Source organism: Dyella marensis (assembly GCF_900112865.1).
In the GTDB taxonomy this organism is placed as follows: domain Bacteria; phylum Pseudomonadota; class Gammaproteobacteria; order Xanthomonadales; family Rhodanobacteraceae; genus Dyella_D; species Dyella_D marensis_A.
The window spans coordinates 166,117-223,787 of sequence record NZ_FONH01000005.1 but is presented as its reverse complement, the minus strand read 5'-3'; the positions used below and the strand labels follow the sequence as shown (position 1 = coordinate 223,787).

Sequence of the window (57,671 nt, the reverse complement as noted above, 5' to 3'; positions counted from 1 at the left end):
GCCGGCCGCGCCGCGTCCCGCGACATTCCGGCCGCCGCCCGGACGAAACGGGTTCCGGCCCGCCAACGAAAAAGCCCGCCTTCCGGCGGGCTTTTTCGTTCCGGGCGGCGAAGCCTCAGAGACCGAACTATCAAAGAATGTAGACGAACATGAACAGGCCGAGCCACACCACGTCGACGAAGTGCCAGTACCAGGCCACCGCTTCGAAGCCGAAGTGATGGTCCTTGCTGAAATGGCCCTTGGCGCAGCGGAAGAAGATGATCGCCAGCATGATCGTGCCCAGGGTCACGTGCATGCCGTGGAAGCCGGTGAGCATGAAGAAGGTCGAACCGTAGACGCCGCTCTGCAGGGTCAGGTTGAGCTCCTTGTACGCCTCCATGTACTCGTGCGCCTGGAAGTACAGGAAGGTCGCGCCCAGCAGCACGGTCAGCCCCAGGAACACCAGCAGCTTGCCGCGATGGCCGGCCTTCAGCGCATGGTGGGCGATGGTGACAGTGACGCTGGAGGTGAGCAGGATCAGCGTGTTCAGCAGCGGCAGGCCCCAGGCCGCCACGGTCTGGAACTCGCCGCCGATGCGGGCCGGACCGCCGCCGCCGTTGGCGCCCCACGCAGCCGCGTAGTCGCTCCACAGGAACTGGTGGGTCAGCACGCCATGGCCTTCGCCGCCCAGCCACGGCACCGAGTACATGCGGGCGTAGAACAGCGCGCCGAAGAAGGCGCCGAAGAACATCACTTCGGAGAAGATGAACCACATCATGCCCATGCGGAACGAGGTGTCCACCTGGGCGTTGTAGCTGCCGGCCAGCGATTCGCGGATCACCGAGCGGAACCAGCCGAAGAACATGGCCAGGATGCCGACGAAGCCGATCGTCAGCAGCGTCTTGCCGAAGCCGGCCTCGCCGGGCTGCGCGTTCAGCCAGTGCGCGGCACCGAGCACGGTGACGAACATGACCACCGCGGCCACGATCGGCCACGAGCTCTTGGACGGTACGAAATAAGCGCCTTGCTGCTGACCCATGGTGAGATTCCCGTGGATTTCCTCGTTACTTCCACCCGCCGGACTGCGCGGGAAATTCGAACCGCGATACCGCCTGTCAGGTCCTGAGCATCTGCAGGATCGAGAGCAGGAAGATCGCTACCGCGATCACGGCGACCACCAGGGCGGTGCGCCTGGCGCCTTTGCGGCGCGCTTCCTGTTCCTTGTCCATCGTCTGCCGGATCATCGAATGCGGTGGCGGCCGCTCCCGCCGCGGACGGCGGGAGCGGCCGTGCTGCTGTCAGTCTTCAACGTGCCCGTGGGCCAGTTCGTCCTCGTGGATCACCGGCGGCAGCTCGAAGGTGTGGTACGGCGCCGGCGACGGCACGGTCCACTCCAGGCCCTTCGCGCCTTCCCACACGCGGTCGGCGGCCTTCTTCTTCGAGAACCACACGGCATGCACCAGCACGCCCAGGAAGATCAGCTGCGAGGCGCCGAACAGGAAACCGCCGATCGAGCTGATCATGTTGAAGTTGGCGAAGGCGACGTTGTAGTCCGGGATACGGCGCGGCATGCCGGCCAGGCCCAGGAAGTGCTGCGGGAAGAACAGCACGTTCACCCAGATCACGCTGTTCCAGAAGTGCACCTTGCCCCAGAACTCGCTGTACATGTGGCCGGTCCACTTCGGCAGCCAGTAGTAGGTGGCCGCGATGATCGCGAAGATCGCACCGGTCACCAGCACGTAGTGGAAGTGCGCCACCACGAAGTACGAGTCGTGGTACTGGAAGTCGGCCGGCACCAGCGCCAGCATCAGGCCGGAGAAGCCGCCGATGGTGAACAGGATCACGAAGGCCACGGCGAACAGCATCGGCGTCTCGAAGGTCATCGAGCCGCCCCACATGGTGCTGACCCAGTTGAACACCTTCACGCCGGTCGGCACCGCGATCAGCATGGTCGCGTACATGAAGAAGATCTCGGCGCCCAGCGGCAGGCCCACCGCGAACATGTGGTGCGCCCACACGATGAACGACAGGAAGGCGATCGAGGCGATCGCGAACACCATCGCCTTGTAGCCGAAGATCGGCTTGCGGGCGAAGGTCGGGATCACTTCCGAGATGATCCCGAACGCCGGCAGGATCATGATGTACACCTCGGGGTGCCCGAAGAACCAGAAGATGTGCTGGAACAGCACCGGGTCGCCGCCGCCGGCGGCGTTGAAGAAGCTGGTGCCGAAGTACTTGTCGGTGAGCAGCATGGTCACCGCGCCGGCCAGCACCGGCATCACCGCGATCAGCAGGAAGGCGGTGATCAGCCAGCTCCACACGAACACCGGCATCTTCAGCAGGTCCATGCCGGGCGCGCGCATGTTGAGGATGGTGGCGATGATGTTGATCGCGCCCATGATCGAGCTGATGCCCATCAGGTGCACCGCGAACACCAGCGGCGCCACCGAATCGCCCTGCAGCGACAGCGGCGGATACATGGTCCAGCCGCCGGCCGGGCCGCCGCCCGGCATGAACAGGGTGGACAGCAGCAGGGTGAAGGCGAACGGCAGGATCCAGAACGACAGGTTGTTCATGCGCGGCAACGCCATGTCCGGCGCACCGATCATCAGCGGGATCATCCAGTTGCCCAGGCCCACGAAGGCCGGCATGACCGCGCCGAAGATCATGACCAGCGCATGCATCGTGGTCATTTCATTGAAGAAGTACGGCTGCACCAGCTGCAGGCCGGGCTTGAACAGCTCGGCGCGGATCACCATCGCGAAGCTGCCGCCGATGAAGAACATCAGCAGCGAGAACACGAGGTACAGCGTGCCGATGTCCTTGTGGTTGGTGGACATGCACCAGCGCACGAAGAAATTCTTCGGCGCGCCGTGATGATCGTCGTGGTGATCGTGGGTGGCTGCGTGGGCCATGGCCTTGCACCTCTACCTAAACAGAATGCTGTGGGACGGCGTGTGGCCGAAGGATCAACCCTGGTGGCTGGTCGCCGGAGCGGCGGCCTGCGCGGTCTTCGGCGCGGCGCTGCTGGAAGCGGGAGCCGGAGCGGCGGGCTGCTGCTGGGCCGGCGGCTGCGGCTGCGCGGCCTGCTGCTTCTGCGCCAGCCACTGCTCGAACTCGGCCTTCGGCACCGCCTTCACCACGATCGGCATGAAGCCGTGGTCCTGGCCGCACAGCTCGGCGCACTGGCCGCGGTACACGCCCGGTTCCTTGATATTGGTCCAGGCCGCGTTGACGATGCCCGGGATGGCGTCCATCTTCCAGCCCAGCGCCGGCACCCACCAGGAGTGGATGACGTCGCCGGCGGTGATCACGAAGCGGATCTTGGTGCCGACCGGGACGACCAGCGGCTCGTCCACATTGATCAGATAGGTGTTGTAGCCGTCGACCTTGACCGCGTTCGGGTCCAGGCCGGACTTCAGCTGGCGGGTCTCGTCGCTTTCCTTGTCCAGCTTGGACATGAAGCCGACCTTGTCGAGCGCCTTGCCCTGGTATTCGACGTAGTCGTAGCGCCACTTCCACTGGAAGCCGGTGACCTTCACGGTCATCTGCGAATTGGTGGTGTCGGCAAAGCTCTTCAGGCCGCCGGTGGCCAGGTAGGCCAGCACGATCAGGATGATCACCGGGATGGTGGTCCACACCACTTCGAGAGTGGTGTTGTGCGACCACTTCTCGGCCACCGCGCCGCGCGATTTGCGGAAGCGGAACATCGCCACGAACATCGCGCCGAACACCACGATGCCGATGACGATGCAGACACCCAGGGCGACGTTATTGAGGAAGTACGGCTCGGACGACCATTCGGTCACGCCGCGGGTCATGTTCAGCTGACCGGGTTCCGGGTTGGCCCACGCCGCGCCGGCAAACAACGCGCAGATCGTCGCCACCCATGCCTTGATCCTGATGCCGCCAGATGTCATGTCTTGCACCCTTGTTGAACCTACCTGCGCGGCTGGGGATGAAGGTCCGCCAGCAGCACCATGAGTTTCCTCGACAGCTCGATGCGTTCCTCGTCGGCGAGGAATGCCCCGATCTCCAGCTCGCGCCCGTGCGACGTCAGCAGCAGACGATGGCGTCCCTCGCCCTCCCCCAGCCGCACGCGCACCCAGTAGGACTGGAAGCGCGCACTGCGCCGGCCCGGCAGGGATTGCACCTCCAGCGACGTGGCGTCGAGGGTGATGCGCTCGCTGCGGTCGCCGGCCCGCCAGGCTACGCCCAGGGCGAGAGCCACCGCGGAGGATTCGACCAGCGCGAACAGCGGAGCGAATACATTGCCCTGCCACGCGCCGAGTCCGGCCGTCGTCAGCGCCAAAGCCGCCAGTACCACAATCCATCGACGCAGGTCGCGCCGGCTGAGGGCGCGATTGGGCTTGAGCCAAATCGTCGCGCACGGCAGGCCGGCGGCGGCTGGTCGAAGCACGATCATGGAATAACCGGCGTGCCTGGAACCCGCGAATCATAGGCCGCGGCGTCCGCACGGGCAAGAATGACGCAGGGGCTTGACGCGGCGCCCGCAGTGCGGTGCGAAGAAATGAAAGCCCCTCTCCCCCCGGGAGAGGGGTTGGGGTGAGGGTACGGGCGGAGCGCAAGAGTGATGTGCATCGCTCCGGCCGCACCCTCATCCGGCTGCCGCCACCTTCTCCCGAGGGGAGAAGGACTCGCCGTGGAGGACTGAGGGAGGCATACGGATGCGTCCGTTCTGCCACAACACGTACAATTGCGGAATTCCCTGCGCTTCCCCGGCCCATCGACATCCCGTGACCCAGCCCATCCTCAGCCCCGAACTTCCGACCGGCGCGGAGCCGGCCCGCGCGCGCATCACCGCCGCCTGGCTGCGCGACGAGACCGAAGCGGTCAACGACCTGCTGGTCCAGGCCAGCCTGCCGCCCGTCGAACGCGAAAAGGTGATCGACCTCGCCGCCGACCTGGTCACCCGCGTGCGTGCACGCGCCAAGGACCAGAGCGCGGTCGAATCCTTCATGCGCCAGTACGACCTCTCCAGCGAGGAAGGCGTGCTGCTGATGTGCGTGGCCGAGGCCCTGCTGCGCATCCCCGACAAGGCCACCGCCGACAAGCTGATCCGCGACAAGCTCGGCGACGCCAACTGGAAGAAGCACCTGGGCCAGAGCGAGTCGCTGTTCGTCAACGCCTCCACCTGGGGCCTGATGCTCACCGGCAAGCTGGTCAACCTGGCCGGGGACATCCGCCACGACTTCACCGGCGCCCTGCGCCGCCTGGTCGGCCGCGCCGGCGAGCCGGCGATCCGCCTGGCGGTGCGCCAGGCCATGCGCATCATGGGCCACCAGTTCGTGATGGGCCGCACCATCGGCGAGGCGCTGGACCGCTGCGCGCAGAAGGAATACGCGGTCTACCGCTATTCCTACGACATGCTCGGCGAATCGGCGCTCACCAGCGAGACCGCCGAGCGCTATCAGCAGGACTACCGCAACGCCATCGCCGCCATCGGCGCGCGCGGTCCCTTTGCCAACCACACCGACGCGCCGTCGATCTCGGTCAAGCTCTCGGCCCTGCATCCGCGCTACGAAGTGGCCAAGCGCGAGCTGGCCCGCCGCGACCTCACCGCCAAGCTGCTGGAACTCTCGCAGCTGGCGATGAAGCACGGCATCGCGCTGTCGGTGGATGCCGAGGAAGCCGACCGCCTGGAGCTGTCGCTGGATATCCTGGGCGACGTCTTCGCGCATCCCTCGCTGGCCGGCTGGAACGGCCTGGGCATCGTGGTGCAGGCCTACTCCAAGCGCACCCCGTTCGTGATCGACTGGCTGATCGAGACCGCCCGCGGCTCCGGCCGCCGCTGGTACGTGCGCCTGGTCAAGGGCGCCTACTGGGACGCCGAGGTCAAGCGCGCGCAGGAGAACGGCCTGCCCGGCTATCCCGTGTATACGCGCAAGCCCAATACCGACGTCTCCTACCTGGCCTGCGCGCGCAAGCTGTTCGATGCGGGCATCGAGCTGATCTATCCGCAGTTCGCCACGCACAACGCGCACACCATCGCCGCCGTGCATCACCTGGCCAAGGGTCGCCCGTACGAATACCAGCGCCTGCACGGCATGGGCACGGATCTCTACGCCGAGGTGATCGGCGCGCAGAACCTTAATGTGCCCTGCCGCGTATACGCGCCGGTCGGCACCCACGAGGACCTGCTGCCGTACCTGGTGCGCCGCCTGCTGGAAAACGGCGCCAACACCAGCTTCGTCAACCGCGTGGTGGACGAGAGCCTGCCGGTGCGCGAGCTGGTCGCCGATCCGTGCGAAACGGTGCGTTCCTTTGCGTCTATCCCTCATCCGCGCATTCCATTGCCGGTGAATCTCTACGGTGAACTTCGGAAGAACTCCATGGGCGTCAACTTCTCCAACGACAACGAACTGAAGGCCCTCGCCGAGACCGTCAACGCGAAGTCCGGCCCCTGGACCGCCACCCCGCTTGTGCCCGGCGCCACTAGCGCCGGCGCCACCGTGCAGGTGACCAATCCGGCCGACCGCCGCCAGGTGGTGGGCAGCTATGTCAGCGCCGACAGCGCCACGGTGGAGAAGGCCCTGGCCAATGCCGTCGCCGCGCAGCACGGCTGGGACCGGCTGCCGGCCGCCAGCCGCGCCGCCATCCTGGAGCATGCCGCCGAGCAGCTCGAAGCGCGCCGCGGCGAGTTCATCGCCCTGTGCGTGCGCGAGGCCGGCAAGGGCCTGCCCGACGCCATCGCCGAGATCCGCGAGGCGGCCGACTTCCTGCGCTACTACGCCACCATGGCGCGCCGCTACTTCGGCCAGCCGGAACAGCTGCCCGGCCCGACCGGCGAGAGCAACCAGCTGTTCCTGAACGGCCGCGGCGTGTTCGTCTGCATCAGCCCGTGGAACTTCCCGCTGGCGATCTTCCTGGGCCAGGTCGCCGCCGCGCTGGCCGCCGGCAACAGCGTGATCGCCAAGCCGGCCGAGCAGACCAGCCTGATCGGCCACGCCGCCGTGCAGCTGCTGCACGAAGCCGGCGTGCCGGCCGACGTGCTGCAGTACCTGCCGGGCGACGGCGCCACCGTCGGCGCTGCGCTCACCCGCGATCCGCGCGTGGCCGGCGTGGCCTTCACCGGCTCCACCGAGACCGCCTGGGCGATCAACCGCGCGCTGGCCGCGCGCAACGCGCCGATCGCCGCGCTGATCGCCGAGACCGGCGGCCAGAACGCGATGATCGCCGACTCCTCGGCCCTGCCCGAGCAGATCGTCAAGGACGCCGTCTCCTCCGCCTTCCAGTCCGCCGGCCAGCGCTGCTCCGCCGCGCGCGTGCTGTACGTGCAGGAAGACATCGCCGACAAGGTCTGCGCGATGCTGGCCGGCGCCATGGCCGAGCTGAAGGTGGGCGACCCCGCGCAGCTTTCCACCGACGTGGGTCCGGTGATCGACGAGGACGCGAGGAAGATCCTCGTCGACCACGCCGCGCGCATGGACCAGGAAGCGAAGAAGATCGGCGAAGTCGCGCTCGACCCCGCCACCACCGGCAACGGCACCTTCTTCGCCCCGCGCGCCTACGAGATCCCCGGCCTGGCCACGCTGACCCGCGAGATCTTCGGCCCCGTGCTGCATGTGATCCGCTGGAAGGGCAGCGAGCTGGACAAGGTGGTCGACGAGATCAACGCCACCGGCTACGGCCTCACCCTAGGCATCCACAGCCGCATCGACGACACCGTCGAGTTCATCCAGAGCCGCGCCCGCGTCGGCAACTGCTACGTCAACCGCAACCAGATCGGCGCGGTGGTCGGCGTGCAGCCGTTCGGCGGCGAGGGCCTGTCGGGCACCGGCCCGAAGGCGGGAGGCCCGCATTACCTGTTCCGCTTTGCCGGCGAGCGCACGCTCACCATCAACACCACCGCTGCGGGCGGCAATGCGTCGCTGCTGACCATCGGCGAATAAAAAAAAGCCCCTTTCCCCCGGGAGAGGGGCTGGGGTGAGGGTTCGGGCGGAGCGCAAGATTGATATTCACCGCTCCGCCCGAACCCTCATCCGGCTGCCGCCACCTTCTCCCGGAGGGAGAAGGGCTCCACTTTGAAACGATGAGGTGATCCCCTCTCCCTCCGGGAGAGGGGTTGGGGTGAGGGTACGGGCGGAGCGTAAGGGCGATGTGCGCCGCTCAACCCGCCACTCACCCAGCTGCCAGACAGATCGGACAAGTCGGTTTGTGCATCGCGCAAGCAGACACCCGGCGCGCGTGCTATAGAAACGCCTTTCGCGCCGGCCTCGCCGGCACTGCGTGGGGAGTTCGAGGCACGATGGCACGTCCCGCCACCCAGGCCGGCCTGGCGCCGTCCGCGGCTCATCCGCTGCTGGCGGACGATCCGCGCTACACCGCCGCCGAGTTCCCGCCCAACAAGCTGCTCTACCTGGCGCAGATGGCCGACGCGCTCGGCATCGACAGCCGCGCCTGGTTCGCCGGCCTGGCGCTCAGCCGCGCCCAGATCGCCGACCCCGCGCTGCGCGTGTCCTACCGCCAGGCCAGCCTGTTCGCGCGGCGCGCGCTGCAGGCGCTGGACGTGCCCGACGCCGGCCTGCGCATCGGCCGCGAAGGCACCATCGGCGGCTTCGGCCTGCTGGGCCTGGCCATGATGACCTCGCGCACGCTGGGCGACGCCATGCTCGCCGGCATCGCGCATCACAAGATCTGCGGCTGCCTGCTGGAACTCAACTTCGAGCAGCTGAGCGAGCGCGAAGTGGCGCTGGTGGCGTGGCCGCGCTTCGGCGACACCGAGCTGCTGCCGTTCTTCTGCGAGGAGCTGTTCGCCAGCTGCCTGATGATTGCGCGCGAGCTGGTCGGCCCGGAGCTGCGACCGGCACGCGTGGAGTTCGGTTATCCGCGTCCGGCGTATGCGCGCGCCTATGAAGAGTTGTTCGAATGCGAGGTGCGCTTCGGCACGCCGCAATGCCGTTTGCTGATCGGCACGCAATGGTTGGCGCGCCCGCTGCCCGGCCACAACCCACTCACCGCCAGGCAGGCGCTGGCGCTGTGCGCGCAGCAGATGACCCCCGACGGCGGCGAGCCGCACCAGGAAATCGTCGCCGCGGTGGAACGCCTGCTGCGCAGCCGCCTGCGCCAGCAGCCGCGGCTGCTCGACGTGGCGCGCACGCTCAACCTCAGCGAACGCTCGCTGCGCCGCAAGCTGGCCGAGAGCGGCCGCATCTTCCGCGAGATCCACGACCGCGTACGCGCCGAACGCGCGCTGGAACTGCTGCGCGCCGGCCAGCTGAGCGTGGCCGAGATCGGTTCCGAGATCGGCTTCAGCGACCCGCGCGAATTCCGCCGCGCGTTCAAGCGCTGGACCGGCATGCCGCCGCAGCACGCGCGCTACGCCGGCGACTGATTCCGCGCATCCTCCGCGGGGGGCAAGCCGGACAATCGCGGGGGGCAATCCAGCCGACCTGGGCGATTTTCACGCACTCTTGCTTGTGGTGCGCAAAGGCAAGGCGTCTGCTCCGACGACCGGGCTCAGGGGAGCATGAGCCCGTCCGGTGAACCACCGGCTTTAAGGCAATCGTGACCCTGAGCATCCCGTGCCGATTGGATTCGGAGGAGCCATCATGTCCCTGCGCCGCACATCCCTGGCTGCCCTGCTGGGCGGCTTCCTGCTTTGCAACGCCGCGCCCGTCCTGCATGCGGAGGAAGGCGACTACACGCCGTTGCAGGTCTTGCTCAACTTGATCAGCCCGCCACGCGCCGATCATCCGGTGACGCCCGACCAGCGACTCGGGCCGTATCCGCTGCTGAGCAATCCCGCCGGTTTCGCCGACGGCTTCAAGCCCGGCGCCTACGATCAATGGCAGACCATCCAGCTGGCGCCGGAAACCGGTGCGATCTGCGGCAACGGTTCGCCGTACAAGTTCTTCCTGCTGCGCAGCGCGCAGACCACCAATACGGTGATCTACATGGAAGGCGGCGGCGCGTGCTGGGATTACGGCAGTTGCACCGGCCAGAGCGGGATTCGCGGCGCGCGCAACCCCAATGGCATTCCCGACAATTACATGACCATCAGCAATCCGGGCGCGCTGCTGGTCAGTCCGTTCGTGGGGCGGCTCAACCTGCTGGACCTGGTGAATCTGCTCAATGGCGAGAAGCCGCAATTGCAGCCGTTGAAGACGCAGCAGTGGAATATCGTCTATGTGCCGTATTGCACCGGCGATATCTATTCGGGCGATCGCGTTGCGGTCTATCCCGATCCCAGCGGGCAGCACGAGCCCTTGGTCTGGCATCACAACGGATTGCGCAACGAGCGCGCGGTGTTGGCGTGGCTGAAGGACCATCTGCCACGTCCGGGCCAGATGTTGTCGACCGGATGCAGTGCCGGCGGCACCGGCAGCCTCACCAACTACGCCGCACGACGCAAGGACATGGGCTCGCCGCGTTCGTTCCTGCTCGACGACTCCGGACCGATTTTCTCCGCGCCGGCCGGCGGCAGTCCGGCAAACTATCCGTCCGAGCCGCTGTTCGCGCAGATCCGCCAGGCCTGGGGCCTGGACGACGCGAATGGCCCGTTGAGCACGCTGCAGCATTATCTGCCCGGCTTCGACCGCAGCGATATGGGCAGCATCTATCCCGCGCTGTCCGCTGAGTTCCCGGCGGACCGCCTGGGCCATACCCATTTCTGGCAGGACCTCAATTACTCCAGCTATTCGTATGAGCGTTTTTATCCGGAGATTGCCCATGCGCCGGATGAAGCCACCAAGGAGCGGCTGATCCACCAGCTGTGGGCGATCGATACCAACCGTCTGCGGCAGACCACCGATGGATTGAATAATTTCGGCGGTTATTTCCCGCAGTACCGTGCGCTCAACGAGAGCCATTGCACCACCATCGTGGATCTGCGCAACGGCGATATCCAGGCGCAGCATCTGGAACTGATCGATTTCATCGACAATGTGCTCGACGGACAGGGGCCGGTGCTGCATGCCTCGGAGGCCAGCGATGCGGCGGATCGTGCGAAGCCGGTGGATGCGTTGTATGTGCTGGTCAATCAGTTGCTGAGTAACGGTTTGTGAGTGGGCAATGAAGTGGCTCGTCGCCATTGCGGTTGCGTGCGGCCTCGGCCTGGGCGGGCTTTGGCTTGCCCGGTCGCGACCGCATGCAGCAGCGCCCGTTGTCGCCGCGTCTACGCCGAAGGCTCCGCGCGCTGCGGCGTCTGTCGATACCGCAGCGATTCGCGACTATCGCGAACGCGAGCGCTTCGGCCAGGACGTGGAGGATTTCTTCGTACGCGCGCCGAGGCTGGATCCGGCCACGCGCCAACGGCAGGCCGATGCGTTGCGCGAGGAACTGCGGCGACGCGAAGCCGATCGTTCGATCAGTGCGGGCGAGTCGATGAATCTGCAGATCGCGCTGGTGCGTGCCACGGTGGATGATCCGCAGGCGCAGGCCAGTGCGCTCGCCGCGCTGGCCGAGCACTTCCGCACTGACGCCGAGCAGGCGAACCAGGCTTGGCAACAACACCTCGCCACTGATCCGCAATTCCAGCGCTACAAGCAGGACGAGCGGCGCATCGTCGAAACGGTGATGGCGATGCCGGTCATTCCTGGTGGCGTGAGTCGCGATGCGTATCTGCGTGAGCAGTTGCAGCACGCGCGTGAAATGGCGTATCGGCAATAAGCATCGCCAAGAGCGCGAGAACCTCACCCACTCGTCATCCCGGCGCAGGCCGGGATCCAGTAACGACACCGCTCGATTTTCGCGAAAACCTACATGAGATCTGCCGCGAAAATCCGACGCCTTCGCTACTGGATCCCGGCCTACGCCGGGATGACGACTAATTTCGTCGAAGTACTACAGACAACCGAAGGTTGCCTTTGCTAGCGTGGCTTTCGTTGCCCGCGAACTGTTTCGAATGCGCGTCGCGGACAACCATGGCAGCAATGCCGTGAGAAGCGCGGGCCAAGGGTGGTGAGACACCCCTGACCCGCTGACCATCACCAACTAAGCAGGAGTTGATCATGGCTAGGCCAGATCATACGTCACCCGTCCGCTCGCCGATCTCCTCGGCGACACACCCACCGACCATCCGGGCTGTCCGACGACACCGCGGACACGGTTGAAGAACCGCAGGCTAAGAGTTTTCGCAAACAGTTTTCCGAGCCGTCCTACCCGGCGCGTAAGGCTGCGCCATAGCGAAACCTCCTAGCCCCGCACCCCACTTCCTCAATCAAGCCGCCCGGCGCTCAGCCTTCGAGCCGCCGGTGAACCCTCGAGTCCGTGTGATCGCGGCATGCCGTGCTGTCTGCGGCATGCCGTTTACGGAGCGAGTCCGCGGCGCTTAGCAAGGAATTGCTCATGAACAACGTTTTCGGCGAACCCTGGATCATCCGCCACACCAGTTATTTCTCCGATCCCAAAGCGGAGCCCGATGAACTGCTGAACGATGCCACCGAGTGGCTGCAGTACGCCTATAACGCCATCAAGCTGCTGGCGGAATTGGTGCACGAACGCGGCAGTGTCGATGCACATCGACTTCCAATCATGCTCGACGGCATCGCCGCCTTCATCGAGATGGGGACCCGCTGTGCCACGCAGGCGCATCTCCGCCTGCAGTGGCAACAACAACCGGCGTAGGTTGGGGTAAGCCGCAGGCGCACCCCAACGTTGCAGTGCACATCGACATGCCGACGTTGGGGTTCGCTTCGCTCACCCCAACCTACGAGCAACGGGCTGCGAGCGACGTAGGTTGGGGTGAGCCATAGGCGAACCCCAACAGGCCCCGCAGGTGATCGCGACGTTGGGGTTCGCTGTGCTCACCCCAACCTACGGGCTTCGCCGCGATGGGACGCGATGACGTTCGACGCCCCACCTTGGCCGCTTTGCCCCCCACCCCCCGGCCGTTTCCCCCTCCCCCCGCCGCAAGCCTTGCGCAACAGTACCCCGTCGATTCGGTTTTCCTGGGGAGGCTCACCGGACATGCGCAAGTTGCTACTCACGGTCGCGCTCGGCGCGGCCCTGGCCGCGTGCGGCGGCCACGATCAATCCACCGCTCAGGGCGAGGGCGGCGATGCTTTCCAGGCCAAGCTGCAGCAGCAATTGCTGGATGCCAAGCCGGGCAGCGTGATCGAGATTCCTGCCGGGCATTACCACCTCAACCGCGGCCTCAGCCTGCGCACGGACGGGGTGACGATCCGCGGCGCGGGTAAGGACAAGACGGTGTTGTCGTTCAAGGGCCAGGTGGTTGGTCCGGAGGGGCTGCTGGTGAATGCCAGCGACTTCACCATCGAGAACCTCTCCCTGGAGGACACCAAGGGCGATGCGCTGAAGATCAACCAGGGCAGGAACATCACCATCCGCGGCGTGCGGGTGGCCTGGACCGACGGCCCGAAGACCACCAACGGCGCCTACGGCCTGTACCCGGTGAAGACCGAGAACGTGCTGATCGAGGATTCCTCGGTGACCGGCGCGTCCGATGCCGGCATCTATGTGGGCCAGTCGAAGAACATCGTGGTGCGGCGCAACCGCGCCGAGCAGAACGTGGCAGGCATCGAGATCGAGAATTCGATCGACGCCGATGTCTACGAGAACGTCGCCACCGGCAATACCGGCGGCATCCTGGTCTTCAACATGCCCAACCTGTCGCAGGCCGGCAAGGCCTCGCGCGTGTTCAAGAACCAGGTCAATGCCAACAACCTGGACAACTTCGCCGCCAAGGGCGCGGCGGTGGCCAGCGTGCCGGCGGGGTCGGGCGTGGTGGTCAACTCCAACGACAAGGTGGAGATCTTCGATAACGACATCGGCGGGCACCGCACGGCGAACGTGATCATCTCCAGCTACTTCTCCACCAACTACTACAACACCAAGGGCGTGGCGGCCGATTACAACCCGTACCCGAAGGGCATCTTCGTCTACGGCAACCGCTTCAAGGAAGGCGGCGAATCGCCGGACGGCATGAAGCTGAAGATGCTGAAGACCGCCGTATACGGCATGAGCGGCCGCTTCCCGGACGTGCTGTGGGACGGCTATGCCGACACCGCGCATGGCCCGCTGGCGGCCGAAGACCGCATCTGCATCGACGGCGCCAACGGCGTGCTCAATGCCGACGGCCCGAACGACTACAAGAACCCCAGCACCGACACCAAGCCCTACCAGTGCACGCTGCCGAAGCTGCCGCCGGTCGTGCTCGACGCAGCGAAATCCTGAGGCGGTGGCGATGCGGAAGCGGTTGTTCCAGGGCGCGTTCGCGCTGCTCGTCGCCATGTCACTCGCCGGTTGCCAGCAAGGCATGGCGCCGGTGGCCTATCACGCCGACGGCCGGCCGCCGAAGCTGAGCGACTGGCACGTGGTGGAAGCACGCGGCGGCAAGCTGCTGCTCAACCAGGGCGTGGTGCCGTACGACCTCAACACGCCGCTGTTCACCGACTACGCGCACAAGCTGCGCACGATCTGGATGCCGAAGGGCGCGGCGGCGAAGTACGACGCCACCGACACTTTCGACTTCCCCGTAGGCACGGTGATCAGCAAGACCTTCTACTACCCGAAGACGCCGGACGGGAAAACGAGCGACGTCGCCCGCACCTACGACAGCTCGCACGACTTCGCTGGCGAAGGCCTGGATCTGGCCAAGGTGCACCTGGTCGAGACGCGCATCCTGGTGCACCGCCCGGACGGCTGGGCCGCGATGCCCTACGTATGGAACGACACGCAGACCGAAGCCGAGCTCGCCCGCACCGGCGCGGTGCTGCCGCTCACCCTGGTGGCCGATGACAAGTCGCGCGAGGACTTCAACTACGTCGTCCCCGACGAAAGCCAATGCTCCAGCTGCCACGCGCAGGATTGGGTATCGCGCAAGATCCACCCGATCGGCCCGAAAGCGCGCCACCTCAACCGTGACTATCACTACGCGGATGGCGAACAGAACCAGCTCGAGCACTTGACCAAGGCCGGCTACCTCACCGGCGCACCCGCCACCGCACAAGCGCCGCGCAACGCCAACTGGATGGACGAACACGCCGCGCTCGATGCCCGCGCACGCGCCTATCTCGACATCAACTGCGGGCATTGCCACAACGCCAAGGGCGCCGCCAACACCACCGGCTTGACGCTGGAAGCGAGCGCGCCGGAAGACCGCCACCTCGGCATCTGCAAACCGCCCGTCGCCGCGGGGCGCGGCACCGGCGACCACCTGTTCGACATCGTGCCCGGCCAGCCGGACGACTCGATCATCGCCTACCGCATGGCCTCGGCCGACCCGGGCGAGATGATGCCGGAGCTCGGCCGCAGCACCGTCCACCGCGAAGGCGTGGCGCTGATCAAGGCCTGGATCGCGGCGCAGCAAGGGGGCTGCGTCACCGTGCGCTGAACTCACACAAGAACCAAGCACGGCGACCGCGTGGGGACGCGGCGCCGTCCACGAGGGGAGAACCGCCGATGAGTATCCGTCCACGTCCGCTGTCCGCCGCATTGCGCCAGCTGCTGGGAGGCACCGCGCTGCTGCTGTGCGCGCAGACCGTGCAGGCCGATGACCAGAACGCCGCGCCTGCACCGCAGGACCAGGCCGATCCGAACCAGGCCAAGCTGCTGGGCAACATCACGGTGACGGCGCAGAGCCGCAACCAGGAAATGCAGTCGGTGCCGATTCCGCTGCAGATCATCACCGCCAAGCAGGTCGATACGCTGGCGGCGACCGACCTCAGCAAGATGGACATGTTCGTGCCGGGCCTGGTGGTCAGCGCCGACCAGCCGACGCAGCCGCGCTACCAGTTGCGCGGCATCGCCACCAGCGACTTCGGCATCGGCACCGAGCCGGCAGTGGGCGTGTACATCAATGGCGTATATGCCGCGCGTTCCGGCGGTGCCCTGCTCGCCTTCAACGACCTGGCGCGGGTGGAAGTGCTGAAGGGCCCGCAGGGCACGCTGTTCGGCCGCAACGCGGCGGCCGGCGCGATCTCGATCGTCACCAACGAGCCGACCGACCGCTTCGAAGGCAAGGCGCGTCTGCGCATCGGCAACTACGGCAAGGTCTACGGCGATGCGCTGCTGAACCTGCCGCTCAACCAGGACATGGCGCTGCGCGTGAGTGCTTACGACAACCAGAGCGACGGCTGGGTCAAGGACGCAGCCAGCGGCAAGCGCTACGGCGAGGACAACGACTGGGGCACGCGCGCGGTGTTCCGCTGGAACATCACCCAGGACACGCGCATGTTGCTGTCCTGGGATCACGAGAAGCTCAACCAGCCGCCGCATCCGGCGTTCGGCCTGGTGCCGCTGTCGAATGACACCAACCAGCGCCCGCCCTTCCCGCCCGACCCCACCACGTACCTCAATCCGCTGCATGCGCCGCTGTACAACGACGCCGTGGGCGGGCGCGAATCGCGCACCTTCGACGGCGTAACGCTGAGCTTCGACCACTCCTTCGCCTGGGGCAGCCTGGTCTCCACCACCGCGTGGCGCGGCTTCGACACCTTCAACCGCGGCGACTACGACGGCACCAACCACATCGTCAGCTATCTCGATACCACCAATATCGAGCACAACAACAGCTGGTACCAGGAGTTCAAGCTGTCCGGCACCACCGGCATCGCCGACTGGGTCGGCGGCGTGAGCTACTACCAGGAGCAGGCGCGGCAGACCAGCCAGACCAATATTTTTACCGACAGCCTGGATACGCTGGCCAGCAACATCATGGGCGTGGGCACGCCGCTCACCGACATCAGCAACGCACTGGCGAGCTTCGGCCTGCCATACACGCTGCTGGGCGATCCCTGGCACGAGGCGATCAGCAACGTCGGCAAGTTCAAGGCCTATGCGGCTTTCGGCGACGTGATCTGGCACGTCAACGACCGCTTCAACATCACCACCGGCATCCGCTACACGCGCGATAGCAAGAGCTTCTCCTGGTACAACATGCCGCGCAGCGCGCCGCAGTTCGACGGCACCGTGCAGGCGCTGGACCAGGCCGGCGTGCTGGCCATGCTGCCGCCGGAGGCGCAGATGGCGCTGGCCGCGTTCGGCAACAACGTGATCTTCACCGATGCGGTGGGCGTGCCGGTGCGCTTCCACAACACCTGGAACAATGTCAGCCCGCGCCTGGTGCTGGACTACAAGTTCACCCCGGACGTGATGGGCTACGCCTCGGTCACCAAGGGCTACAAGGCCGGCGGCTACAACAGCGTGCAGGTCGGCTCGCGCTTCGCGCCGGAGAAGGTGATCAACTACGAGGCAGGCGTGAAGACCACTTTTCCCGAGCACAACCTGCTGCTCAACGGCTCGGTCTATTACTACCGCTACGACAACAAGCAGTCGCTGAGCCTGGACCCGAACAGTGCCGGCTCCGGCGTGCCGCGGTATCTGGTCAACAGCACCGACCAGGAAGCCAAGGGCCTGGAGCTGGAAGCGCTGTGGCAACCGGTGCGCGACCTGCGCCTGAACTTCACCGGCGCCTATATCGATGCCACCTACCGCAAGGCGGTGGCCGATTCCGGCGCGGTGCTGACCGGGCAGCCCACCGGTGAGCCGCGCTTCTCCTACACGGCGGGGTTGGCGTACACGTGGCGCAATGTCGCCAGCGGCCAGCTGGAGTTCAATCTGAATTACGCTTACCGCGGCAAGAGCCGCTGCAATGACGATTCGCGCCTGCAGGGCGAATGCGTGATCAGCCCTAACTTCAAGGTGGGCGAAGCCCAGCACCGCACCGATGCACGCCTGGATTGGCATGCGCCGGGCGACCGCTGGGGTGTCGCCCTGTACGCCAGCAATCTGTTCAACGATCGCTACGTCACCGGCGTGGACAACATCACCGCCACGGTGTTCGGCACGCCCTACGCCAACATCACGCCGCCGCGCATGTGGGGCGTGGAATTCCGCGCCAAGTTCTAGCCACGATGACTACCGAACCGCTCGATCTGCAGCTTCAACTCCGGCGCATGCGCGAGGCGCATGCGCGCGAGCCCATGCCGGCATGGCCGGAACGCGCCAGGCGGCTGCGCGCGCTCAACGACCTGATCGGCGAGCATCGCGGCGAGATCGCCGACGCGATTCACCAGGACTTCGGCGGCCGGCCGGCGCAGGAAACCGATCTGCTGGAAGTGTTTCCCAGCCTGTCGGCGATCCGCCATGCGCTCGCCCACGGCCGGCGCTGGATGAAGCCCCGGCGCAGCTGGCCGGGGCTGCTGTTCATGCCGGCACGCAACGAGATCCGCCCGCAGCCGCTGGGTGTGGTGGGCATCATCGTGCCGTGGAACTACCCGCTGTTTCTCGCCGCCGGGCCGATGGTGGATGCGCTGGCGGCGGGCAACCGGGTGATGGTGAAGATGAGCGAATACACGCCGCAGTTCTCGGCGTTGTTCGCGCAGTTGGCCGCGCGTTACTTCAAGCCCGAGGAAGTGTGCGTGGTGACCGGCGATGCGGATGTCGCACAGGCGTTCTCGGCGCTGCCGTTCGACCACTTGCTGTTCACCGGCTCCACGGCGGTGGGTCGCCACGTGATGCGCGCGGCCTCCGCCAACCTCACGCCGGTGACTTTGGAGCTGGGCGGCAAGTCGCCGGCCATCGTCGGCCCCGGCGCGCGCTTCGCCAACGCGGTGGAGCGCATCCTGGTGGGCAAGCTGTTCAATGCGGGGCAGACCTGCATCGCGCCGGACTATGTGCTGCTGCCGCGCGCACAGGTGGACGAGTTCGTTGCCGCCGCACGCGACGTGGCCGCGCGGCTGTATCCGCAGCCGGTGCGCAACGAGCAGTACGCCAGCATCATTTCGGAACGCCAGTACCAGCGCCTGGCCGCACTGCGCGACGATGCGGCGCGCGACGGCGCCAAGCTGACGCTGCTGGGCGATGAAACCGACGACATCCAGCGGCGACGCATGACACCGGCGCTGCTCACCGGCGTCAGCGAAAGCATGGCGGTGATGCAGGAAGAAATCTTCGGCCCGCTGCTGCCGCTGGTGCCCTACGACGACATCGAGCAGGCGATCGCCTATGTCGCCGCGCATCCGCATCCGTTGGCGCTGTATCTGTTCGAGGAAGATGGTGCGTTGGTTGACCGCGTCCTCGCGCGCACTACGGCTGGCGGCGTCACCATCAACGACACGCTGTACCACATCGCACAGCACGACCTGCCGTTCGGCGGCGTGGGTCCATCCGGCAGCGGCGGTTACCACGGCGAGGCGGGGTTCCGCACGTTCTCGCATCTGAAGTCGGTGTTCCGGCAGGCGCGGGTCAATGGTGCGGGCTTGCTCAATCCGCCGTATGGCCAGCGGTTCAAGCAAATGCTGGCCATCATGCTCAAGCGCGGCTGAAAAGCGCAGACGCTGATACTGGCGTAGGTTGGGGTGAGTCGCAGGCGACTGCGAAGGCAGGATGCCGTAGCGAACATCCGCGTAGCGGATGGCCCGAAGGGCTGGCTGCTGATGCAGCCAGTAACCCCAACAATGCGACAAGCTCCCACGTTTGTTGGGGTTCGCCCGCGGCTCACCCCAACCTACGCCGTACTCTTCCGCATAAAAAAAACCTCCCCGCTCGCGCGGGGAGGTTTTTTACTTTCCGTACTTACGACGCTTAGAACTTGTACTGCGCCGACAGGCTCAGCAGGTTGCCGTAGTCGTCGGAGCTGCCCGTCAGCACGTCGTTGGTCGAGCTGATCGCGCCATTCATATGCGCTTCGTTGACGAAGATATGCGTGTAGCCGGCGTTGATCTCGAAGTGCTCGCTGGCCTTGTAGCCCACGCCGAACGAGAGGAACTTGCGGGTCGAATCCGGCACGCGCGGGCTGCGGGTGGCGGCGTAGGTCGGGGTGGTGTCCACCGAGACGCCGGCGCGCAGGGTCAGCTTGTCGTTGACGTAGTAGTCGCCGCCGACGGCTGCGTACCAGGTGTTGCGCCAGCTGTAGTTTTCCACGCTCGGCGGCTGCGCCGGGTTGCCGTAGTTGACGCGCAGCTGCTTGAACACGTCCCACTTGGTCCAGGCCAGGTCGAAGCCGATGCCGAACTTCTCGTCCTGGTGCCACACGCTGGCGGTGGCGGTGGCCGGGGTGGTGAAGTCCGCCGTGCCCGTGGTGTGGGTGAACGGCACGCCGCCGGCGCCGGCCAGCAGCGCAGCCACGGTCGGGTTGGCCAGCAGGGCCTGCACATTGGTCGGGACGGTGAAGTTGCCCGTGCCTTCCAGCTTGTGGTCGATCTTGGCGCGGTAGTTGAAGGCGATGCGGTCGTTCGGGGTCAGCTTCCAGTAGCCGCCCAGCTGCCAGCCGTAGCCCCAGTCGTCACCCTTGATGCGGGCCAGGCCGTCGCTGCCCGGGGGCACCACCAGGCCGACCTGCTGGCCCAGCGCCTGCGCCTGGGCGGGAGTGATCTTGCCGGCCGCGGCAGCCTGCTGCACCAGGCCCAGGCCCACACTGTTGAAGTTGATCGCGGAGGTCAGCTCGGCGCTGGTCCTCTGCGCGATGGCGCTGACGCCCAGGGTGAAGGTATCGGTCACGTCGAACGAGGCCGACAGCGTGCCGTCCAGCGACTCGAACTTGGACTTGATGCCGTTGTAGCGGCCGACCCAGTTGCGGTCGTACTCGGTCAGGAAGCCGAACGGCACCGAGAAGCCGGCGCCGATATGCACGCGGTCGCTGACCTGGGTGGCGAAGAACAGCGCCGGGACCGGCATGGTGGTGCCGGCGTCGCCGCCGCTGCCGCCGCTGATCGGGCGGCCCAGCGCGTCATGGGCGCTGCCGCTGAACTTGGTGCCGAAGTTGATGGCGGTGACATCGGCCTGGAAGTAGGTGCCCTTCAGGTCGGTCATCGCGGCGGGATTGTTGACCACCACCGAGACGTCGCCGCCGGCGGTCGCCGAACCGGCGTAGGCGCGGCCCATGGACTTGGCGCTGTTTTCCTTGAGCTGGAAGGCGCTGGCTTCGGCGCGCTGCGGCGCGACCAGGGCGCCGGCCACGGCGAGGCTCAGGGCGGCGAAGGCGAGCGGGCGGGCCGCACGCTTGAAGAAGAGAGAATTCGGCATCGGAAGCTCCTGCTTATCGTTAGTCCGGATCGGGGCACACAGTAAGGGGCTGACCGGTAAGAAAATTCATACGCGCGTTTGACATCCCCGGGCGGCACTGTGCCGTCTTAACGAAAGCCTTGCAAGTGCGGTCGCAGCAATGGACCGATCAGGTATCGATCACGGCTGTTCGGGCATGTATTGCGGGAGATCGTCACCGTCCGCGTTGACCATCGCGGCCAAGGCGCGGACCATGGCGGATGGTCAATTCGCCGCGCGCGCGGCCGATGCGCCGCCGCTTCCGCCCGCTTATCAGGTCCTGCCCATGCACTGTTTCGTCTACGCCAGCCTGCGCAAGGCCGATACCTATGTCTGGCTTACCCGCCAAGGCGATTTCAGCGTGTTGCCCGAGTCGCTGGCGCTGATGCTCGGCGACCTGCGCTTCGTGCTCGAGGTGGAGCTGGACGCGCAGCGCAAGCTGCCCAAGGAGGACGTCGCCGCCGTGCTCGCCAATCTGCAGGCACAGGGCTGGCATCTGCAGCTGCCGCCGGCGCATGCGCTGGCGGTGCCGCAACCGGTATTGAAGGAGTCGCCGGGTGGGCTGGACGAATAAGCATGCGGCGTAAGCGTTAACGCCTGATTACCTTCTCTCATTCAGACGATTCCTATACTCCGCGCCCATGTCCTATTCCAAAACGCGCCGCCCGCCGCCTTTCCTGCAGGGTCTGCTCTGGTTCGTGCCCGGCCTGCTCGCCGTGGCCGTCGCGGCCCTGAGCGCCAGCCCGCTCTCGCTGATCCCGCTGCTGCTGGCCAACGCGCTGACCATGGCGGCGGTGTGCCATGCGATCGGTTTCGATCCGGAGCCGCAATTCCTGCGCACGGTGCTGCGCCGCGGCGCGGCGCACCTGGTGATGTTCACCGGCTATGTGGTGCTGGTGTTCCTGCTGGTCGCGTGGCCGATGCTGAAGCTCAACCAGGCGCACAGCCTGGGCGCGACGCTGCTGCTGGCGGGCGCGCTGGTCGTCGCGCTGGCGGCGTTGTGGCGGATGTGGCCCGCGTTCGGCCTGGTCTATGTCTGGGACGACGCGTATCCACCGCAGAGCGACGGCTCGTGGATCTTCACCGCCACCGCGCGCAGCATCGCCTTCGGCCGGCACCTGTCGCGCGAGGAGCGCTTCTTCACCCATTACCTGCCCGCCGCGATCGCACTGCTGGCGCTGGCCTTCGCGGCGATCGCGCTGGCCGGCCTGTACGGGGTGCTGCCGCCGGAGCTGCGCATCGCCGCGCTGGCGCTCTACGGGGTGGTGCTGTTGCCGCTGGGCTGCCTGGTGATCGCCAACCGCACCCTGCGCGCGCTGTTGTGCGAAGGCCGCCGCCCGGCGCGCCCGTCCGCGCCTGCCCGCGCCGAAGCCACTCCCGCGCCGCCGCCGAAGCCCGCGCCGGTGCTCAACGAACAGGAACGCACCGCCGGCACGCCCGAACAGGCGCAGGCGTTGCTGGCCGCCACCCGCGACGGCGACATCGAACGCGCGCTCGCGCTGATCGAGGCCGGCGCCGACCCGAACACCGCGCCGCCGTCCGGCGACCGCGACCAGCGCCCGGTGCTGATGCTCGCCGCGCTGCTGCCCGATACCCGCCTGCTGCGCGCGCTGATCGCCAAGGGCGCCGATGTGAATCGCGCCAGCGGCGGCCTCACTCCGTTGCTGGCCGCCACGCGCGACAGCTGGCACGGCCGGCCCGACGCGGTGATGACTTTGCTGGCCAATGGCGCCAGCCCGCTCGCCGTCGACGCCGAGGGCAACACCGCGCTGCACGGCGCGGTGCACAGCGGCGAGCCGATCGTGGCCGCGATGCTGCTCGATGCCGGCGCGCCGGTGAACGCGCTCAATCGCGCCCGCGTCAGTCCGCTGGCCACCGCTTGCCGCGCGGCCAACTGGCCGCTGGTGAAGTTCCTGCTGGAGCACGGCGCCAAGCCGACGCCGCCGGATGGCGAGCCGGCCCTGGTCGCCGCCGCCGGCATCGCCGAGGACGACGCCGAGGGCGTGCGCCTGCTGCTCAAGCATCGCGCCGCGGTGAACGCGGTGGATTCGCGCCACCGCAGCGCGCTGATGGAAGCGGCCGGCGAAGGCCACGAACAGATCAGCCGCGCGCTGCGCACCGCCGGCGCCGACGTCACCCTGGCCGACCGCCACGGCCGCACCGCGCTGATGGAAGCGGCGCGCGCCGGCAAGGTCGGCATCGTGCAGCTGCTGGCCGAGGCGCAGCCGGATGCGCGCGTGCGCGACGTGCATGGCCGCGACGCGCTCACCCTGGCCTGCCAGTCGCCGCAGGCGCACGCCGAGACCGTGCGCGCCCTGCTCGCGCTTGGCGCCGAGGCCAAGACACCCGGTGCCGACGGTCGCAGCGCGCTGGACCACGCCGCCGCCGCCGGTCGCTGGGACCTGGTCGCCCTGCTCGATCCGGACACGCCGTTGCCGACCAACCTGCGCTTCGACGAAGCCCTGGCCGAGGGCGCGGACACACCGGCGCACCTGCTCGACGCGCTGCGCTTCGGTCACTGGGCCATCGTCTCGACGTTTACCCAGCGCGTGAAGGAATGGCCGGCCTCGCAGCTGGCGCAGCTTTATCTCGACCTGGCCGGTCCCGGTCTTGGCGCCGCGCGGCGCTGGCTGCTGGAGCATGCGCTGGCGCCCGAAGCGCGCCTGCAGCCGCAACTGGTCGACGACGCGGAAGTACTCGAAGGCATCGACGCCACGCTGCCGCCGCTGGGCCGGCGCCTGTTCGACGCGCTGCTGCCGCAGCTGCCGGCCGCGGCCGAGGCGATCGAGGATCTGCTCGCCGCCGGCGCCAGCCCTGCCGGCGCGGGCTTGCTGGCCCAGGCGCTGCAGCGCCTGGACGACAGCGCCGCTGCTTCAAGCTTCGCGCTGGGCTTGCTCGAGCGCGGCGCCGATCCGTTCGGCCCCGACGCGCGCGAGCGCACACCGGTGCACCTTGCGGCGGCACAAGGCCAGCTGCCGGTGCTGCAGGCGCTGCTCGTCCGCGGCGGCGATCCGAACACGCGCGACACGCAGGGCCGCACGCCGCTGTTCGCCGCGCTGGAACACGGCGAGAAGGCGCTGCCGCTGGTGCGTGTGCTGGTCGCCCACGGCGCCGACGCCGAAGCCACCGACGCCAACGGCGAGACGCCGCTGGGCCTGGCCTTCGATCATCCCGAGATCGAGCGCTGGCTGGACTGGGGCGACTGGACCCGTCCGCGCCGCCCGCTGCGCGCCGACGACCTGCCGGCCGCCGCTGCGGCCGGCGCGCTCGCCGCGGTGGACCGCCTGCTCGAACTCGGCTTCCCGGTGAACACGCAGGACCGCCAGGGCGCCACTGCCCTGCTGCACGCCTGCGGCATGGGCCATCGCGAGGTGGCCGCGCGCCTGCTCGACGGCGGCGCCGATTCGTCGCTCGCCGCGGCCAACGGCATGACTCCGCTCGCCGCGGCCGTGGCCGCGCGCCGCGACACGCTGGTCGCCCTGCTGCTGGAACACGATGCCAACGTGGACGCGCGCCTGCCCGGCGAAGCCACCGCGCTGATGGTGGCTGCCGCAATGGGTTATCCGGAGATCGCCGAGCAGTTGCTCGAGGGCGGTGCCGACATCCAGGCAGTCGATACGCGCGGCCACGGCGCGCTGCATGCCGCCGCGCAGTTCGGCTTCGAACAGAACGACAGCCTGCGCGCACGGCGGCTGTTCGATGTGCTGCTCAAGCGCGGCGCCGACGTCAATGCCGCCGACAAGGAAGGCATGTCGCCGCTGCAGCTGCTGCTGGGCGCGCACCTGCGCCCGGGCAGCCCCTGCGATGCCACCCACATCGGCGCCCTGGTGCCGGTGCTGCTGGATGCGGGCGCGCGGATCGAACATGCCGACCAGCGCGGCGTCACCGCGCTGCACGCCTGTGCGATGCATGCCTTGTTGCCGCCGGCGCGCGTGCTGCTGGCGCGTGGCGCGGATCGCAGCGCGGCGGATACGTTCGGGCGCACCGCGGCGGATGTGGCACGGGCACTCGGTCTGGTGGACATCGCGCATGAACTGGCCGCCCGGGCCGGAGCCATGCCGAGCGTGCGGCAGACCTTGCGGCAACCGGCTCAGCCGGCGGAATAAGCGGCCCGCAGCCGCCGTCCAGCCATGGCGGCTGCGACGGTAGCGTTGCCTTCCACGCGCGGCGGCAATCGCCACCATGCCTGCGCGACCTCTTCCACGCCGATCAGATCCACCCGGCTGGTATGCGGCAGGCCGCCGAGCACGGTGACGGCGCTGCCGCAGGCGCTGCGCGGCGCCCACATCGACGGCCAGCGATGGCCGAACAGCACCACCAGCGGGCAGCCCGTCGCGGCAGCGAGATGCGCCGGCCCGGTATCCACCGACACCATGCTGTGCGCCAGCTCCATCAGCCCGCGCAGCAGCCCCAGCGGCAGGCCGCCGGCGGGAGCGAGCAGGCGCGGCAGCCCGGTCTCGGCGCGGATCGATTCCAGATAGCCCGCCTCGGCAGCGCAGCCGCACAGCAGGATTTGCGCCTCCGGTTGCCATTGCAGGATCGCGCGCGCCAGCGCCGCCCAGCGCGAGGCCGGCCAGGATTTGTCGTCGTCGGCCGCATCGCGCACGCCGTTCCAGCGCATCGTGCGCTTGTTGGCAGGCTGCATCAGCACCAGCGGCTGCGCCGCGCCGAAGCCGTGCGTGTCGAGCCATGCCCGCGCCTGGGCGCGCTCGACGGGCGTGGCGCGGATGGATGGTGCGCGGGTACGCGGTGACGGATCGAGCGCGGGCGTCGCGGCGAATGCGGCCGGCGCCAGGTCGCCGAAGCGCAGCAGCCAATCGATCCAATGCTCGCCCTCGCGCAGCGGGATGTCCTCGATGAACACACAGTGCTCCGGCGCAATACCGGCGAGTGCGAGCATGGGCCGCACCTTGGTCCGCGTGCGCACATCCGGCTCGCAGATATAGAACGGCGCCTCGCGCATGCTGCGCAGCGCCAGCGCCACTGCGAACCGCCGCGGATTGGTCCACAGCCAGCCATGCTGGCTGGCGAACCAGTGCACCTCGGCCACGTCCTCGCTGCTTTCGTACAGCGTGCGCGAACATGCGCCCAGCGAGACCAGGCGGCAGGGCGCGCCGTAGCGCAGATGCAGTTTGCGCAGCAATGGCGCGAGCAGGACGGTGTCGCCCAGGCGGCCGAAGCGGATCACTACCGGTGAAGTGGCGTGTACAGCCAAGCGCAGGCGACCTCGGGACATGGCCCGGCGCGGCCCGCCCCGCGGCGGCACGGCTCCGGGCCCGCGCATCTTTCCCGATCGGCGTCGAAATGAGTTGCGCCTGCGGGGGCGCAAGTTCAGGCGTTCAGTGGGGGATGGTGTGTGTGAAAGCTTGCTTAGTGCGCGCGCTCATCCAACGCATGATTTTTTCTGCCTCCAAGGGAGAACCCTTCTCCCTCCGGGAGAAGGTGGCGGCAGCCGGATGAGGGTTCGGGCGGAGCGGTGCACATCACTCTTGCGCTCCGGCCGTACCCTCACCCCAACCCCTCTCCCGATGGGAGAGGGGCTCAATTCCGCGACACCGTCAGTTGGAGTCCTGCGCCGGCACCGGCGCCACCGCTGCTTCCTCGCGTTCCCGCTTGGCGATCGGATCGTCGTCCGCATCGAACAAATGCATCAGATCGTTCAGCGCTTCCCTTGAGGTCTGCACCAGCCGCGTCTCATCGTCGTACACCAGGTACTGCGCCTTCAGCAGCTTCATGTCGTGCTGGCGGAAGCGCTCCACGCGGTCGGCCGCCAGCTCGCTCGACAGGCCCAGCGCCTCCAGCGTCTTGCGGGTCATCTTCAGGCTGGACGAGAAGGTCTCGCGCACCGGCTCCTCGATGCCCAGGTCCATCAGGCGGAACACGTGCTGGCGGTTGCGCGCGCGGGCGATGATCTTCAGGTGCGGATACTGCCGGCGCACCAGGCGCGCGATGCGCAGGTTCGCTTCCGGGTCGTCGGTGGCCAGCACGAATACCTCGGCCTGGTCGGCCTGCGCGGCGCGCAGCAGGTCCGGCCGCGCCGGGTCGCCGAAGAACAGCGAGGTGTTGTTGAAGCGGCGCAGCGTGTCCATCTGCTCCACCGAGGATTCCAGCGCCACGAACGGGATGCGCTGGGCGCGCAGCACGCGGCCGACGATCTGCCCGACGCGGCCGAAGCCGGCGATGATCACGCGCGGCGGCGCGGTCTCGATGGTGTCGTACTCGCGGTCAGGCTTCTTCGCCTTGACGTCGATCGCCTTGGCCACGATCGCCACCACCAGCGGCGTCACCGCCATCGACAAAGTGATGGCCAGCACGATCAGGCCTTGCTGCAGCTCGGTGATCAGCCGCTGCTCGCCGGCCTGCTTCAGCACCACGAAGGCGAATTCGCCGCCGCAGGCCAGCAGCACCACCATGCGCAAGGTATCGGCCCGGTTGAGCGAGCCGACGATGCGCCCCAGCGGCCACAGCAGCATGCCCTTCACCGCCAGCACGCCACCGGTAATGGCCAACACCAGCAGCGGCTGGTGCAGCAGCAGGGAGATGTCCATCGACATGCCCACGCTGATGAAGAACAGGCCCAGCAGCAGGCCCTTGAACGGCTCGATATGCGATTCGAGTTCGTGGCGGTATTCGGAATCGGCCAGCAGCACGCCGGCGAGGAAGGCGCCCAGGGTGGACGACACGCCCACTTCTTCCATCAGCCAGGCCGTGCCCATCACCACCAGCAGCGCGGTGGCGGTGGAGACTTCCTGCGTATTGGCGCGCGCCACGAAGCGGAACACCGGGCGCAGCAGATACCGGCCGCCGACCACCACCACCACGATCGCGCCGACCGTGCGCAGGATCGCCTGCGGATCCACGCCGTGCGGCGAGGCGCTGCTGGCCAGCAGCGGCACCGCGGCGATCAGCGGGATCGCCGCCAGGTCCTGGAACAGCAGCACGGCGAAGGTGATGCGGCCATAGGCCGAGCCGGCCTCCTTGCGCTCGGCCAGGATCTGCAGGCCGAACGCGGTGGACGACAGCGCCAGGCTGCCGCCGACGATGGCCGCGGCGTTGGCCGTGAAACCGAACAGGTAGTAGCAGGCCATGCCGATCACCAGGCTGCAGGCGGTCACCTGCAGCAGGCCCGCGCCGAACACCGCGCGGCGCATCACCCACAGGCGCTGCGGCGACAGCTCCAGGCCGATCACGAACAGCATCAGCACCACGCCGAATTCGGAAATGGTGGCAACGCCCTCGGTATCGCCGACCAGGCCCAGCGCCTGCGGGCCGATCACCACGCCGGCGATCAGGAAGCCCAGCACGGCGCCCAGGCGGAAGCGCTTGGTCAGCGGTACGGCGATCACCGTCGCCAGCAGGAACACCAGCGCGGTGTTGAGAAAGGAATGGCTGTCCACGAGCGCGGCCGGCAGCGGAGGGGATGCGGGCGATTATTTCATGCGGCGCGGTGCGCGCGAATGACGGCGGCGAACCCGCATCGGCGCGCGACGACGCGCGTCACGCGAACGCCGACAGCCCTTCCAGCCGCTGGCGCAGGATCGCTTCCAGGCGCGCGATGGCTGGCGCGGGTTCGGCTTCGGCGCGATGCAGGTGCAGGCCCAGCAACGGCATGCGCGGCAGGCCGCTCTCGCCGGGCGCCAGCGCGCGCACCGACGGCGGCAGGCCCACGCCGGTGCGCAAGGCCACGCCCAATCCTGCCGCCACCGCCGCCCAGATGCCGGCGAGGCTGGCGCTGGTGAAGGCGATGCGCCAGGCGATGCCGGCGCGGTCCAGCGCCGTGGTGGCGGCGGTGCGCATCAGGCAGGGTGCGTCGAGCGAGACCAGCGGCAGCGGCTCGTCGCCTTCCGGCGACCAGTCGAGTTCGCCCTGGGCCGGGCCGATCCAGCGCATCGGGATCTCGCCCAGGCGCTCGGCATGCGGCGTCAAGGTCGGCGCACCCGCGTCCCAGGCCAGCGCCAGGTCGAGCCGGCCGCCGGCGACGCGGTCGAGCAGTTCGGCATTGCGCGCGATGCGCGCCTCGATGCGCACCTTGGGATGGGCACGGGCGAAGCGGCCGAGCACGTCGGGCAGCAGGGCTTCGCCGAAGTCCTCCTGCAGGCCGAGGCGGATCCAGCCTTCCAGCGCGCCGCCCTGCAGGGCGGCGGCCGCTTCGTCATTGAGTTCCAGCAGGCGCCGCGCATAGGCCAGCATGGTCTCGCCCGGCTCGGTCAGCACCATGCCGCGGCCCTGCCGGCGCAGCAGGGCGGTACCGGCCTGCTCCTCCAGTTTCTTCAGCTGCGCGCTCACCGCCGAGGTGGAGCGGCCGAGCCGGTCCGCCGCCTTGGCGAAGCTGCCCAGCTCCACGCCCAGCGCGAAGCTGCGCAAGACATCGAGATCGAAGTTCACCCGCCGCATGGCCCTGCCCCCGGAATCATCCCGTTTTTATGGATGATTAGTTTCATATTTCCCGATTTTACGAACTAGCTTGTGGCGTTACGGTAGGCGCCGTCAACCCTGAGGAGTCCTAGCCATGCTGGCCATGCAATACGGATTCGTCCTGCCCGCCGACTACGACATGGGCATAGTCCGCCGGCGCATCGCCGAGAAAGGCCACCTGCTCGACCAGTTCCCACGGCTGCGCTTCAAGGCCTACCTCAGCGCCGACCGCCGTGGCGCCCGCCTGCCGACGCGGCACAACCTGTATGCGCCGTTCTATCTGTGGGACGACGCCGAGGGCATGAACGCCTTCCTCGGCAGCAGTGGCTTTGCCGGCGTGGCGCAGGCGTTCGGCTGGCCGGAGGTGCGCACCTGGTCGGTGTGGCAGGGCGAGGTCGCGCCGGAGGCGACGCAGGCGGTGTGCGCGTCGCGCGATCTGGAAAGCATCGCGCCGTATGCCGACCTGGATGAGCTGCGCGAGCGCGAAGCCGAACGCGTCCGCGCGGACCTGGCCGACGGTGCGCTCGCCGCGGTCAGCGCGTTCGAACCTGCGGGCTGGACCCTGGTGCGCTTCCGCCTGTGGCACGAACTGCGACCGGAACTGGCCCGCGATGGCCGCCAGCTTTACGACGTGGGCCATGTGTCCCTGCCACGCCGTCATCTTTCCCCCGTCACCGCCTGAGGAATCCCGCCATGCCCCTGGTCCGCATCGCCCTGCGCCGCGGCAAGTCCGCCGCCTACATCGCCGCCCTGCGCAACGGCATCTACCGCGCCATGCGCGAGGCCTTCGACGTGCCGGAGAACGATCGCTTCATCCTGGTCAGCCAGCATGACGCCGAGGAGTTCGACTACGACGCGCATTACCTGGGCGTCGAGCGCGACGACGATCTGGTGATCGTGCAGATCGCCTGCAACAACACGCGTACGACCGAGAAGAAGCAGGCGTTCTACCGACGCATGGCCGAGCTGCTAGCGGAAGAACCTGGATTGCGGCCGGAAAACCTGTTCATCAACTTGCTGGAGACCGGCAAGGAGAACTGGTCGTTCGGCAACGGCATCGCTCAATACGTCTGACGCGCCACCTGCCACCGGGCCAGCAGGTTCGGCCAGCCCATCCACTGGCCCGGATAGGTGCGGATCAAGTCGCTGAAGTAGTCGTTGACGCTTTGGCTGGCCGCCTCGATGGAAGTCGACGGCAGATCGATCAGGTTGCCGATCTCAAGCAGCTGCTTGCCGTCCTTGTGGATGGAGGCGGTGGGCACCACGATCGCGCCGGCTCTGCGGGCAATGCCGTAAAGCGTGCCCGGCGATGCCGCGGGCTTGCCCAGAAAATCGCTGCGCAATTCGAGCCGCTCGCCGTGGAAGCAGTCGAGCATGGTCGCCACGGCGCCGCCGCGCGCGAGGTGCCGCAGGATCCGCAGCGCGATCGTGCTTTCGGTAGTTCCGGCGACCGTGATGCGGATACCGGAAGCCATCGCGATCTTGTTGAAGTAATGCAGGCCCGGCGCCGGATCGCGCGCCACCACCACCAGCAGTTCGCGCACCAGATCCTTCAAGGCCAGCAGCGCGAAATAGATGCAACCGAAGTACGAGCAGCCGAACAGGAACGGCCGGCCCTCGGCGAGCTGTCGCCGTATCGCCGCGAAATTTGCGTCCTCCGGCCGGACAGTGGGCGCCAAGCGGACAATATCGTCCGGCCTGGCGTGCGCCACGAAGGTCCGGTCCGCGATGAACCTCGGACGAACCGCAGAGGCATCGAGAAAGACTCGTCTCGAATACAGCCCGGACTGCTGCAGCGCCTGATAGGTGTCGTGCAGGTAGCGCGCCCGCTCCATCGAGCCGTATAGCCTGCATGCAACGACGGAAGGCAGAACGCGGCGCGCAAGCCGCGGCAGGCGCTCGATCATCGGCTGGGCAAGACGCACGGATATCCCCTTGTCTGCGCGGATCGTGGCCGGCGAGGCCGACCACGATCCGCGGTGTCATGCATCAGAAGGGAGTGGGGATCGGATTGTAATCACCGCAATCGCAGCCCCTGCTCTGGGTGCTCTTCGATGCCGGCGCGATCCACGAAACAAAAAAGAGCGCGATGCCCGCCGCAGGAGCAAAGCGGCCCCATGCTTGCTTGAAAAAGCTCATGGCTGTTCTCCATTAAAGATATGGTCGGTGCTTTGCGATGAAATTCTTCGAATCGCGCACCAACGCTATCGACCGGACGGATGGACGTCATCCGGATTGACCTGACACGGATGCAAACTGCGACCTTGTCAGGTCGAAGGGGTAATACCCGGCACTCCGCATCACTGCCTAGTGCGACGCCTGGAGTACCACCAAGCGCCATTTACCATCATGGTCGACATGACCCGCACAAGGCGCCGCGCTGACCTGGCACAGGACCTGGTTCGCCAGGCCAGCCACATCCGCTCATGCCAGTTGTACGCGTCAACAAGGGCAATGCTTGAAGGGCCTATCGAAACCGCAGCTACAGGCTTGTCCATGAAAATCGGATGACGCCTGCGCGATCAATGGAACAAAGAAGAGGGCAATGGCCACGGCGGGCGCAAAGCGGCTCCATGCTTTCATGAAAAACTTCATGCGCAATCTCCGTCGAATGTTGTCGGTTGATGTAGCGACCCACATTTCGGATCGCACGGCAACGCTATTCGAAAGAGCGAATGAGGGTCATCCGGCATGATCAGACAACGGTACAAACGATGACCTCATCCGCTACAGACAGAGACTGCCCGAGCAACGCCAGCCGCTACTCGCCGCGCAACCATCTCGCCGCGTCGATCGCGTAATAGGTGAGGATCGCATCCGCACCGGCGCGCTTGAACGCCGTCAGCGACTCCAGCACCACCGCCTTCTCGTCGAGCCAGCCGTTCATCGAGGCGGCCTTCAGCATCGCGTACTCGCCGCTCACCTGGTACACGAAGGTCGGCATGCCGAACGCGTCCTTCACCCGGCGCAGCACGTCGAGATAGGGCATGCCGGGCTTCACCATCACGGCGTCGGCGCCTTCGCTGATGTCCAGCTCGATTTCGCGCAGTGCTTCGTCGCTGTTGCCGACGTCCATCTGGTAGGTGTGCTTGTCGCCCTTGCCGAGATTGGCGGCCGAGCCCACCGCGTCGCGGAAGGGGCCGTAGAACGACGAGGCGTACTTGGCCGAATAGGCCAGGATGCGCGTGTGGATGTAGCCGGCGGCTTCCAGCGCGTCGCGGATCGCGCCGATGCGGCCGTCCATCATGTCCGACGGCGCCACGAAATCCATGCCGGCCTCGGCCTGCGCCAGCGACATCTTGATCAGCGCCTCGATGGTGGGCTCGTTCATCACGTAGCCGTCGGCATCGATCAGGCCGTCCTGGCCATGCGTGGTGTAGGGGTCGAGCGCCACGTCGCCGATCAGGCCCAGCTGCGGGTACTTCGCCTTGAGTGCGCGGGTCGCGCGCTGCATCAGGGCGCCGGGGTTCCAGGCTTCGCGCGCGTCCTCGCTCTTGGCGTCCTGGCCCGGCGAGGGGAACAGCGCCAGCGCGGGAACGCCTAAGCGCACGCATTCGCCGGCCAGTTCCAGCAGCCCGTCGATCGACAGCCGCTCCACCCCCGGCATCGACGGCACCGGCTCGCGCTGGCCTTCGCCCTCGATCAGGAAGGCGACCATGATCAGGTCGCTGGCCAGCAGGGTGTGCTCGCGCATCAGTGCGCGGGAGAAGGCGTCGCGGCGCATGCGGCGCATGCGGATGGCGGGGAAGCTCATGGGCGGGTCTCGTCGGGACGGAACCTGCGCATGGTAGCGCCAGGCGGGAGGGATGCCCTGGGATTGGGCATTTTGTCGCGTGGGGTCCGTTGGGGTTTGCACCCCAACCTACGCGATGCGGGCGCCCTCGCCCTTGGCGTCGAAGAAATGCAGCCGCTCCGGCGCGAAGCCGAAATGCAGCGTGCTGCCCGGCGCCGGCAGCTCGCGCGGCGGCATGCGCGAGACCAGGGCCAGCTCGCCGTGGCGCAGGTTGAGGAAGACCTCGTTGCCCACCGGCTCGACCACTTCCAGTTGCGCGGCCAGCGCGGCGCCAGCGGCATCGGCGCACAGCAGCAGGTCTTCCGGGCGCAGGCCGACCACGATATCGCGGTCGCGCCAGGCCTCCAGCGCCGCGCCCTGCGGCAGCTCGCCCAGGACCAGCTCGCCCTGCGGCATGGCCAGCTTCCAGCCGCCGTCGCGATAAAGAATGCCGCGCAGCAGGTTCATCGCCGGGCTGCCGAGGAAGCCGGCGACGAACAGATTGGCTGGCGTGTCGTACAGGTTCATCGGGGTGTCGATCTGCTGGATCACGCCGCCGTTGAGCACCACGATGCGCTGGCCCAGGGTCATCGCTTCGATCTGGTCGTGGGTGACGTAGACCATGGTGGCCTTCAGGCGCTGGTGGATGCGCGCGATCTCCACGCGCATCGACAGGCGCAGCTTGGCGTCCAGGTTGGACAGCGGCTCGTCCAGCAGGAACACCTTCGGATCGCGCACCAGCGCCCGGCCCAGCGCCACGCGCTGGCGCTGGCCGCCGGACAGCGCGGCGGGGCGCGAGTCCAGGCGCTGTTCCAGTTCCAGCATGCGGGCGGCCTCGGCCACGCGGCGCTCGATCTCGGCCTTGGGCTGGCCGCGCAGTTTCAGGCCGAAGCCGAGGTTCTCGGCCACGGTCATGTGCGGATACAGCGCGTAGTTCTGGAACACCATGGCGATGTCCCGGTCCTTCGGCGCGATGTCGTTCACCACGCGCTCGCCGATGCTCAGGGTGCCGCCGCTGATCGATTCCAGCCCGGCGATCATGCGCAGCAGGGTGGTCTTGCCGCAGCCGGAGGGGCCGACCAGCACCAGCAGCTCGCCGTCGGCGATCTCGAAGCTGGCCTCTGCCACGCCGACGTGGCCGTTGGGGTAGACCTTGCGCAGCTTGTCCAGGCGGACCTTGGCCATCGATACGTCTCTCTTCTCAAGGCCCTCGGTCCGCGGATCGAACCATATGGGCGGGATGCCGGCCAGCCGGACGGGCTGCACAAGCGGGAAACATTCGGATATTCTCCAATGTAAACGTTTACATCAAGCCGCGACGCGGCATGCCGAGATCCCACCATGACCCGTAGCTACCGTTTCCCCGAAGGCTTCCTGTGGGGCGCCGCCACCTCCGCCTACCAGATCGAGGGCTCCCCGCTGGCCGACGGCGCCGGCCCGAGCATCTGGGAACGCTTCGCCCACACGCCCGGGATGATGGTCGGCGGGGACACCGGCGACATCGCCTGCGACCACTACCGCCGCTACAAGGACGACGTGCAGCTGATGAAGGCGCTGGGCCTGCACGGCTACCGCTTCTCCATCGCCTGGGCGCGCGTGCTGCCGGAGGGCACCGGCCGGGTCAACGAGAAGGGCCTGGATTTCTACAAGCGCCTGGTCGACGAGCTGCTGGAAAACGGCATCGCGCCCAACGCCACCCTGTTCCACTGGGACATGCCGGCCGCGCTCGACGACCGCGGCGGCTGGCTCAACCGCGACAGCGCGCATTGGTTCGCCGAATATGCCGAGGTGATGTTCAAGGCGCTGGACGGCCGCGTGCAGCGCTGGGCCACGCTCAACGAGCCGTGGGTGGTCACCGACGGCGGCTACCTGCACGGCGCGCTGGCCCCGGGTCACCGCAGCAAGTACGAGGCGCCGATCGCCGCGCACAACCTGATGCGCGCCAGCGGCGCCGGCATCCAGGCCTATCGCGCGCACGGCAAGCATGAGATCGGCGTGGTGTTCAACATCGAGCCGAAGTACCCGCACTCGCAGAGCGCCGACGACCTGGCCGCCACCCGCCGCGCGCATGCCTACATGAACGAGCAGTTCGCCGATCCGGCCCTGCTGGGCAGCTATCCGCCGGAGCTGAAGGAAATCTTCGGCGAGGCCTGGCCGGACTTCCCGGCGGACGACTTCAAGCTGACCCGGCAGAAGGTCGATTTCGTCGGCATCAACTACTACACCCGCGCCGTGGTGAAGCACGACCCGAACCAGTACCCGCTGAAGGCCTCGCCGGTGCGCCAGGCCAACAAGACCTACACCGAGACGGGCTGGGAAGTGTTCGAGCAGGGCCTCACCGACACGCTCACCTGGTTCAAGGACCGCTACGGCGACATCCCGCTGTACATCACCGAGAACGGTTCGGCCTTCTACGATCCGCCGGTGGCCGAGGGCGAGGTGCTGGACGATCCCCTGCGCACCGGCTATCTGCGCAAGCATCTGCGGGCCCTGCACAAGGCGATCGAGGCCGGCGTCAACCTCAAGGGCTACTACGCCTGGTCGCTGCTGGACAATCTGGAATGGTCCCTGGGTTTCTCCAAGCGCTTTGGCCTGTACCATGTCGATTTCGCCACGCAGAAACGCACGCCGAAGGCGACGGCGAAACTCTATGCCAGGGTCATCGAGAGCAACGGCGCGGTGCTGGACGATTGAGCCCGCACCCGGCACGCTTTGCGTGATCCGTTGCCAGGACCGTTCATGAGCTCGACTTCCAGCGCCAAGACCCTGCTCGCCGACCTCGGCGGCACCAATGTCCGCTTCGCCCTGGCCGACCCGGCCCTGCCCCAACCGCTGCTGCTGGACAGCGTGCGGCGGTACCGGGTCAAGGACTTCCCGTCCATGGCCGACACCATCCGCCAGTACTTCGCCGACAGCGGCCTGTCCGCCGGGCGCGCGGTGATCGCCGCGGCCGGCCGCATCGTCGACGGCGAGACGGTGAAGGTCACCAACAATCCCTGGCAGGTCTCGGCGCACGGGCTGGCCGCGGACCTGAAGTTCGACTCGGTGCGCCTGATCAACGACTTCGCCGCGCAAGGCATGGCGGTGCCGCTGCTGGCCTGCAACGAACTGCAGCCGGTCGGCGCGCCGCAGCCGCCGAAGATCGGCGCGCACCATTCGCAGACTTTCGTGGTGGTCGGTCCCGGCACGGGCCTGGGCGTCGCCGGCCTGCTGCTGCGCGACGGCCGCTGGACGGTGCTGGAAACCGAAGGCGGCCACGCCGGCTTCGCCGCGCATACCGCCGAGGACGTGGAGATCCTGCACCGCCTCAACGCCCGCTTCGGACGCGTCTCGAACGAGCGCATGATCTGCGGCAACGGCCTGGTCAATCTCTATCTCGCCCTGGCCGACATCGAAGGCCTCAAGGCCGAGGAATACACCCCCGAGGACATCACCACGCGCGCCAACGCCGGCACCGATCCGCTGTGCGTGCGCACGGTAGAGACGCTGGCCGGCATCTTCGGCAGCGTAGCCGGCGACCTGGTGCTGAGCCTGGGCGGCTGGGACGGCGTGTTCCTCACCGGCGGCGTGCTGCCGATCCTGCTGCCGTGGCTGCAGCATGGCGGCTTCCGCGAGCGCTTCGAATCGAAGGGGCGCTTCAAGGAGACCATGGAGCAGGTGCCGACGGTGGCGATGATGCATGCCGAGACGGGGCTGCTGGGAGCGGCGGCGTTTGCGGTGCTGGAGAGTGGCAGGCCGCTGGTGCCTGCGGCGGGCTGAGCGACAACTCTCAACTGTGAAATCCTTCTCCCTCCGGGAGCACGCGGGGAGCGCACACGGATGTGCGCGGCTCTGAGGAGCGAGGAAGGTGCCGGCAGGCGGATGAGGGTACGACCGGAGTCGTGCACATCACTCTCGCGCTCCGCCCGTACCCTCACCCCAACCCCTCTCCCGACGGGAGAGGGGCTTTACGTTCCGCGCGGCTTGGCCCGATGCGTCGGCGTCGCGCTCCACGGATCGTCCGGCCACGGATGCCGCGGATAACGTCCCTTCAATTCCTTCTTCACTTCCGGATAGGTGCGCTCCCAGAAGCCTTTCAGATCCTGCGTGACCTGGATCGGGCGGCCCGCGGGCGACAGCAGGTGCAGCGTCACCGGCACGCGGCCGTTGCCCACGCGCGGTGTATCGGCCAGGCCGAACAGTTCCTGCAGCTTCACCGCCAGCACCGGCGGTTCGCCGGCGGCGTATTCGATGCGGCGGCTCATGCCGCTGGGCACGGTGAGGTTCTCCGGTGCATGCGTGTCGAGCGCGCGGCGCTGCTCGTAGTCGAACAGCGAGCCCAGCGCCTGCGACAGCTCTTCCGCGCTGAGCGCGTCGAAGCGGCGCTTGCCGTCGAGATACGGCGCCAGCCACGACTCCAGCGAATCCAGCAGTGCCTGGTCGCTGACATCCGGCAAGCCGAGCTCCGGCATCCACTCGCGCACGGCCTGCATGCGCAGGCGCAGGCGGCGTGCGTTCTCGCTCCAGGGCAGTGCATCCAGCCCCTTGGCGCGGATCGCGGCGAGCAGTGCCGGCAATGCGTCCTCCGCCTGCACCGGCACGCTGCGGCGCGACAGCACGATGCTGGCGTAGCGGTGTTCGTCGAACGCTTCCACCGCATTGCGCTCGTCGTTCCAGCGCAGCGCGCGTTCGCGGCGGAACTGCGCGGGATAGTCGCGTTCGAGCGCGCGCGGATCGAGCGGCGCGGCGGCGAGGATCAGGCTGTCGCGCGCTTCGTAGCGCAGGTCCAGCGCGACCAGCCAGGGTTCGCCGAGCAGGGCGGTGCTTTCGTGCAGGCGCGCGCCGCGGCCATTGGCCAGGGTGTAGCGCAGGGGATTGTTGTCGTCGCGCCGCGCGACACGATCCGGAAACGCATGCAGCAGCAGATCGCCCACCGCATGGCTGTCGGGCACGCCGCTGGCCGCGGTGCGCAGGTCCAGGCGCTTGCGCCAGCCTTTGCTTGCTTGCTCGATCGCGGCCAGCGCGCCGGTGTCGGCGCCGCCGCGCGCACCGGCGGTGCGGCGGTCGCGCCAGGCGTGCAGCGCGTCGACCCTTGCGCGAAAGTCGTCGCTGCGTGCCTGCTCGCCACGCAATGGCGAGCGCGCTTCCATCAGCGCGAGCAGGTCGGCGACCAGGGCGTGCAGTTCCGCGGGTGCACGCAAGGCCGCGGCGGCGAGGCGCGGCGCGGCCCCCAGTTCCAGCATGCGGCGGCCCAGCGGCGTGATGCGCGTGCTGGCATCGAGCGCGCCGAGCGCGATCAGCAGCTCGCGCGCCTGCGCCAATGCGCCGGCCGGCGGCGCATCCAGCCACGGCAGCGCGCCGCTGTCGGCGGTGACGCCCCAGGCCGCCAGCTCCAGCGCCAGGCCCGACAGCTCGGCCTGCCCGATCTCCGCCGTGCGCGACGGCTCCAGCCGCCTGCTCTGCGCCCACAGGCGATACGCCGTGCCTTCGGCGACGCGTCCGGCGCGGCCCGCGCGCTGGTCGGCCGAGGCCTGCGAGATGTTCACCGTCTCCAGCCGCGTGAAGCCGGAGTTCGGATCGAAGCGCGGCTCGCGCGCCAGGCCGCTGTCCACCACCGCGCGGATGCCCGGCAGGGTCACGCTGGATTCGGCCACGTTGGTGGCCAGCACGATGCGCCGCGTGCCGGGCTCGGCCGGACTCAGCGCGGCCTGCTGTTCGGCCATCGACAGTTCGCCGTGCAGCGCGACCACGTCGATGTCGTCGCGCTCCAGCGTCTGCGCCAGCACGGCTTCGGCGCGGGCGATCTCGCGGCGCCCCGGCAGGAAGGCCAGCACGTCGCCGTCGTTTTCCTCCAGCGCCTGGCGCGCGACGCGGGCGAGGTGATGCTCGGTGCTCTCCTGCGTGCGTGCCGGCGGATAGTCGATGCGCACGGGATAGCTGCGGCCGGGACTGCTCAGCCGCGGCGCATCGAGCCACTGCGCGATGCGCTCGCCGTCGAGCGTGGCCGACATCACCACCAGGCGCAGCTCCGGCCGCAGCGTGGCCTGCACGTCCAGCGCCAGCGCCGCGCCGAGGTCGCCGGCCAGGTGCCGCTCGTGGAATTCGTCGAACAGGATGGCGCCGATGCCGGTCAGTTCCGGATCGTCCTGGATCAACCGGGTGAGGATGCCCTCGGTGACCACTTCGATGCGCGTCGCCGCGCTGACCTTCGACTCGAAGCGGATGCGGTAGCCCACGGTCTGCCCCGGTTCCTGGCCGAGCTGCCGCGCCATGAACTGCGCCGCCGCGCGCGCCGCGATGCGGCGCGGCTCCAGCATCAGCAGCTTGCCGCCGCCGAGCCAGGCTTCATCCAGCAGGGCCAGCGGGACCTGGGTGGTCTTGCCGGCGCCGGGCGGGGCTTCGAGCACGAGGCGCGGATGCGCCGCGAGCGAGGCGCGGATGTCCGGCAGCAGCGGGGTGATCGGGAACGCGAACGTCATCGCCGGAATGATACCGGGACCAGCCATCTCGACGGCGTAGGCGTAGGTTGGGGTGAGCGCAGCGAACCCCAACGCTGCGGTGCGATGCGAAGTTCGTTGGGGTTCGCTGCGCTCACCCCAACCTACGCCACCCCAATTACGTCACTTCGTCGGATACGGCTGCGCGGCCGGCGCCGTCGCCTGTCCCTGCCGCAGCGGCGCCAGCGATTCGAACTTCTGCTGGTATTCGTCGGTGATCTGCTTGGCTTCCTCGCTGCTGCCGATCACCTTGGGCGTGATCAGCACGATCAGCTCGGTGCGCGTGCGGTTGCGGTTGGTGGAGCCGAACAGGCGGCCCACCACCGGAATGCGGTTGAGGCCCGGGATGCCGGTGTCGGTGGTGCCGTCCTGCTGCGAGATCAGGCCGCCCAGCAGCACGGTCTGCCCGCTCTGCACCGCCACCTGGGTGCCCATCGAGCGCTGCGAGATGGTCGGGTTGGAGGCGCCGGCGGGATAGGTCGGCGAGCTCACCTGCTGCTGCACGTTGAGGTAGACCAGGCCGCCCGGATTCACGCGCGGCTGCACGTTGAGGATCACGCCGGTGTTGAGGTAGTTGACCTGGTTGTAGGTCGCCGTGCCCACGCCGGGGTTCACGCTGGTCTGGTTGATCGGCACCTGGTCGCCGACCTGGATCTGCGCGATCTGGTTGTTGAGCACCACCAGCGAGGGCGCGGACAGCGTCTTGGTGTTGCCGTTCTGCTCCAGCGCGCGCACCGCCACCTGCAGGTTGTGGTTGATGAAGGAATAGAAGAACGCATCGCCGGCCGAGGTGCTGGTGCCGGGGTTGTAGGTGACGCCGCCCTGGCCCAGTCCCCACTGCTGCTGGTTGCCCGGCTGGCCCGGCGTGTAGGTGCCGTTGCCGTTGTTGGTGCCGCCGATCAGGCCTTCGAGGTACCACTGCACGCCGAACTGGAACTGGCCGGTGAGCTTGACCTCCAGGATGCGCGTCTCGATCTGCACCTGCAGCGGCGTGTTGTCCAGCCGCTTGATCGCCGATTCGATCTCCGCCCATTGCGAGGGACGCGCGCGCACCAGCAGCTGGTTGTTGCTGTCCACCGAGCTGATGCGCACGCTGCCGTCCTCGGAGCTGTACTGCTGTGGCGCCTGATTGCCGCCGCTGCCGTTCTGCTGCGAGCCGAAGGTGCTGCCGATCGAGGCGCCGGGGCCGCCGAAGCCGCTGGTCTTGCTGCTGTCGGTGCCGTTGTTGAAACCCGCGCCGGAATTGATGCCGCTGTTGATGCCGCTGTTCAGCCCGTTGCTGTTGCCGCCCAGGCCGCCGGTGGTGTTGCTGCCGAAGCTGCCGGCGAGGCTGCCCATGCCGCTGCCGGAACCGTTGGCGTTGTCCGCGCCGCCCAGCGTGCTGCTGTTGAGGCCGGGACCGACGCGGCCGCCGGAACCGCCGTTGCCGCCGCCGCTGGCATAGATCTGCGCCAGGTACTGGGCGAGATCGGACGCCTTGATGTTGCGCACGTCATAGACGAACAGCTGCGGCTCGTTGCCGCCGCCGCGATCGATCTTCTCGATCCACTGCCCCACTTCCTGCAGGTAGTTCGGCTGGGTGCTGATCACCACCAGCGCATTGGTGCGCTCGATCGGGATGAAGCGCAGCATGCCGGCCAGCGGCGTGTCGCCCTTGGCGCCGAACATGCCGTCCAGCTTGGGCATCAGCTCGGCCACGCTGGCGCGCTGCAGGTTGAACACGCCGACCGACATGCCGCGCAGCCAGTCCACGTCGAAGGTGTTGATGGTGCGCTGGTAATTGGCCAGCTCCTGCGGCGAGCCGGCCAGCACGACCAGGTTGCGCGAGGGATCGACCAGCAGGATCGATTCCGGCCGCGCGAACGGCTTGATCAGCTTCTGCATCTCGGCGGCCGAGATGTAGCGCAGCGGGAACAGGCGTGCCTGCATGCCGGCGGCCGGCGCCGAAGCGCCGAGGCTGGGCACCAGGTTGCCGGCGACGGCTTCCTTGGCCGGCACCACCACGTAGCCGCCGTTGCGCTTGATCAGCGCATTGCCGGTCCACGACAGCAGGGTTTCCAGGATCGGCATCGCCTGGCTGGAATCCACCGGCTCGGCCGTGGCGAACGAAATATTGCCCTGCACGCCCGGCGCGATGGTGTAGTTCTGCTTGAGCAGGTCGCCCAGGATCGCCTTCACCACCGCCTGCACCGGCTGGTTCTCGAAGTTGAAGGTGACCGCACCGTCGCCGCTGGCCGGCGTGCGCGGCGTGGCCAGCGCGGAAGGACGGATGAAGTTGCCGCTGCCTTCGCTGATCTGCGGCGCGATGCTCTTGCCGTCCGGGGGATTCAGGCCGGTGTTGAGCGGCAGCGGCGGCGGCACCGGCTTCTCGGTGCCGGCCATCGCCTCGCGCTGCAGCGCGCCGTCGTCCTTCGGCGGCGGCATGGAAGCACAACCGGCCATCCAGACGGCCAGTGCGAGGGTGCCGATGCGGCATGCCGGCTTGATGAAGTAAGGGGACATGGATCAGTGTGCTCCTTCAGGATTGCCGGCTTGCTGTTGCTGCTGTTGTTGTTCGGCGCGCCGCTTCTGGATAGCCGCCTTGAGCTGGCGGATGCGCTCGGCCTGCAGGCTGCTTTCCGCCTGCTGCGGGCGTGGTTCGTTGCTGTCGGGCGGCGGCTGCGGCGCGATGCCGGGCCCCACGCGCTGGACGGCGCCGGGCGGCACCGCGATCGGACCGGACATGTTGCCGGGCGGCGGTGGCTGCGGCTGGTTGTCGGTCTTGGGTGCGTCGATCGGCGCGCCGGCGGGCAGTTCCAGTTCGGTGCGGCCGCTGCCGGATTCGAACACCGCCGAGCGCGGCTTCACTTCCACCAGCTTCCAGCTGCCGTCCGGCAGCGCGGCGCCTTCGGCCACGCGCACGTCGGCGTCCTGGCCGCGCGTGTGCAGCAGGGCCATGTGCAGCTTCGAGGTGAGGATGATGCCGGTCAGCTGCATCTCGCCCAGGCTGGCGCCGCCCTTGGCGGCGCGCGTGACCGGCTTGCGGTCCGGATTGAACACCGGCTGCTGCCACACGATGCCGAACTGCTCCAGCGGCAAGGGCCTGGGCAGGTCGGCGGCGCTGTCGTGCATGTCCGGCAGCGGCTCGGTCGGGCGCGGCGGATCCCAGCGCACGCCACGGCCGACGCCGGCCAGCAGCACCACCAGCAGCAGGGCCAGCACGCCGGCCGCGCCGGCGAGCATGGGGGTCAGGCGACGTTGCGCGGCGGCGTTCATGCGTCGTCCTCCCCGGCCGGCTGCTGCGGCGCGGCGGGTGCGGCGTTGTTGCCGCTTGCCGTGGCCTGGCGCACGTAGCCGCTGAGCGTGAACTGCACTTCCAGCGGCGGCGCGGCGCCGCCCTGCTGCGCGGCGACCGGGTTGCGGTAGATGCTCATCTCATTGATGAAGAGGTAGGGCGTGCCCTGCTCCAGGTCGTGCAGCACCGCCGCCAGCGGCTGCATGTCGCAGCGCAGGCTGATGCTCACCGCCACCTTGCGGTACGGCTCGTTGTCCGCCGCGCCCGGATTGGGCACCGGCATCTTCTGGCTCACTTCGCAGGTGCCTCCTTCGGCATGCGCGCCGACCACGTCGACCACGCGCTGCATCAGGCCCGCCGCCGCCGCGTTCGGATCGTCCTCGGGCAGGAAGGCGTTATTGGTCGCCTGGCCCTGGCCGAGCATGGCGATGCGCTTTTCCAGCTGCGGCTTCTCGGCGATGGCGGCGGCGAAGCGCGATTGGGTGTCGCGCAGGTCGGCCATCTGCGCGTTGACGTCGAGCATCGGCGCCACGAACCACCAGTGCAGCAGCGCGAAATACGCGATCACCACGGCGACCAGCGCCAGCAGGATCGCCGCGATGCGGCTGTCGCGGGGTTTCATCGCGGCCAGCTTCACGGCTTGTCTCCACTGCTGGCCGCCGGCGCCGCGCCCGCGCGCGCCGGCTTGGGCGGGGTCTTCTTGCGCAGCTGCGCGACCATGTAGAAGCGTTCCTTGCCGGTCTGCGGGTCGGCCTGGATGGTGCCCTGGAAATTCGGATTGCTGATGACAGTGGAGTCCTTCAGCGCATCGACCAGGCGCGCCGCCTGCGGGCTCTGGCCCTGGAAGCCGACCTGGCCGGTGTTGTCCACGCTCAGGCGCTCCAGCCACGCGGTCAACGGCAGGCGCTGGCTGAGATCCTGCAGCACCGCCAGCGCGGAGGAGGTGTTCTTCTTGCGCTCGGCGAGGAAGCCGGCGGCGCCGGCGGTCTCCTGCAGCTGCTGGCGCAGCGCGCCGACCTTCTGCGCTTCGCCGCGCATGGTCTCGACCTGCGCCTGCATCTGGTCCAGCGCCTCGCGCCGGTTGTGCAGCCATTCGCCCAGCACCAGCCCGAGCAGCACCACGATCGCCGCGGCCAGGGCCAGATTCAGCCGCTGGCGCGGACGCGCGCGGCGCGGCGCCTGTTCCGGCGGCAGCAGATTGACGCCGCTGCGGCCGGCGCCGACGCCCAGGTCCACCGCATCCACCGCGATGCCGAGCTGGCCGAGCCGGCCCAGCAGCGGATCGAGCGTGGTGCGCGGCACCGCCACCAGTTCCGCGGCGATGCGGCCGGCCGGCGCGGGCGCGCCGGTTTCGCGGATGTCGTAGCGCACCTGCTCGGGGCGGAACGGCGTCTGCCGGTCCATCTCGAACGCGCCGACCTGGCGCAGCGTGTCGCGCGCGGCGGCGGGCAGCAGCAGCGGGCGGCGCAGCACCTGCGCGGCCGGCAGGCACAGCGCCAGGCGCAAGTCCTCGCGATCGACGCCGCGCAGGCCATCGGCCAGCGCGGCCTGCTGGGTGGAGGCGTCCAGTTCGTCGCTCCATTGCGCCAGCGCCTCGGACGAGCCGTCGCGGCGCAGCCGCCAGTCGGCGTCGACGCGCTCCAGCAGGTGCCAGGCCGCACCGCCGCCGAAGCGCGCGCGCAGGCCCGCCGGCAGCAGCGCGCCGAGCTCGGCGCCCCACCACGCGAAGAAGCGCGGCAATGGCGAGGCCCGCCACGCGCGGCGCACCTGTTCGAGCTGCGGTCGCAGCGAGCTGGTCATGCTCATTCCCCGTCTCCCTCCTGCCAGCGAAGCACCGCGTACGGTTGCGCTCCGGCCCTGGCTCCCTGCAGCCGCACCGTGGCACGCAGTATCGCCCGCGTGCCGTCCGGTAGCGTCGCCTCCGAACGAATACTATGCGTTACGCCCTGACTCGCGCCTAGGCCTTGTGAGGTACCTGCTTGCTGTCTTGCGGCGTAGGCCGCGTTCGCCTGGTCCGGCGTCATGCCGGGAATGGCCTGCATGGCCAGCGCCGGCGCGTAGTTCGGGTCGGGCGCGTTGCGGCCCGACCAGATCGTGATCGACGTCGAGATCTTGCGATACGTCGCGGGATCCATGCCCAGCACCATCTGCAGTTCCTCCAGGCTGGCGAACGGTCCGTGGCGCGGACCGTAGTCGCGGCCGGCGGCGAGATAGGCCGCGTTGTTGTTGAGATCCCCGGGATTGCCGAAGCTGCGCCATTCGACCACGTGCGTGGCCAGTTCGTTCGCCGGCCCGTCATTCATCCCGGCGGCGCGGAACAGTGCCTTGAGCACGTCCGGCGAGGAGGCGTTGATATCCACCTTGCCGCTTTCGTCGGTGATGCGGATGCCGACCTTGGCGTCGTCGAACTGGAACGGATATTCGCGCCCGTCCGGGATCCAGCGGCGGTCCGGCGAGGGCGTGAGCAGTGCGTAGATCGCGCGGGTCATGCCGGCTTCCGCGGCGTAATGCGCGCGCAACTGGGCGAACTGGTAGCGCGCCTGCAGGCCTTCGTTGCGCGCTAGCATGGCGTAGCCGCCGAGCACGATCGCCAGCAGCGTGCAGGCCCACAGCACCACCAGCAGCGCGACGCCGCGCTGGCGCACCGGCGGGAAGCTGTCGCGGAACTTGCTCATCGCGTCACCGGCTGGCGGCGCAGGCCGCGCAGCAGGTCCATCTGCTGGCCGGCGGCGGCATCGATGCGCAGCGGCGCATCCAGGCGCGGCCAGTCGTGCAGGCCGTCGAGCTTCAGCTCCACGCGCACCACCCGCGGCAGCAGGCGCGGGTCCGGCCAGGTCGCCTGCCAGCTGCCGGCCTGGTCGGGCAGATCCGGCGTGCGATAGCTGAAGTGGCCGTCGCGCACGTCGTCCATCAGCACCTCCGGTTCACCCAGCGGCTTGGCGTCGCTGCCGTCCGGCGGCAGCAGCGCAAAGCGCACTTCCAGGCGCGAACCGCCCTTGCCGTTGGACACCAGTTTCCACTCCTGCAACTGCGGCCCGAGCTTGCCCAGGTAGCCGGGCAGCGGCGCGACGAAGCGCATGCTCTGCGCGTCGCCGGTGAAATAGATGCTGTCGCCGTTCTGGTCGCGCCCCTGCGGCACGGCCTGGACCTGGGCCAGTTCCTGCCGCATGAACTGCTGGGTGGAACGCAGCTGGTCCAGCCGCTCCACCGCCGCCGAGCCGGAACGCACGCTGCGCGTGGCGGTGCGCACGCCGGAGTAGACGCCCAGCAGCAGCAGCGCCATCAAGGCCAGGGCGCCGAGCACTTCGAGCAGGCTGAATCCGCGCTGCGCGCGGCGGGAATCGGGAAGCAGCATGCGGCCAGGCGAAACGCTGCGCGCTGGCACCGATTCCCGATTCCCGATTCCCCATTCCCCGCTCTTCATCACTGCGGCCCGTTCTGCGGCACCGTCATCCGCAGCGTGCTGAAGTGCGCGGTGCGCTCGACGCGTCCCTGGCCCCACAGCACGTCCAGATCGAGCTTCATCATCTGCAGCGCCGAGGGCTGCTGCGGATCGGCGTCGGGCGGCGTCCATGGGGTGACGGTGAGGCGCCAGCGGTATTGCTGGTCGAAGCGGCCTTCGGTGTGGCCGGCCTTGAGCGGGCCTTCCGCATCGGCGGTATCGAGCAGGCTGCGCGCCCACAGCGCGGCACGGGTGTAGTCCGCGGCGTTGTTGGTCAGGCCGATCGAACCGCCGGTGACGCGCATCAGCGCGGTGAACGCGATCGCCAGCAGCAGGATCGCGGCGATCACTTCGAGAAGGCTGAAGCCTCGGGCGCCGCTTGCTCCACGCTCGATCACGTCGTCACCACGCTGACCGCGCCGGTCAGCCACGACACGTTGACCTGCCACTTGCGCTGCTCGCGCTGCAGGGTGATGTGGCCGCCGGTGGAGCTGCCGTCGGGAAAGAAGCGGATGCGCCCGGTGTGGTCGTCGGGCTGGTCTTCCCTGGCGCTGGTGATGCCGAGCTTCATGCCGGTGGGCAGGCGCACTTCGCGATGGTCGGCGCCCTTGTAGACACGCTTGCGCGTATCGACGTCGAACACCTGCTCCTTGCCGGTGACGATCGCCTGCGCGCGGGTGGCGCGCAGCGCGGCGGCCAGCTCCACGCTGGCGGCATTGACGCGCGCGCTGGCCAGGCCCTGCGACACCGACACGGACACCGCCGCCGCCGCGATCCCGATCAGCAGGATCACGGCGAGCATCTCCATCAGGGTGAAGCCGCGGGATCGGGCAACGGACGACGACGCACGGGCAGGCCCGATGGCGCATCGCGCCATCGTCCGTCGTCTATCGCCGACGCTCGCCCATCCCGCGCGCATCGCTTACTGCCAGTTGCCCGCGTCGGCGTTGTAGCCGTCGCCGCCGGGCTGGCCGTCCTGGCCGTAGAAGACCAGGTCGAAGCTGCCGTGCTCGCCGGGGTACTTGTAGCCGAAGGCATGGCCCCACGGATCCTTGAGCTCCGATTCCTTCGCATATGGGCCCTGCCAATTGCGCGCATTGGCGGGCTTGGCGATCAGGTCCTGCAGCTGCTGCGGCGGCGAGCCGTTGTCCAGCGCGTAGTTCTCGATCTTCTGGCTGAGCGTAGTGAGCTGGGCCTTGCCGGCGCCGTACTTGCCCTTGTCCACGTTCTTGCCGACCTGGGTCACCACCACCGCGCCGATGATGCCGATCAGCACGATCACGGCGAGCATTTCCAGCAGGGTGAAGCCACGGGCGCGCATGCCGTGCAGGGACAGGGTTCCGCGCTGCCCGCGCGGGGCCCGCTTCATCAAATGAGCCATCAGGTTTTCTCCGTTCTATGTCACTGAATATTGCTGGTCAGACTGAGCAGCGGCAGCAGGATCGCCGCCATGATGATGGCCACCATGATGGTCATCACGATGGTCAGCGCCGGCACCAGCGCGGCGAGCAGGCGGTCGATGGCGCGCTTGCTCTCCAGTTCGAAGGTGTCGGCCACCTTCAGCAGCATCGTGTCGAGCTGGCCGGCCTCCTCGCCCACCTGCACCATCTGCAGGGCCAGCCGCGGGAAGCGCTGCGACTGGGCCAGCGCCAGGCTGAGACCCGCGCCGCCCTTCACTTGTTCCGCGGCCTGGGCCAGCGCCTCGTCCAGGGCCCGGTTGGAGGTGACCTGGCGGGCGATGGTCAGCGCCGACAGCAGCGGCACGCCGTTCTTGACCAGGGTGCCCAGGGTGCGCGCGATGCGCGCGGTCTCGACCTTCAGCAGCAGCGGGCCGACCAGCCGCTTCTGCAGCAGCCGGCCGTGCCAGGCCAGGCGGTAGACCGGATCGCGCAGGCGCGCGCGCCACACGAAGATGCCGCCGCCGATCACCAGCATCAGCAGCCACCACCACGACTGGATGAGGTTGCCCAGCGCCAGCACCGCCTGGGTGATCAGCGGGATCGGCACCTGCATGTCCTCGAAGATCGGCACGAACTGCGGCACCACATAGGCCAGCAACAGCACCAGCGAGCCGAGCACGCCGACCATCAGGAAGGCCGGGTAAATGAGCGCGTTGACGATGCTGCCGCGCAACTGCTGGCTGCGTTCGAGGTAATCGGCCAGGCGGCGCAGGGTGTCTTCCAGCGAACCGCCGGCCTCGCCCGCGCGCACCAGGCTGATGTAAAGCTTGGGAAACACCCCGTGCTCTTCGTCGAAAGCCTGCGACAGCGTGGTGCCCCCGCGCACGCGGTCGCGCACCCGCTCGATCAGTTTCTTGGCGCGCTCGCCCTCGGGCAGGTCCATCAGGATGCCGAGCGCGCGGTCCAGCGGCTGGCCGGCGCCGAGCAGGGTCGCCAGCTGATGGGTGAACTGGGCCAGCTGGTCGCCGGTGAACGGCCCGCGCTTGAACAGTCCGCCGAGGCCGCCGGCGCTGCCGGCCTCGTTGGCGGGGCGCGCTTCCAGCGGCGTATGGCCCTGGTCCTGCAGCCGCGCGATGACCTCCTCGACGCTGGCCGCTTCCATCTCGCCCTGCACGATGTCGCCACCGTCGCTGACGGCGCGGTAATGGAACTGGCTCATGCGCGGCTGCCGCTCGCGCGGGGAATGGGGAATAGGGAATAGGGAATAGGGGACAGCGCAGCGCAAGCCTCAGAAGCTTGGGCAGCAGATCTTTTATAGAGCGCATGGAATAACGGCAACGTCGGACCTTGCGCCGATTCCCTATTCCCTATTCCCCATTCCCAGCCCTCAGCCCTCCTGCGTGACACGCAGCACCTCCTCGATGGTGGTGATGCCGGCCACGGCCTTGGCGATGCCGTCCTCGTACATGGTGCGCATGCCCTCGGCGCGCGCCTGGCGTTCGATCACGCCGGCATCGGCGCGCTGCATAACCAGGCGGCGCAGCGGATCGGTCATCACCAGGAATTCCATGATGGCGCGGCGGCCGCGATAGCCGGTGGGATTGGCCGTGCTGCTACCGGGCTTCCACAGGCGGATCGGGCGCTCGTCGGTGTACTTGTGCAGCTCGAACTGCTCGATCACCTCGGGCATCGCCTCGTAGGGAGTCGCGGTTTCCGGATCCAGCCGGCGCACCAGGCGCTGGGCCAGGATGCCGTTGACGGTGGAGCCGAGCAGGTAATCCTCCACGCCCATGTCGAGCAGGCGCGTGATGCCGCCGGCTGCGCTGTTGGTATGCAGGGTGGACAGCACCAGGTGGCCGGTGAGCGCGGACTGGATCGCGATGCGGCAGGTTTCCAGGTCGCGCATTTCGCCGATCATGATCACGTCCGGATCCTGGCGCACGATCGAGCGCAGGGCGCCGGAGAAGTCCAGTCCGATCTGCGGCTTCACCTGGATCTGGTTGATGCCTTCGATCTGGTATTCGACCGGATCCTCGACGGTGATGATCTTGACGTCCGGCGTGTTGATCTTGGACAGCGCGGTGTACAGCGTGGTGGTCTTGCCCGAGCCGGTGGGGCCGGTGACCAGCAGGATGCCGTGCGGGCGCTCCAGCACATCGACGAAGCGCTGCTGGAACGACGAGGTGAAGCCCAGGGTGGAGAAGTCGAACACCACCGATTCGCGGTCGAGGATACGCATCACCACCGACTCGCCGAAGCTGGTCGGCACGGTGGATACGCGCAGGTCCAGCTCCTTGCCCTGCACGCGCAGCTGGATGCGGCCGTCCTGCGGCAGGCGGCGCTCGGCGATGTTGAGCTTGGCCATGATCTTGACGCGCGAGATCACCGCGGCGGTGGAGCTCGATGGCGGCGCTTCCACTTCGTGCAGCACGCCGTCGATGCGGTAGCGCACCTTCAGGCGGTTCTCGAACGGCTCGATGTGCACGTCGGAGGCGCGCTGTTCCACCGCGCGCTGCAGGATCAGGTTGACCAGGCGGATGACCGGAGCTTCGGAAGCGAGGTCGCGCAGATGCTCGACGTCGTCCTCCACCGCGGCGCCGCCGTCGAGGTTCTCCACGATGGTGCCCATGGCGGAGCGGCCGGAGCCGTAGTAGCGCTCGATCAGGTCGTCGATTTCCGAGCGCAGGCCGATGCGCAGCGTCACCGGCCGGCCGGCGGCCAGTTCCACCGCCTGCAGCGGATAGGTATCGGCCGGATCGGATACCAGCAGGGCCAGGCCGTCGTCGCCGTCGCGCACCGGCACCACATGGTGCAGCTTGAGGAAGCGCGCGGACAGCTCCAGTTCCGCCGGCGGCAGCTCGGGCGCCTCGCGCGCGGCCAGCAGCGGCGTGGCCAGCAGTTCGGACCAGGCCTCGGCCAGGTCGCGCTCGGACACCAGGCCCAGCCGGGCCATCAGCGCCGTCAGGGTGCCCTCGGGCGACTCCTCGTGCAGCCGCCGCGCCCGCGCCAGATCGCTGTCCTTCAGCCGCCCCCGTGCGACCAGCAGGTCGCATACCGCGGCTTCGCGGTTGCTCTCTGCGGCTCCTTCGCCGGGCGCCGGCTTAGCCACTGCCGACATCGCACACCCCACATCTTCAAGTCCAGGTCGCGCCCGCGATGCTCCATGCATCGCCCCTGTCGGGCGAGTGAAGCGCCATTGTTAACACAACCTTCGTGGCAGTGGCGAGCATGCGCCTGCGGCACTGAGATGTCGTAAGAAAAAGGCAAAAATCTCTGTCTTATTGGGCCAGCGGGCACCGGGGCGAAGGGTCGGAGCACCCGCACCCTTCGCCCCTGCCACAGGCATGGAACTCCTACCGGACCATGCCTTACCCCTCCCCAAGCTTCACAGACCCACGCCCAGGCCGACGCCTCCGGCGGTTTCGCCGCCGCCGGCGATCGCCGTGCCGAAGGTCAGCCGCGCCCGCGAGGTAAGTTGCCGCGAGAAACCGACCGACAGCGCCGCCTGGCTGCGATAGCCGCCCACGGCGACGCCCAGGCTGTCGCCGTCGAAACCGTGCGTGCTGGATGCCATCAGCGACATGGCGATGCCGATCGCACCAACCCGGTTGATGCGCGTATCGAGGGTATTGAACTGGTCGTTGACGCGCTGCCGCAACGCATCGAGATCACCGCGGCTGGCGAGGCCGCTGAGTTTCTGGTCGGTATAGGCCTTGGACTGGGTCAGCGTTTGCCTATCGCCGGCGTCGGCATAATTCTTGGCGGTGGTGAGCGCTTCCTGCACCTGGCTACTGTCAGCGGCTGGCGCACCGCTGGCCAGGCGCCGATCCAGTTCGGCGATACGGTTATTGAGGTCACCGATCCCACTGTTCACCGAACCGTCGAGCAGGCCGATGGCGCTCCGGACCTGGCCCAGATTGACCGCATCGGTGGCCTCGGTGCCCGCCGCCAGGTGGGTGATCTGCCGTTCGGCGCCGGCACGTCCCACCGACACCACATTGTCGCGGGTCGCCTGGGCGCCGGCGCCTAGCGCGATGCTGCCGAAACCGCTGGCATTGGCGTTTGCGCCGAAGGCCATGCTCGCCGCGCCGGAAGCCACGGCTCCATAGCCGACGGCCAGCGACTGCTCCCCGCCGGCGTTGGCCCAAGCGCCCAAGGCGGTGCCGTACGAACCGTTCGCTGTCGCGCTGGGACCATAGGCTGCGGCGTACAAGCCTTCGGCCCTGGCGTACGAGCCCACGGCCACGCTGCCACCGCCGGAGGCGATCGCATTCGCACCGTAGGCCGCACTGCTCACGCCGGATGCGGCGGCGGCGTAACCGGCGGCTATCGCATAGTCGGCATTGGTGTTCGCTCCGCTGCCAAGTGCTGTCGCTCCGATGCCGAAGGCATTGGCATTGGCACCCAACGCGCTGCTGTTCGCGCCATCGGCGTAACTGGCATAGCCCACCGCCACGCTCTCGGCCCCTCCCGCGATGCTGTTGACACCGTAGGCGCTGGCGCCGGTCCCCAGCGCCTGACTGTTGGCGCCGGTGGCAGTGCTGTTCGCCTGGTCGGCAAGGGCCTTGTCGCCCACAGCCGTAGCGCGATCACCATTAGCCGCCGCGCCATTGCCGCTGGTCGTGGTGCCGGTCGGCGCGGTCTGCGCCACGGCGGCGGTGCTTCCGCCCAGCGCCAGCCCGGCCGCCAAAGCCGAAAGACACAGGCCATGCAGCGATGCGCGCCGGATGTCGCCATGGAATTTGTTCATCGCATAGAACTCCTGCTATCGAGGCGCACGCCATCCCGCGGCTACACTCCAGCCGTCCGGCTGGCGAGACCGGAGCGGCATGGTTGTCATTGAAGATAGGTGGCCTGTACGGTCACGCCGGCATAGGCGCTGACGCCCACCACCTTGATGAAATACGCACCGGCCGCGGGACGCGCGACGACGACGCTCTCGCTGTTGAACGGATGCGCCGAACGGTAGTGATAGCTCGATGTCGTCGGCTCGCCGCCCATCTTCACCAGCAGCGACACGTCGCCGGTGCCGCCGAAGGTGCGGATGTTCAGCGCGCGGACGCCGGCCGGCACCGTGATCCGATAGATGCTTTCGCTGCCCAACGCACCGGCTTGCTTCGGCGCGACCTCACGGCTGTCCAGCTCAGTCACCACGGGACCGCCGCTGCCGCCCTTGCGCCAGCTTGCGTACTGCTTGGCCAGTTCCGTATCGCTGAGGCATGTATCGAGACTGCTGGCCTGCGCTGCTGTCAGCCATTGATCCTTCGCAAGTTTGTTCGCGTATTCACGCAGCGCCGTCGCGTAATCGCCTGCCGTGGCTGACGTTCCCGCGAGCAGCTTCGCCGTCGCCACGATGTTGGCACCGACGATCGCGCCGCCGGGCACCCAGGTCGGCACGCCGGTATCGCATAGCCCCAGCAACTGGCTGCCGGCATTGACACGCCAGCCTTCGTCCTGAAACAGCGATGGCGTCAGGTCGAGATTGAGGTGATCTCGTCCCTCGCCGCGCGGGTCATACGGCGTCATCAGCGGCGTGGGCCAAAGACTGGTATCGAAATGCACGAAAGACGTGCCTGGCACAAAGGTCCTGGGCGCAAAGAGCTTCACATTGCCATAGGAGTCCGTGCCGGAACGCACCAGGCGGATTTCGATGCGCAAGCCTTCGATATTCGCCTTGAACCAGTCGCCGTCAGCCTTCGATACCGCAACGACCGGCAAGCCGCCCGTGACGGTTAGCGGGACTTCCGAAGCGACGCGATCATCGACAATGATCACGCCAGTTGCGCGCGCCGCCAGCGCAAAGCGCAGCTTGGTGTCAATGGAACAGTTGGCGCCGAAGTCAATCATGACGATATGGCCAGCCACTGCGGCCGCATTGTCCAGCTCGGTGCAGGCTTCCGCATTGGCGCCTGTCGCGGCGCGTATCACGGCACCGCTGATATCGGCGGTATTATTTACCCAGTAGTACCCATACTCGCCGGCCAGTGAGGCGGGAGCCGTCACATATAACGACTTGTAGGCATTCAGCGCGCGCGACGCGTCTGCGCTGACATGCGAGCCGGCGAAAACGAGATTGCCTTCGCTCGTCATGGCGCTCAGGCGCTGGGCATTGGTCATCTCGTACCACCACTTGCCCTGGGCGTGGTCGAAGACATTGCCGGCATAGATGTCGCCGAGCACCGTTCCGTCGTTGGCGACAGGTAATCGACCCGTGGTCCGATTGGTGAACGTCGTGAAGCCGAGGCCATGCGCGAACTCGTGCAACAAGGTGTGAAGAAAGTTGCGCTTCCCAGCCGCCTTGCCATCCAAGCCGAAATACCACTGATCCCCCTCAAGGCAACCGGGCGTACCGATATCGGAGTTAAATTCCGCTTTTATTTCGGACTGGGCAAAGTTTATGTCCGAGCCTCTGAGCGCGCTGGCAAGTGCAATGTGATACAGGGTATTAGGTTGAGCATCGGGCGGCTGCTGTCCAGGATTGAAATACACCGAACTGATAGCTCCGGCAGACCCCAATGCGGCTGTGTTGACGTCGCACGCCAGCCTCTTGAAGGTCGCATCGATGGTAATTGGCACCCGACTCCTGAGCACAGCGCCCCACAGCGAAGCGGCAAATTCGAAAGCGATGTGCGCCTGCTCGCCGCGGGTACGCCCCGGATTGCCGCCAACGGGCTCGGCCGGCGTCGGATCGTCCAGCCCTTTGCCAGTGCCCGCGTCGAGATTGTTCAAGCGGAAATCGGCGGCCACCGCGGCGCTCGCGCATGCCATCCCGGCCACCAACATTGCGCACCATGGCTTTTGACGGCTCACGGCACGGGCTCCTGCGCAACCGGCACCACCGGGCTTGCATGCCGTTCGTGGAACTTGCCGTCGGCACCGCGTTCGACCACCAGCGAGCTGTGAAATTGCTCCGGCGTGGGCGCCAGGTGGGCTTCGGTGCCGTCCTCCAGGCGCACGGTGCGCCAGCGGAAGCTCGCATCGTCCTGCGCGCCGGTAGCGGCTGAGCGGGGACGGATTGCGCGTTGTTGCTCGATCATGCTCGATAATTTCGCCTGCTCCGCCGCGGTGGGTTCGCGGACCTCGCCGGTGAGCGGATCGCGAAAGACGAGCTGGTGGCCCTGCGCCGCCACTGTCGATGCCGCCAACGACGGGCCATCGCCTGCCATGCTGGCCGTGGCGAGCATGGCCGTCAGCAGCAGGCCCAGCGCCTGGATGCAGTTCCTGTTTTTCAATGTCGCGTACTCCTCTCGGTGCAGCGCCCTGGCCATGGATTCGCCGATGGCCCGCGCCGAATGCGCACACCTCCCCGCCGATGGCGGAGCCATCGGCATGAAGATGAAATGGTTGGCCGATGCTGGTTGCCGCGGGAGGTTTTGCGCTCGGTCGGAACGAGCATGGCGTGAGTCATGTTGGCATCGGCCGCCGGTCATCGCCTTCACAAGTCGCCGACATTCGGACGACTCCCTAAGCATTCACCGCATACGAAACCCGTTGGCGACAAACGGCACCCACTCCGTCGAAAAAAAACGACAGGCAAAAAAAAGGCCGGCGCATCCCGCGCCGGCCTTCGTGGTGCAAGCTGATGCCGCGAGCTCAGCTCAAGGCTGCGCCCCCGCCGCCTGCACCGCCGCGTAGGCATTGAGGATGCCCGCGCCGATCGGCTTGCTGCCGCTGGCCGCGACGTGCGGCGCGCTCGCCGAGGACTTCAGCAGCGAGGTGATCTGCGTCGAGCTCAGCAGCGACTTGCCCAGCGCAAGGCGATAGCTCTGCATCAGCGCCACTGCGCCGGCCACGTGCGGGGTGGCCTGCGAAGTGCCGGCCATGCCGCCATAGGTGGAACCGGACGGCGTGGTGGTGCCGGAGTCGATGGTCGACCAGATGAAGCCCGTGGTCGCCTGCGAGCCGCTGGAACCGTCGTTGGCGTAGACGCCGCCGCCCGGCGCGGCCAGGGTGATGCCCTTGCCGTAGTTGGAGTAGTACGCGCGGCGGCTGGTGATGCCGGTGGCGGCCACGGCGACCACGCCGGGGCAGCTGGCCGGCGAGAAGCCGGACACGTTGGCGTTGCTGTTGCCCGCCGCCACCACCACGGTGGCGCCGCGGCTGATCGCGCCGCTGATCGCCTGGCCGGTCACGCTGCTGGAGGTGCAGGTACCGCTGCCGCCCAGGCTCATGCTGATCACCTTGGCCGGGTTGGCATTGTCCGGCACGCCGTTGACGTGGCCGCCCGAGGCCCAGGTGATGGCGTCGGCGATATCGCTGTCGTAGCCGCCGCAATGACCCAGCACGCGCACCGGCAACACCTTGGCGCCGAAGGCCGTACCGACCATGCCGGTGGTGTTGTTGGTCTTCTCGCCGCCGGCGGTGCCGAACACGTGAGTGCCGTGCCAGCTGCTGTCCTCGGCCGGATGGCTGGAATCCACGCAACCGCCGTTGGTGGCGAGGTACTTGCTTCCGGTGGTCCAGTCGCCCAGGTCCCAGCCGCCGGCGGCGCGGCCGTCGGCGCTGCGACCGGAGACCAGCGCGGTGCTGGTGAAGTCGTAGCCGGCGTTGGCCAGGGTCAGGTCCAGGTCCGGATGGTTGGTGACGCCGGTGTCGAGGCTGGCGATCACCACGCCGGTGCCGTCGGCCAGGGTCCACGCCTGCTTGATGTTGGCGCCGCCCCAGTTGGCCACGTTGGTGCCCAGGCTGGCATCGGCGAAGGCCGCGCCGCCGGCGGCGAGGTAATCCCACTGGTAGCCGGCGAAGTACTGGTCGTTCGGCGTGGTGAAGGTGGCCGCGCCCTGCGGCAGTACCACCTTGCTCGGCTTGTCCAGCGCCTGGCGCAGATAATCCGGCTGCACGAATTCCACCGCCGGGTCGGCGGCGATCTGCTGCACGAACTGGCGGGCCTCGGCCGCGTTCAGGCGGCGCGAGGTGGTGACCAGGTCGCCGCCGCTGGCCAGCTTGCGCTTGTAGTTGAGGCCCAGGGCGCGGCCGCCGAACTGCACGGCGTCGGTAAGCCTGGCCTTGCCGGCCGCGGCCGACATCGCCTGCACCGCGGCGGCGGAGCTGCCGCGCTCGGTGCTGCCGTCGCGGTAGACGACGACGAAGCGGTCATAGGTAGCGTTGTCTTGCACCGAGCTCAGATCGAAGCGGGTGTTGCCGGCGATGTCATCGGCGGCGATGGCGGCGGTGGGCAGGCCCAGGGCCAGCATCAGCGAGGCGGCCAGCAGCTTCACATGCGAACGATTCATTCGAACTCCCTCTATGGTCTGGATGGATTGAGCGGGGGTGCTCCAGGATTGCCGGCCGGCGCGCCCTCCCCAGAGCGCGACCCGTCCGCCGGGCCACTTGGCCCGACTCCTCCCCCGATCAATGAGCGGGTCCGCCGGAACTGGTGGACCCGGGTTCACGCTAACAAGACAAATCCGAAGGAAATGTCGACGGCGCACGTAAGTTCATAGGAATTTTTCGCACCCTCCGGGATCCGTCCGCACCGCCTTCGGGGGTCAGAAGCCACTCCTGCCGTGCGATTCGCCGCCTTTTGCCCCGATCGCGGCCCTCAGGGACAATGCGTTCTTTTGCGACGCTTCCGGATCCATGCACCTGCTCGACATCGGCGCCAACCTCACCCACGAATCCTTCCGCCACGACTTCGACGAGGTGCTGGCGCGTGCCCGCGAGCACGGCGTCACCCGCATGGTGGTCACCGGCGCCTCGCGCGAGGCCAGCGTCCATGCGCTGGAACTGGCGCGCCGCCATCCCGGCGAGCTGTACGCCACCGCGGGCGTGCACCCGCACCACGCGGTGGACTACGACGAGGCCACCGACGCACTGCTGCGTGAGCTGCACACCCAGCCGGAAATGCGCGCGGTCGGCGAGACCGGCCTGGACTATCACCGCAACTACTCGCCGCGCGAGGTGCAGCTGGACGCGTTCGAGCGCCAGCTGCGCATCGCCGCCGACC

At 68.0% G+C, this 57,671-nt stretch carries 45 protein-coding genes (1 of these 45 running past the window's edge); 16 read left to right on the top strand and 29 right to left on the bottom strand.

Annotation, left to right across the window (positions count from 1 at the left end; genetic code table 11):
• Positions 1 to 130: 130 nt before the first annotated feature.
• The 4 genes from BM172_RS10525 to BM172_RS10510 all read right to left on the bottom strand — a co-directional run bounded on the left by BM172_RS10525 (position 131) and on the right by BM172_RS10510 (position 4,405).
• Complete coding sequence (locus tag BM172_RS10525) at positions 131 to 1,018, bottom strand: cytochrome c oxidase subunit 3 (protein ID WP_026635494.1); 888 nt, start codon at positions 1,016 to 1,018, stop codon at positions 131 to 133.
• Between the two features lie 259 nt (positions 1,019 to 1,277).
• Positions 1,278 to 2,894, bottom strand: coding sequence for a cytochrome c oxidase subunit I (ctaD, locus tag BM172_RS10520; RefSeq protein ID WP_026635493.1), 1,617 nt, complete (start codon positions 2,892 to 2,894; stop codon positions 1,278 to 1,280).
• A 54-nt stretch (positions 2,895 to 2,948) separates the two neighbouring features.
• Complete coding sequence (gene coxB / locus BM172_RS10515; RefSeq protein ID WP_026635492.1) at positions 2,949 to 3,899, bottom strand: cytochrome c oxidase subunit II; 951 nt, start codon at positions 3,897 to 3,899, stop codon at positions 2,949 to 2,951.
• A gap of 20 nt (positions 3,900 to 3,919) precedes the next feature.
• Complete coding sequence (locus BM172_RS10510) at positions 3,920 to 4,405, bottom strand: DUF2244 domain-containing protein (protein WP_026635491.1); 486 nt, start codon at positions 4,403 to 4,405, stop codon at positions 3,920 to 3,922.
• A 331-nt stretch (positions 4,406 to 4,736) separates the two neighbouring features.
• Between BM172_RS10510 and putA the strand changes: the two genes are divergently transcribed.
• The 9 genes from putA to BM172_RS10465 all read left to right on the top strand — a co-directional run bounded on the left by putA (position 4,737) and on the right by BM172_RS10465 (position 19,229).
• Positions 4,737 to 7,892, top strand: a complete 3,156-nt coding sequence (gene putA / locus BM172_RS10505; RefSeq protein WP_026635490.1) for a bifunctional proline dehydrogenase/L-glutamate gamma-semialdehyde dehydrogenase PutA — start codon at positions 4,737 to 4,739, stop codon at positions 7,890 to 7,892.
• 356 nt (positions 7,893 to 8,248) lie between these two features.
• Positions 8,249 to 9,334, top strand: coding sequence for an AraC family transcriptional regulator (locus BM172_RS10500; RefSeq protein ID WP_035323414.1), 1,086 nt, complete (start codon positions 8,249 to 8,251; stop codon positions 9,332 to 9,334).
• Between the two features lie 217 nt (positions 9,335 to 9,551).
• On the top strand, positions 9,552 to 11,006 hold the full coding sequence (locus tag BM172_RS10495; RefSeq protein ID WP_026635488.1) for a pectin acetylesterase-family hydrolase: 1,455 nt from the start codon (positions 9,552 to 9,554) through the stop codon (positions 11,004 to 11,006).
• Positions 11,007 to 11,013: 7 nt separating this feature from the next.
• Positions 11,014 to 11,610 carry a hypothetical protein gene (locus BM172_RS10490; protein ID WP_143096501.1) on the top strand — a complete coding sequence of 199 codons (597 nt, stop codon included), beginning with the start codon at positions 11,014 to 11,016 and terminating at the stop codon, positions 11,608 to 11,610.
• A 678-nt stretch (positions 11,611 to 12,288) separates the two neighbouring features.
• Positions 12,289 to 12,567 carry a hypothetical protein gene (locus BM172_RS10485; protein WP_026635487.1) on the top strand — a complete coding sequence of 93 codons (279 nt, stop codon included), beginning with the start codon at positions 12,289 to 12,291 and terminating at the stop codon, positions 12,565 to 12,567.
• A 342-nt stretch (positions 12,568 to 12,909) separates the two neighbouring features.
• Positions 12,910 to 14,136, top strand: a complete 1,227-nt coding sequence (locus tag BM172_RS10480; RefSeq protein WP_026635486.1) for a parallel beta-helix domain-containing protein — start codon at positions 12,910 to 12,912, stop codon at positions 14,134 to 14,136.
• Between the two features lie 10 nt (positions 14,137 to 14,146).
• Positions 14,147 to 15,295, top strand: a complete 1,149-nt coding sequence (locus BM172_RS10475; RefSeq protein WP_026635485.1) for an SO2930 family diheme c-type cytochrome — start codon at positions 14,147 to 14,149, stop codon at positions 15,293 to 15,295.
• Between the two features lie 68 nt (positions 15,296 to 15,363).
• Complete coding sequence (locus tag BM172_RS10470) at positions 15,364 to 17,811, top strand: TonB-dependent receptor (RefSeq protein ID WP_026635484.1); 2,448 nt, start codon at positions 15,364 to 15,366, stop codon at positions 17,809 to 17,811.
• 5 nt (positions 17,812 to 17,816) lie between these two features.
• Positions 17,817 to 19,229 carry a coniferyl aldehyde dehydrogenase gene (locus BM172_RS10465; RefSeq protein WP_026635483.1) on the top strand — a complete coding sequence of 471 codons (1,413 nt, stop codon included), beginning with the start codon at positions 17,817 to 17,819 and terminating at the stop codon, positions 19,227 to 19,229.
• Positions 19,230 to 19,488: 259 nt separating this feature from the next.
• Here BM172_RS10465 and BM172_RS10460 read toward each other — a convergent pair whose 3' ends face one another.
• Positions 19,489 to 20,928 carry an OmpP1/FadL family transporter gene (locus BM172_RS10460; RefSeq protein WP_026635482.1) on the bottom strand — a complete coding sequence of 480 codons (1,440 nt, stop codon included), beginning with the start codon at positions 20,926 to 20,928 and terminating at the stop codon, positions 19,489 to 19,491.
• A 232-nt stretch (positions 20,929 to 21,160) separates the two neighbouring features.
• Between BM172_RS10460 and BM172_RS10455 the strand changes: the two genes are divergently transcribed.
• Together BM172_RS10455 and BM172_RS10450 are read left to right on the top strand one after the other, a co-directional pair.
• Positions 21,161 to 21,520 (top strand): YcgL domain-containing protein, encoded by a 360-nt coding sequence (locus tag BM172_RS10455; protein ID WP_428844761.1) that lies wholly within the window; start codon positions 21,161 to 21,163, stop codon positions 21,518 to 21,520.
• A 67-nt stretch (positions 21,521 to 21,587) separates the two neighbouring features.
• Positions 21,588 to 25,052, top strand: a complete 3,465-nt coding sequence (locus BM172_RS10450; protein ID WP_026635481.1) for an ankyrin repeat domain-containing protein — start codon at positions 21,588 to 21,590, stop codon at positions 25,050 to 25,052.
• Here BM172_RS10450 and BM172_RS10445 read toward each other — a convergent pair.
• The 3 genes from BM172_RS10445 to BM172_RS10435 form a co-directional block, all read right to left on the bottom strand.
• On the bottom strand, positions 25,037 to 26,182 hold the full coding sequence (locus BM172_RS10445) for a glycosyltransferase family 9 protein (RefSeq protein WP_081805178.1): 1,146 nt from the start codon (positions 26,180 to 26,182) through the stop codon (positions 25,037 to 25,039). The genes BM172_RS10450 and BM172_RS10445 overlap by 16 nt on opposite strands.
• A 322-nt stretch (positions 26,183 to 26,504) precedes the next feature.
• Positions 26,505 to 28,343: a monovalent cation:proton antiporter-2 (CPA2) family protein gene (locus BM172_RS10440; RefSeq protein ID WP_026635480.1), complete on the bottom strand. Its 1,839-nt coding sequence runs from the start codon at positions 28,341 to 28,343 to the stop codon at positions 26,505 to 26,507.
• 100 nt (positions 28,344 to 28,443) lie between these two features.
• Positions 28,444 to 29,340: a LysR substrate-binding domain-containing protein gene (locus tag BM172_RS10435; RefSeq protein WP_026635479.1), complete on the bottom strand. Its 897-nt coding sequence runs from the start codon at positions 29,338 to 29,340 to the stop codon at positions 28,444 to 28,446.
• Between the two features lie 115 nt (positions 29,341 to 29,455).
• Between BM172_RS10435 and BM172_RS10430 the strand changes: the two genes are divergently transcribed.
• Both BM172_RS10430 and BM172_RS10425 read left to right on the top strand, forming a co-directional pair.
• Positions 29,456 to 30,043: a DUF4865 family protein gene (locus BM172_RS10430; protein WP_026635478.1), complete on the top strand. Its 588-nt coding sequence runs from the start codon at positions 29,456 to 29,458 to the stop codon at positions 30,041 to 30,043.
• Positions 30,044 to 30,054: 11 nt separating this feature from the next.
• Positions 30,055 to 30,435: a tautomerase family protein gene (locus BM172_RS10425; RefSeq protein WP_026635477.1), complete on the top strand. Its 381-nt coding sequence runs from the start codon at positions 30,055 to 30,057 to the stop codon at positions 30,433 to 30,435.
• On the opposite strand, the gene BM172_RS10420 is transcribed toward BM172_RS10425, so the two are convergent.
• From BM172_RS10420 to BM172_RS10410, 5 genes are all read right to left on the bottom strand, one after another.
• Positions 30,423 to 31,286, bottom strand: coding sequence for an LpxL/LpxP family acyltransferase (locus BM172_RS10420; RefSeq protein WP_143096500.1), 864 nt, complete (start codon positions 31,284 to 31,286; stop codon positions 30,423 to 30,425). The genes BM172_RS10425 and BM172_RS10420 overlap by 13 nt on opposite strands.
• 64 nt (positions 31,287 to 31,350) lie before the next feature.
• On the bottom strand, positions 31,351 to 31,500 hold the full coding sequence (locus BM172_RS22520) for a hypothetical protein (RefSeq protein WP_155964713.1): 150 nt from the start codon (positions 31,498 to 31,500) through the stop codon (positions 31,351 to 31,353).
• A gap of 303 nt (positions 31,501 to 31,803) precedes the next feature.
• Entirely contained in the window at positions 31,804 to 31,956 is a 153-nt protein-coding gene (locus BM172_RS22515; protein ID WP_155964711.1) for a hypothetical protein, read from the bottom strand.
• A gap of 166 nt (positions 31,957 to 32,122) precedes the next feature.
• Positions 32,123 to 33,115 carry a porphobilinogen synthase gene (gene hemB, locus BM172_RS10415; RefSeq protein WP_026635475.1) on the bottom strand — a complete coding sequence of 331 codons (993 nt, stop codon included), beginning with the start codon at positions 33,113 to 33,115 and terminating at the stop codon, positions 32,123 to 32,125.
• A 108-nt stretch (positions 33,116 to 33,223) separates the two neighbouring features.
• The gene (locus BM172_RS10410; RefSeq protein ID WP_026635474.1) at positions 33,224 to 34,318 is read right to left on the bottom strand and encodes an ABC transporter ATP-binding protein; all 1,095 of its coding nucleotides are present in this window, start codon (positions 34,316 to 34,318) and stop codon (positions 33,224 to 33,226) included.
• Between the two features lie 156 nt (positions 34,319 to 34,474).
• Here BM172_RS10410 and BM172_RS10405 point away from each other — a divergent pair, with 156 nt between their 5' ends.
• Positions 34,475 to 35,827: a GH1 family beta-glucosidase gene (locus tag BM172_RS10405; RefSeq protein ID WP_026635473.1), complete on the top strand. Its 1,353-nt coding sequence runs from the start codon at positions 34,475 to 34,477 to the stop codon at positions 35,825 to 35,827.
• Between the two features lie 45 nt (positions 35,828 to 35,872).
• Positions 35,873 to 36,892 (top strand): glucokinase, encoded by a 1,020-nt coding sequence (gene glk, locus BM172_RS10400; protein WP_026635472.1) that lies wholly within the window; start codon positions 35,873 to 35,875, stop codon positions 36,890 to 36,892.
• Between the two features lie 188 nt (positions 36,893 to 37,080).
• On the opposite strand, the gene hrpB is transcribed toward glk, so the two are convergent.
• From hrpB to BM172_RS10320, 16 genes are all read right to left on the bottom strand, one after another.
• Positions 37,081 to 39,591, bottom strand: a complete 2,511-nt coding sequence (hrpB, locus tag BM172_RS10395; RefSeq protein WP_035323411.1) for an ATP-dependent helicase HrpB — start codon at positions 39,589 to 39,591, stop codon at positions 37,081 to 37,083.
• A gap of 141 nt (positions 39,592 to 39,732) precedes the next feature.
• A complete protein-coding gene (gspD, locus tag BM172_RS10390; protein WP_026635470.1) occupies positions 39,733 to 42,111 on the bottom strand; it encodes a type II secretion system secretin GspD in 2,379 nt (792 codons plus the stop codon).
• A gap of 3 nt (positions 42,112 to 42,114) precedes the next feature.
• Complete coding sequence (locus BM172_RS10385) at positions 42,115 to 42,864, bottom strand: hypothetical protein (protein ID WP_051548718.1); 750 nt, start codon at positions 42,862 to 42,864, stop codon at positions 42,115 to 42,117.
• Positions 42,861 to 43,520 carry a type II secretion system protein GspM gene (gene gspM / locus BM172_RS10380; protein ID WP_026635469.1) on the bottom strand — a complete coding sequence of 220 codons (660 nt, stop codon included), beginning with the start codon at positions 43,518 to 43,520 and terminating at the stop codon, positions 42,861 to 42,863. The genes BM172_RS10385 and gspM overlap by 4 nt, the downstream gene beginning before the upstream one ends.
• A complete protein-coding gene (locus tag BM172_RS10375; RefSeq protein ID WP_026635468.1) occupies positions 43,517 to 44,689 on the bottom strand; it encodes a PilN domain-containing protein in 1,173 nt (390 codons plus the stop codon). Before BM172_RS10375 ends, gspM begins: the two co-directional genes overlap by 4 nt.
• The gene (locus tag BM172_RS10370) at positions 44,686 to 45,558 is read right to left on the bottom strand and encodes a type II secretion system minor pseudopilin (RefSeq protein WP_035323409.1); all 873 of its coding nucleotides are present in this window, start codon (positions 45,556 to 45,558) and stop codon (positions 44,686 to 44,688) included. The genes BM172_RS10375 and BM172_RS10370 overlap by 4 nt, the downstream gene beginning before the upstream one ends.
• Positions 45,555 to 46,238 (bottom strand): prepilin-type N-terminal cleavage/methylation domain-containing protein, encoded by a 684-nt coding sequence (locus BM172_RS10365; RefSeq protein ID WP_035323405.1) that lies wholly within the window; start codon positions 46,236 to 46,238, stop codon positions 45,555 to 45,557. The genes BM172_RS10370 and BM172_RS10365 overlap by 4 nt, the downstream gene beginning before the upstream one ends.
• Before the next feature lie 68 nt (positions 46,239 to 46,306).
• Entirely contained in the window at positions 46,307 to 46,756 is a 450-nt protein-coding gene (locus BM172_RS10360) for a prepilin-type N-terminal cleavage/methylation domain-containing protein (RefSeq protein WP_231504202.1), read from the bottom strand.
• Complete coding sequence (locus tag BM172_RS10355) at positions 46,720 to 47,202, bottom strand: GspH/FimT family pseudopilin (protein WP_051548716.1); 483 nt, start codon at positions 47,200 to 47,202, stop codon at positions 46,720 to 46,722. The genes BM172_RS10360 and BM172_RS10355 overlap by 37 nt, the downstream gene beginning before the upstream one ends.
• A gap of 45 nt (positions 47,203 to 47,247) precedes the next feature.
• Positions 47,248 to 47,646 carry a type II secretion system major pseudopilin GspG gene (gspG, locus tag BM172_RS10350; protein ID WP_026635463.1) on the bottom strand — a complete coding sequence of 133 codons (399 nt, stop codon included), beginning with the start codon at positions 47,644 to 47,646 and terminating at the stop codon, positions 47,248 to 47,250.
• A gap of 80 nt (positions 47,647 to 47,726) precedes the next feature.
• On the bottom strand, positions 47,727 to 48,944 hold the full coding sequence (gene gspF, locus BM172_RS10345) for a type II secretion system inner membrane protein GspF (RefSeq protein ID WP_026635462.1): 1,218 nt from the start codon (positions 48,942 to 48,944) through the stop codon (positions 47,727 to 47,729).
• 168 nt (positions 48,945 to 49,112) lie between these two features.
• Positions 49,113 to 50,843, bottom strand: a complete 1,731-nt coding sequence (gspE, locus tag BM172_RS10340; protein WP_026635461.1) for a type II secretion system ATPase GspE — start codon at positions 50,841 to 50,843, stop codon at positions 49,113 to 49,115.
• A 267-nt stretch (positions 50,844 to 51,110) separates the two neighbouring features.
• Positions 51,111 to 52,475: a YadA-like family protein gene (locus BM172_RS10335; RefSeq protein ID WP_026635460.1), complete on the bottom strand. Its 1,365-nt coding sequence runs from the start codon at positions 52,473 to 52,475 to the stop codon at positions 51,111 to 51,113.
• 86 nt (positions 52,476 to 52,561) lie between these two features.
• Complete coding sequence (locus tag BM172_RS10330; RefSeq protein WP_143096499.1) at positions 52,562 to 54,535, bottom strand: PPC domain-containing protein; 1,974 nt, start codon at positions 54,533 to 54,535, stop codon at positions 52,562 to 52,564.
• Positions 54,532 to 54,993 (bottom strand): post-PEP-CTERM-1 domain-containing protein, encoded by a 462-nt coding sequence (locus tag BM172_RS10325; RefSeq protein ID WP_143096498.1) that lies wholly within the window; start codon positions 54,991 to 54,993, stop codon positions 54,532 to 54,534. Before BM172_RS10325 ends, BM172_RS10330 begins: the two co-directional genes overlap by 4 nt.
• A gap of 330 nt (positions 54,994 to 55,323) precedes the next feature.
• Positions 55,324 to 56,958, bottom strand: coding sequence for a S8 family serine peptidase (locus tag BM172_RS10320; protein ID WP_035323402.1), 1,635 nt, complete (start codon positions 56,956 to 56,958; stop codon positions 55,324 to 55,326).
• A 346-nt stretch (positions 56,959 to 57,304) separates the two neighbouring features.
• Here BM172_RS10320 and BM172_RS10315 point away from each other — a divergent pair, with 346 nt between their 5' ends.
• Positions 57,305 to 57,671 carry the beginning of a TatD family hydrolase gene (locus BM172_RS10315; RefSeq protein WP_026635458.1) on the top strand. The gene runs 419 nt beyond the window's last position, so the window shows 367 of its 786 coding nt (coding positions 1–367); the start codon lies at positions 57,305 to 57,307; its stop codon lies beyond the right edge, outside the window.

Coding starts and splice junctions, on each gene's coding strand:
- BM172_RS10525 (WP_026635494.1), bottom strand. CDS start 1,018: ATGGGTCAGCAGCAAGGCGCTTATTTCGTACCGTCCAAGAGCTCGTGG.
- ctaD (WP_026635493.1), bottom strand. CDS start 2,894: ATGGCCCACGCAGCCACCCACGATCACCACGACGATCATCACGGCGCG.
- coxB (WP_026635492.1), bottom strand. CDS start 3,899: ATGACATCTGGCGGCATCAGGATCAAGGCATGGGTGGCGACGATCTGC.
- BM172_RS10510 (WP_026635491.1), bottom strand. CDS start 4,405: ATGATCGTGCTTCGACCAGCCGCCGCCGGCCTGCCGTGCGCGACGATT.
- BM172_RS10500 (WP_035323414.1), top strand. CDS start 8,249: ATGGCACGTCCCGCCACCCAGGCCGGCCTGGCGCCGTCCGCGGCTCAT.
- BM172_RS10495 (WP_026635488.1), top strand. CDS start 9,552: ATGTCCCTGCGCCGCACATCCCTGGCTGCCCTGCTGGGCGGCTTCCTG.
- BM172_RS10490 (WP_143096501.1), top strand. CDS start 11,014: ATGAAGTGGCTCGTCGCCATTGCGGTTGCGTGCGGCCTCGGCCTGGGC.
- BM172_RS10485 (WP_026635487.1), top strand. CDS start 12,289: ATGAACAACGTTTTCGGCGAACCCTGGATCATCCGCCACACCAGTTAT.
- BM172_RS10480 (WP_026635486.1), top strand. CDS start 12,910: ATGCGCAAGTTGCTACTCACGGTCGCGCTCGGCGCGGCCCTGGCCGCG.
- BM172_RS10475 (WP_026635485.1), top strand. CDS start 14,147: ATGCGGAAGCGGTTGTTCCAGGGCGCGTTCGCGCTGCTCGTCGCCATG.
- BM172_RS10470 (WP_026635484.1), top strand. CDS start 15,364: ATGAGTATCCGTCCACGTCCGCTGTCCGCCGCATTGCGCCAGCTGCTG.
- BM172_RS10465 (WP_026635483.1), top strand. CDS start 17,817: ATGACTACCGAACCGCTCGATCTGCAGCTTCAACTCCGGCGCATGCGC.
- BM172_RS10460 (WP_026635482.1), bottom strand. CDS start 20,928: ATGCCGAATTCTCTCTTCTTCAAGCGTGCGGCCCGCCCGCTCGCCTTC.
- BM172_RS10455 (WP_428844761.1), top strand. CDS start 21,161: ATGGCGGATGGTCAATTCGCCGCGCGCGCGGCCGATGCGCCGCCGCTT.
- BM172_RS10450 (WP_026635481.1), top strand. CDS start 21,588: ATGTCCTATTCCAAAACGCGCCGCCCGCCGCCTTTCCTGCAGGGTCTG.
- BM172_RS10445 (WP_081805178.1), bottom strand. CDS start 26,182: ATGTCCCGAGGTCGCCTGCGCTTGGCTGTACACGCCACTTCACCGGTA.
- BM172_RS10435 (WP_026635479.1), bottom strand. CDS start 29,340: ATGCGGCGGGTGAACTTCGATCTCGATGTCTTGCGCAGCTTCGCGCTG.
- BM172_RS10430 (WP_026635478.1), top strand. CDS start 29,456: ATGCTGGCCATGCAATACGGATTCGTCCTGCCCGCCGACTACGACATG.
- BM172_RS10425 (WP_026635477.1), top strand. CDS start 30,055: ATGCCCCTGGTCCGCATCGCCCTGCGCCGCGGCAAGTCCGCCGCCTAC.
- BM172_RS22520 (WP_155964713.1), bottom strand. CDS start 31,500: ATGAGCTTTTTCAAGCAAGCATGGGGCCGCTTTGCTCCTGCGGCGGGC.
- BM172_RS22515 (WP_155964711.1), bottom strand. CDS start 31,956: ATGAAGTTTTTCATGAAAGCATGGAGCCGCTTTGCGCCCGCCGTGGCC.
- hemB (WP_026635475.1), bottom strand. CDS start 33,115: ATGAGCTTCCCCGCCATCCGCATGCGCCGCATGCGCCGCGACGCCTTC.
- BM172_RS10410 (WP_026635474.1), bottom strand. CDS start 34,318: ATGGCCAAGGTCCGCCTGGACAAGCTGCGCAAGGTCTACCCCAACGGC.
- BM172_RS10405 (WP_026635473.1), top strand. CDS start 34,475: ATGACCCGTAGCTACCGTTTCCCCGAAGGCTTCCTGTGGGGCGCCGCC.
- glk (WP_026635472.1), top strand. CDS start 35,873: ATGAGCTCGACTTCCAGCGCCAAGACCCTGCTCGCCGACCTCGGCGGC.
- hrpB (WP_035323411.1), bottom strand. CDS start 39,591: ATGACGTTCGCGTTCCCGATCACCCCGCTGCTGCCGGACATCCGCGCC.
- gspD (WP_026635470.1), bottom strand. CDS start 42,111: ATGTCCCCTTACTTCATCAAGCCGGCATGCCGCATCGGCACCCTCGCA.
- BM172_RS10385 (WP_051548718.1), bottom strand. CDS start 42,864: ATGAACGCCGCCGCGCAACGTCGCCTGACCCCCATGCTCGCCGGCGCG.
- BM172_RS10375 (WP_026635468.1), bottom strand. CDS start 44,689: ATGAGCATGACCAGCTCGCTGCGACCGCAGCTCGAACAGGTGCGCCGC.
- BM172_RS10370 (WP_035323409.1), bottom strand. CDS start 45,558: ATGAGCAAGTTCCGCGACAGCTTCCCGCCGGTGCGCCAGCGCGGCGTC.
- BM172_RS10365 (WP_035323405.1), bottom strand. CDS start 46,238: ATGCTGCTTCCCGATTCCCGCCGCGCGCAGCGCGGATTCAGCCTGCTC.
- BM172_RS10355 (WP_051548716.1), bottom strand. CDS start 47,202: ATGGCGCGATGCGCCATCGGGCCTGCCCGTGCGTCGTCGTCCGTTGCC.
- gspG (WP_026635463.1), bottom strand. CDS start 47,646: ATGCGCGCCCGTGGCTTCACCCTGCTGGAAATGCTCGCCGTGATCGTG.
- gspF (WP_026635462.1), bottom strand. CDS start 48,944: ATGAGCCAGTTCCATTACCGCGCCGTCAGCGACGGTGGCGACATCGTG.
- gspE (WP_026635461.1), bottom strand. CDS start 50,843: ATGTCGGCAGTGGCTAAGCCGGCGCCCGGCGAAGGAGCCGCAGAGAGC.
- BM172_RS10335 (WP_026635460.1), bottom strand. CDS start 52,475: ATGAACAAATTCCATGGCGACATCCGGCGCGCATCGCTGCATGGCCTG.
- BM172_RS10325 (WP_143096498.1), bottom strand. CDS start 54,993: ATGGCCAGGGCGCTGCACCGAGAGGAGTACGCGACATTGAAAAACAGG.
- BM172_RS10320 (WP_035323402.1), bottom strand. CDS start 56,958: ATGAATCGTTCGCATGTGAAGCTGCTGGCCGCCTCGCTGATGCTGGCC.